The organism is Dactylosporangium sp. NPDC051541, assembly GCF_044454505.1.
Classification (GTDB): Bacteria; Actinomycetota; Actinomycetes; order Mycobacteriales; family Micromonosporaceae; genus Dactylosporangium.
The window spans coordinates 481760-539043 of the sequence record NZ_JBITDU010000006.1; the positions used below are offsets into that span (position 1 = coordinate 481760).

54 protein-coding genes and 1 tRNA gene (2 of these 55 running past the window's edge) are annotated in these 57284 nt (G+C 66.9%); 33 read left to right on the forward strand and 22 right to left on the reverse strand.

The window, feature by feature from the left end; translation table 11 throughout:
* From ACIA8L_RS28790 to ACIA8L_RS28810, 5 genes are all read left to right on the forward strand, one after another.
* A protein-coding gene (locus ACIA8L_RS28790; RefSeq protein WP_395909607.1) for an efflux RND transporter permease subunit crosses the window boundary here: on the forward strand, positions 1-2147 show its 3' portion. It extends 1036 nt beyond the left edge of the window; only the last 2147 of its 3183 coding nucleotides appear in the window; the start codon falls outside the window, past its left edge; its stop codon occupies positions 2145-2147.
* Between the two features lie 402 nt (positions 2148-2549).
* Positions 2550-3191 (forward strand): transporter, encoded by a 642-nt coding sequence (locus tag ACIA8L_RS28795; protein WP_395909608.1) that lies wholly within the window; start codon positions 2550-2552, stop codon positions 3189-3191.
* Entirely contained in the window at positions 3188-3487 is a 300-nt protein-coding gene (locus ACIA8L_RS28800; protein WP_395909610.1) for a winged helix-turn-helix domain-containing protein, read from the forward strand. Before ACIA8L_RS28795 ends, ACIA8L_RS28800 begins: the two co-directional genes overlap by 4 nt.
* A 41-nt stretch (positions 3488-3528) precedes the next feature.
* Positions 3529-4392, forward strand: coding sequence for an ABC transporter ATP-binding protein (locus ACIA8L_RS28805; RefSeq protein ID WP_395909611.1), 864 nt, complete (start codon positions 3529-3531; stop codon positions 4390-4392).
* A gap of 18 nt (positions 4393-4410) precedes the next feature.
* Positions 4411-5151: an ABC transporter permease gene (locus ACIA8L_RS28810; RefSeq protein WP_395909612.1), complete on the forward strand. Its 741-nt coding sequence runs from the start codon at positions 4411-4413 to the stop codon at positions 5149-5151.
* Positions 5152-5423: 272 nt separating this feature from the next.
* Here ACIA8L_RS28810 and ACIA8L_RS28815 read toward each other — a convergent pair whose 3' ends face one another.
* Positions 5424-6278, reverse strand: coding sequence for an alpha/beta fold hydrolase (locus ACIA8L_RS28815; protein WP_395909613.1), 855 nt, complete (start codon positions 6276-6278; stop codon positions 5424-5426).
* Positions 6279-6333: 55 nt separating this feature from the next.
* Between ACIA8L_RS28815 and ACIA8L_RS28820 the strand changes: the two genes are divergently transcribed.
* Positions 6334-9396: a BTAD domain-containing putative transcriptional regulator gene (locus tag ACIA8L_RS28820; RefSeq protein ID WP_395909614.1), complete on the forward strand. Its 3063-nt coding sequence runs from the start codon at positions 6334-6336 to the stop codon at positions 9394-9396.
* A gap of 18 nt (positions 9397-9414) precedes the next feature.
* Here ACIA8L_RS28820 and ACIA8L_RS28825 read toward each other — a convergent pair whose 3' ends face one another.
* Complete coding sequence (locus ACIA8L_RS28825) at positions 9415-9870, reverse strand: winged helix-turn-helix transcriptional regulator (RefSeq protein ID WP_395909615.1); 456 nt, start codon at positions 9868-9870, stop codon at positions 9415-9417.
* Between the two features lie 75 nt (positions 9871-9945).
* Here ACIA8L_RS28825 and ACIA8L_RS28830 point away from each other — a divergent pair, with 75 nt between their 5' ends.
* Genes ACIA8L_RS28830 through ACIA8L_RS28840 form a run of 3 tightly spaced genes read left to right on the forward strand, consistent with a single transcriptional unit; the run spans position 9946 to position 11955 of the window.
* Entirely contained in the window at positions 9946-10311 is a 366-nt protein-coding gene (locus tag ACIA8L_RS28830) for a TIGR03618 family F420-dependent PPOX class oxidoreductase (protein WP_395909616.1), read from the forward strand.
* Positions 10312-10322: 11 nt separating this feature from the next.
* A complete protein-coding gene (locus tag ACIA8L_RS28835) occupies positions 10323-11483 on the forward strand; it encodes a cellulose binding domain-containing protein (RefSeq protein WP_395909617.1) in 1161 nt (386 codons plus the stop codon).
* A gap of 7 nt (positions 11484-11490) precedes the next feature.
* Positions 11491-11955 carry a hypothetical protein gene (locus tag ACIA8L_RS28840; RefSeq protein ID WP_395909618.1) on the forward strand — a complete coding sequence of 155 codons (465 nt, stop codon included), beginning with the start codon at positions 11491-11493 and terminating at the stop codon, positions 11953-11955.
* Between the two features lie 3 nt (positions 11956-11958).
* Here the strand turns inward: ACIA8L_RS28840 and ACIA8L_RS28845 are convergent, their stop codons facing one another.
* The gene (locus ACIA8L_RS28845) at positions 11959-12747 is read right to left on the reverse strand and encodes an aldo/keto reductase (protein WP_395909619.1); all 789 of its coding nucleotides are present in this window, start codon (positions 12745-12747) and stop codon (positions 11959-11961) included.
* A 136-nt stretch (positions 12748-12883) separates the two neighbouring features.
* On the opposite strand from ACIA8L_RS28845, the gene ACIA8L_RS28850 reads away from it, so the two are divergent.
* The 6 genes from ACIA8L_RS28850 (at position 12884) to ACIA8L_RS28875 (ending at position 18092) form a co-directional block, all read left to right on the forward strand.
* Positions 12884-14239 (forward strand): GH1 family beta-glucosidase, encoded by a 1356-nt coding sequence (locus ACIA8L_RS28850; RefSeq protein ID WP_395909621.1) that lies wholly within the window; start codon positions 12884-12886, stop codon positions 14237-14239.
* Positions 14240-14308: 69 nt separating this feature from the next.
* Positions 14309-14725 (forward strand): hypothetical protein, encoded by a 417-nt coding sequence (locus ACIA8L_RS28855; RefSeq protein ID WP_395909622.1) that lies wholly within the window; start codon positions 14309-14311, stop codon positions 14723-14725.
* Positions 14726-14833: 108 nt separating this feature from the next.
* Positions 14834-15262, forward strand: a complete 429-nt coding sequence (locus ACIA8L_RS28860) for a winged helix-turn-helix domain-containing protein (RefSeq protein ID WP_395909727.1) — start codon at positions 14834-14836, stop codon at positions 15260-15262.
* A 150-nt stretch (positions 15263-15412) separates the two neighbouring features.
* Positions 15413-16507, forward strand: coding sequence for a hypothetical protein (locus ACIA8L_RS28865; RefSeq protein ID WP_395909623.1), 1095 nt, complete (start codon positions 15413-15415; stop codon positions 16505-16507).
* A gap of 524 nt (positions 16508-17031) precedes the next feature.
* Positions 17032-17628 carry a hypothetical protein gene (locus ACIA8L_RS28870; RefSeq protein ID WP_395909624.1) on the forward strand — a complete coding sequence of 199 codons (597 nt, stop codon included), beginning with the start codon at positions 17032-17034 and terminating at the stop codon, positions 17626-17628.
* On the forward strand, positions 17625-18092 hold the full coding sequence (locus tag ACIA8L_RS28875; protein WP_395909625.1) for a HEPN domain-containing protein: 468 nt from the start codon (positions 17625-17627) through the stop codon (positions 18090-18092). The genes ACIA8L_RS28870 and ACIA8L_RS28875 overlap by 4 nt, the downstream gene beginning before the upstream one ends.
* 1105 nt (positions 18093-19197) lie before the next feature.
* Here ACIA8L_RS28875 and ACIA8L_RS28880 read toward each other — a convergent pair.
* Both ACIA8L_RS28880 and ACIA8L_RS28885 read right to left on the reverse strand, forming a co-directional pair.
* Entirely contained in the window at positions 19198-21321 is a 2124-nt protein-coding gene (locus tag ACIA8L_RS28880) for a hypothetical protein (RefSeq protein WP_395909626.1), read from the reverse strand.
* Between the two features lie 11 nt (positions 21322-21332).
* Positions 21333-22136, reverse strand: coding sequence for a hypothetical protein (locus tag ACIA8L_RS28885; protein ID WP_395909627.1), 804 nt, complete (start codon positions 22134-22136; stop codon positions 21333-21335).
* 563 nt (positions 22137-22699) lie between these two features.
* Between ACIA8L_RS28885 and ACIA8L_RS28890 the strand changes: the two genes are divergently transcribed.
* On the forward strand, positions 22700-23191 hold the full coding sequence (locus ACIA8L_RS28890; RefSeq protein WP_395909628.1) for a hypothetical protein: 492 nt from the start codon (positions 22700-22702) through the stop codon (positions 23189-23191).
* A gap of 491 nt (positions 23192-23682) precedes the next feature.
* Here the strand turns inward: ACIA8L_RS28890 and ACIA8L_RS28895 are convergent, their stop codons facing one another.
* The 4 genes from ACIA8L_RS28895 to ACIA8L_RS28910 form a co-directional block, all read right to left on the reverse strand.
* Positions 23683-24156 (reverse strand): hypothetical protein, encoded by a 474-nt coding sequence (locus ACIA8L_RS28895; protein WP_395909629.1) that lies wholly within the window; start codon positions 24154-24156, stop codon positions 23683-23685.
* A gap of 956 nt (positions 24157-25112) precedes the next feature.
* Positions 25113-25382, reverse strand: coding sequence for a hypothetical protein (locus ACIA8L_RS28900; RefSeq protein WP_395909630.1), 270 nt, complete (start codon positions 25380-25382; stop codon positions 25113-25115).
* A 247-nt stretch (positions 25383-25629) separates the two neighbouring features.
* Entirely contained in the window at positions 25630-25770 is a 141-nt protein-coding gene (locus tag ACIA8L_RS28905) for a hypothetical protein (RefSeq protein ID WP_395909631.1), read from the reverse strand.
* Between the two features lie 34 nt (positions 25771-25804).
* Positions 25805-26275: a hypothetical protein gene (locus ACIA8L_RS28910; protein WP_395909632.1), complete on the reverse strand. Its 471-nt coding sequence runs from the start codon at positions 26273-26275 to the stop codon at positions 25805-25807.
* 1058 nt (positions 26276-27333) lie between these two features.
* On the opposite strand from ACIA8L_RS28910, the gene ACIA8L_RS28915 reads away from it, so the two are divergent.
* The 3 genes from ACIA8L_RS28915 (at position 27334) to ACIA8L_RS28925 (ending at position 32856) form a co-directional block, all read left to right on the forward strand.
* Positions 27334-27540 (forward strand): transposase, encoded by a 207-nt coding sequence (locus tag ACIA8L_RS28915; protein WP_395909728.1) that lies wholly within the window; start codon positions 27334-27336, stop codon positions 27538-27540.
* Positions 27541-27890: 350 nt separating this feature from the next.
* Positions 27891-28937, forward strand: coding sequence for a hypothetical protein (locus ACIA8L_RS28920; RefSeq protein WP_395909633.1), 1047 nt, complete (start codon positions 27891-27893; stop codon positions 28935-28937).
* Between the two features lie 226 nt (positions 28938-29163).
* Positions 29164-32856, forward strand: a complete 3693-nt coding sequence (locus tag ACIA8L_RS28925) for an NB-ARC domain-containing protein (protein ID WP_395909634.1) — start codon at positions 29164-29166, stop codon at positions 32854-32856.
* Between the two features lie 46 nt (positions 32857-32902).
* On the opposite strand, the gene ACIA8L_RS28930 is transcribed toward ACIA8L_RS28925, so the two are convergent.
* Positions 32903-33304, reverse strand: coding sequence for a GntR family transcriptional regulator (locus ACIA8L_RS28930; RefSeq protein WP_395909635.1), 402 nt, complete (start codon positions 33302-33304; stop codon positions 32903-32905).
* Between the two features lie 582 nt (positions 33305-33886).
* The gene (locus ACIA8L_RS28935; RefSeq protein ID WP_395909636.1) at positions 33887-34612 is read right to left on the reverse strand and encodes an XRE family transcriptional regulator; all 726 of its coding nucleotides are present in this window, start codon (positions 34610-34612) and stop codon (positions 33887-33889) included.
* A 171-nt stretch (positions 34613-34783) separates the two neighbouring features.
* Here ACIA8L_RS28935 and ACIA8L_RS28940 point away from each other — a divergent pair, with 171 nt between their 5' ends.
* Genes ACIA8L_RS28940 through ACIA8L_RS28950 form a run of 3 tightly spaced genes read left to right on the forward strand, consistent with a single transcriptional unit; the run spans position 34784 to position 36052 of the window.
* Positions 34784-35005 carry a hypothetical protein gene (locus ACIA8L_RS28940; RefSeq protein WP_395909637.1) on the forward strand — a complete coding sequence of 74 codons (222 nt, stop codon included), beginning with the start codon at positions 34784-34786 and terminating at the stop codon, positions 35003-35005.
* Between the two features lie 15 nt (positions 35006-35020).
* Positions 35021-35482, forward strand: coding sequence for a GntR family transcriptional regulator (locus tag ACIA8L_RS28945; RefSeq protein ID WP_395909638.1), 462 nt, complete (start codon positions 35021-35023; stop codon positions 35480-35482).
* A 24-nt stretch (positions 35483-35506) separates the two neighbouring features.
* The gene (locus ACIA8L_RS28950; RefSeq protein ID WP_395909640.1) at positions 35507-36052 is read left to right on the forward strand and encodes an HD domain-containing protein; all 546 of its coding nucleotides are present in this window, start codon (positions 35507-35509) and stop codon (positions 36050-36052) included.
* On the opposite strand, the gene ACIA8L_RS28955 is transcribed toward ACIA8L_RS28950, so the two are convergent.
* From ACIA8L_RS28955 to ACIA8L_RS28965, 3 genes are read right to left on the reverse strand one after another with little or no spacing between them, the layout of a single operon-like run.
* The gene (locus ACIA8L_RS28955) at positions 36017-36481 is read right to left on the reverse strand and encodes a hypothetical protein (RefSeq protein WP_223097448.1); all 465 of its coding nucleotides are present in this window, start codon (positions 36479-36481) and stop codon (positions 36017-36019) included. The two genes, ACIA8L_RS28950 and ACIA8L_RS28955, sit on opposite strands and share 36 nt — an antisense overlap.
* On the reverse strand, positions 36474-36950 hold the full coding sequence (locus ACIA8L_RS28960; RefSeq protein WP_223097446.1) for an NUDIX hydrolase: 477 nt from the start codon (positions 36948-36950) through the stop codon (positions 36474-36476). Before ACIA8L_RS28960 ends, ACIA8L_RS28955 begins: the two co-directional genes overlap by 8 nt.
* Positions 36951-36960: 10 nt before the next feature.
* Entirely contained in the window at positions 36961-37668 is a 708-nt protein-coding gene (locus ACIA8L_RS28965; protein WP_395909642.1) for an XRE family transcriptional regulator, read from the reverse strand.
* 461 nt (positions 37669-38129) lie between these two features.
* Between ACIA8L_RS28965 and ACIA8L_RS28970 the strand changes: the two genes are divergently transcribed.
* From ACIA8L_RS28970 to ACIA8L_RS28995, 6 genes are all read left to right on the forward strand, one after another.
* Positions 38130-38282 (forward strand): hypothetical protein, encoded by a 153-nt coding sequence (locus ACIA8L_RS28970; RefSeq protein ID WP_395909643.1) that lies wholly within the window; start codon positions 38130-38132, stop codon positions 38280-38282.
* Positions 38279-38890 (forward strand): DUF2637 domain-containing protein, encoded by a 612-nt coding sequence (locus tag ACIA8L_RS28975; RefSeq protein ID WP_395909645.1) that lies wholly within the window; start codon positions 38279-38281, stop codon positions 38888-38890. Before ACIA8L_RS28970 ends, ACIA8L_RS28975 begins: the two co-directional genes overlap by 4 nt.
* Positions 38890-39159 carry a hypothetical protein gene (locus ACIA8L_RS28980; protein WP_395909646.1) on the forward strand — a complete coding sequence of 90 codons (270 nt, stop codon included), beginning with the start codon at positions 38890-38892 and terminating at the stop codon, positions 39157-39159. Before ACIA8L_RS28975 ends, ACIA8L_RS28980 begins: the two co-directional genes overlap by 1 nt.
* Positions 39156-40874 (forward strand): FtsK/SpoIIIE domain-containing protein, encoded by a 1719-nt coding sequence (locus tag ACIA8L_RS28985; protein WP_395909647.1) that lies wholly within the window; start codon positions 39156-39158, stop codon positions 40872-40874. The genes ACIA8L_RS28980 and ACIA8L_RS28985 overlap by 4 nt, the downstream gene beginning before the upstream one ends.
* A 133-nt stretch (positions 40875-41007) precedes the next feature.
* Positions 41008-41175 carry a helix-turn-helix domain-containing protein gene (locus tag ACIA8L_RS28990; protein WP_223097436.1) on the forward strand — a complete coding sequence of 56 codons (168 nt, stop codon included), beginning with the start codon at positions 41008-41010 and terminating at the stop codon, positions 41173-41175.
* A complete protein-coding gene (locus tag ACIA8L_RS28995; protein ID WP_395909648.1) occupies positions 41172-42317 on the forward strand; it encodes a tyrosine-type recombinase/integrase in 1146 nt (381 codons plus the stop codon). The genes ACIA8L_RS28990 and ACIA8L_RS28995 overlap by 4 nt, the downstream gene beginning before the upstream one ends.
* A 50-nt stretch (positions 42318-42367) precedes the next feature.
* Here the strand turns inward: ACIA8L_RS28995 and ACIA8L_RS29000 are convergent.
* Positions 42368-42442 (reverse strand) — tRNA-Val (locus tag ACIA8L_RS29000).
* 102 nt (positions 42443-42544) lie between these two features.
* Positions 42545-43003, reverse strand: a complete 459-nt coding sequence (locus ACIA8L_RS29005; RefSeq protein WP_395909650.1) for a peroxiredoxin — start codon at positions 43001-43003, stop codon at positions 42545-42547.
* A 133-nt stretch (positions 43004-43136) separates the two neighbouring features.
* On the opposite strand from ACIA8L_RS29005, the gene ACIA8L_RS29010 reads away from it, so the two are divergent.
* Positions 43137-45749 carry an Hsp70 family protein gene (locus tag ACIA8L_RS29010; RefSeq protein WP_395909651.1) on the forward strand — a complete coding sequence of 871 codons (2613 nt, stop codon included), beginning with the start codon at positions 43137-43139 and terminating at the stop codon, positions 45747-45749.
* Between the two features lie 460 nt (positions 45750-46209).
* On the opposite strand, the gene ACIA8L_RS29015 is transcribed toward ACIA8L_RS29010, so the two are convergent.
* From ACIA8L_RS29015 to ACIA8L_RS29035, 5 genes are all read right to left on the reverse strand, one after another.
* Positions 46210-46641 (reverse strand): DUF3052 domain-containing protein, encoded by a 432-nt coding sequence (locus ACIA8L_RS29015; protein WP_395909652.1) that lies wholly within the window; start codon positions 46639-46641, stop codon positions 46210-46212.
* A 108-nt stretch (positions 46642-46749) separates the two neighbouring features.
* Positions 46750-49188, reverse strand: coding sequence for a transketolase C-terminal domain-containing protein (locus ACIA8L_RS29020; RefSeq protein WP_395909653.1), 2439 nt, complete (start codon positions 49186-49188; stop codon positions 46750-46752).
* Positions 49189-49262: 74 nt separating this feature from the next.
* Positions 49263-49697, reverse strand: coding sequence for an NUDIX hydrolase (locus ACIA8L_RS29025; protein WP_395909654.1), 435 nt, complete (start codon positions 49695-49697; stop codon positions 49263-49265).
* Between the two features lie 12 nt (positions 49698-49709).
* A complete protein-coding gene (locus tag ACIA8L_RS29030) occupies positions 49710-50114 on the reverse strand; it encodes a YjbQ family protein (protein ID WP_395909656.1) in 405 nt (134 codons plus the stop codon).
* A 19-nt stretch (positions 50115-50133) separates the two neighbouring features.
* Positions 50134-50577: a hypothetical protein gene (locus ACIA8L_RS29035; RefSeq protein ID WP_395909658.1), complete on the reverse strand. Its 444-nt coding sequence runs from the start codon at positions 50575-50577 to the stop codon at positions 50134-50136.
* A gap of 296 nt (positions 50578-50873) precedes the next feature.
* Between ACIA8L_RS29035 and aceE the strand changes: the two genes are divergently transcribed.
* Positions 50874-53618, forward strand: a complete 2745-nt coding sequence (aceE, locus tag ACIA8L_RS29040; protein WP_395909659.1) for a pyruvate dehydrogenase (acetyl-transferring), homodimeric type — start codon at positions 50874-50876, stop codon at positions 53616-53618.
* A 610-nt stretch (positions 53619-54228) separates the two neighbouring features.
* Here the strand turns inward: aceE and ACIA8L_RS29045 are convergent.
* Positions 54229-54864: a bifunctional DNA primase/polymerase gene (locus ACIA8L_RS29045; protein WP_395909660.1), complete on the reverse strand. Its 636-nt coding sequence runs from the start codon at positions 54862-54864 to the stop codon at positions 54229-54231.
* 193 nt (positions 54865-55057) lie between these two features.
* On the opposite strand from ACIA8L_RS29045, the gene ACIA8L_RS29050 reads away from it, so the two are divergent.
* The 3 genes in view from ACIA8L_RS29050 to ACIA8L_RS29060 are tightly spaced (at most 35 nt apart) and all read left to right on the forward strand, a layout consistent with a single transcriptional unit that may run on beyond the window.
* Complete coding sequence (locus ACIA8L_RS29050; protein ID WP_395909661.1) at positions 55058-56290, forward strand: helix-turn-helix domain-containing protein; 1233 nt, start codon at positions 55058-55060, stop codon at positions 56288-56290.
* A 35-nt stretch (positions 56291-56325) separates the two neighbouring features.
* Positions 56326-56901 carry a flavoprotein gene (locus ACIA8L_RS29055; RefSeq protein WP_395909662.1) on the forward strand — a complete coding sequence of 192 codons (576 nt, stop codon included), beginning with the start codon at positions 56326-56328 and terminating at the stop codon, positions 56899-56901.
* A 9-nt stretch (positions 56902-56910) separates the two neighbouring features.
* Positions 56911-57284: the beginning of a Nif3-like dinuclear metal center hexameric protein gene (locus ACIA8L_RS29060; RefSeq protein ID WP_395909663.1), read on the forward strand. Its footprint extends 433 nt past the window's final position; 374 of the gene's 807 nt are visible here — the first part of the coding sequence; it begins with the start codon at positions 56911-56913; the stop codon falls past the right edge of the window.

Sequence of the window (57284 nt, forward strand, 5' to 3'; positions counted from 1 at the left end):
TCCTGTTCTCGCTGCGCTCGACGATCGTCACCGCGGTGTCCATCCCGCTGTCGGTGGTCGTGGCGCTCATCGGCCTCTGGGTCGGCGACTACTCGCTCAACCTGCTCACCCTCGGCGCGCTCACCATCGCCATCGGCCGCGTGGTCGACGACTCGATCGTGGTGCTCGAGAACATCAAACGACATCTCGAATACGGCGAAGAGAAGATCCACGCGATCCTCACCGGCGTCAAGGAGGTGACCGGCGCGGTCGTCGCCTCGACCCTGACCACCGTCGCCGTGTTCCTCCCGATCGGCCTCGTCGGCGGCCTGGCCGGTGAGCTGTTCCGGCCGTTCGCGGTCACCATCGCGGTGGCCCTGCTCGCCTCGCTGTTCGTGGCGCTGACCGTGGTCCCGGTGCTCGCATACTGGTTCCTCGGCCGCCGCCGGTCGGCCCTCACCGAGGCCGAGCGCGAGGAGATCGAGGCCAAGGCCCACGAGAAGGAGCGGCGCAACCCGCTCCAGCGCACCTACGTGCCGATCATCAGCTGGGTCACCCGCAGCCGGACCACCCGCTGGATCACCGTGGCCGGCAGCATCCTCGTGTTCATCTTCACGATGGGCCTGGCGAGCCAGCTCAAGACGAACTTCATCGACCAGTCCGGTCAGACCGAGTTCTCCATCTCGCAGGAGCTGCCGGTCGGCTCCAGCCTGGCCACCACCGACGGCGCGGCCAAGAAGATCGAGGACCTGCTGGCGAAGCGCACCGACATCGAGGCCTACCAGGCCACGATCGGCGCCTCCGCGGGCTTCGGCTTCGCCGGCGCCCAGTCCGGCAACACGGCCAACTTCTCGGTCACCGCGAAGGACGGCACGGACGTCGAGAAAGTCATCGACGAGCTCCGCACCCAGGTCACCGCGGCCGGCGACAGCATCGGCACGGTGAAGATCACCGCGGGTGGCGGCGGCGGCGGCTCCGGCGACCAGCTCGAGGTCGTCATCAAGGCCAACAACCCCGACGACCTCACGAAGGCCGCCGACCAGGTCACCGCGGCAATGAAGGAGGTCCCCGGCGTCGCCGACGTCGAGAGCAACCTGGCCGCCAGCAACCCCCGCATCGACGTGAAGGTCAAGCGTGACCAGGCCGCCAAGTACGGCCTGAACGACGCGGCGGTCGGCGGCATCGTCGCCGCGGCCTACCGCGGCCAGACCCTCACCCAGATGACGGTCGACGGCGCCCAGCGCGACCTCGTCCTGCGCTCGGGCCCGGCCCCGGCGTCGCTGGAGCAGCTCAAGTCCCTGACGATCCCAGTGCCGGGCAACCCGCCGTTTGTGCGCCTCGACCAGATCGCCGACGTCACCCAGGACGCCGGCCCGGTCGCGATCACCCGCATCGACGGCAACCGCAGCGCCTCGGTGACGGGCCGCGCCGACAGCGACAACCTCGGCAAGGTCTCCACCGACCTGCAGGCCAAGCTGGACAAGCTGACCTTCCCGGCCGGCGCGACGGTCACCCTGGGCGGTGCCACGCAGGACCAGAACGAGGCCTTCGGCCAGCTCGGCCTGGCCATGCTGGCCGCGATCGCGATCGTGTTCATCATCATGGTGGCCACGTTCAAGAGCGTCGCCCAGCCGCTGATCCTGCTGGTCTCGATCCCGTTCGCGGCGACCGGCGCCATCATCCTGCTCCTGGCGACGGGCACCCCCCTGGGCCTGCCCGCCATGATCGGCGTCCTGATGCTGATCGGCATCGTGGTCACCAACGCCATCGTCCTCATGGACCTGATCAACCAGTATCAGGAAGGCGGCATGCACGTCCGCGAGGCCGTCGTCGAGGGCGGCCGGCGCCGCCTACGCCCGATCCTGATGACCGCGGTGGCGACGATCTGCGCCCTGCTCCCGATGGCGATCGGCCTGACCGGCGAGGGCGGCTTCATCAGCCAGCCCCTGGCCATCGTCGTCATCGGCGGCCTGGTCAGCTCCACACTGCTCACCTTGGTCCTGGTCCCGACGCTCTACACGATGGTCGAGACCACCAAGGAAAAGCGCCGCCAGCGCCGGGAGGGCAAACACTCCTCCCCGCTGACGGCTCCCGCCCCGGACGAGGGCCCAGAACCAGACGGCCGCCACCGGGTGGACCCTCTGGAGCCAGCCCCAACAGCCCTCTGACAACGAACTAACCAGCACAGCAAGAAGGCCGGCCACCCCGCAAAGGGATGGCCGGCCTTCGGCGTTCCAAGCGAACCCCTACACCCCACCGCCACCCGCCATCGCGAGTGCGGACGTTGGCGGTTGTCCACGTTGACGGTTCTCCGCTTCGATTGCGTGGTTGGTGCTGGTGGGAGGGGTTCGGGAACGCCTCTGGCGTCGAGGTTCAGGTCGAGGTGGAGCGCGGGCGGGAGGGGATTGGGTGACCCCATTGGGCATGGACCGGAGGCGGGGATCGCGAGGGGGTGTGGGTGGAGGCGGAGTCTCCCCTTCGCGCTCTTGGGATAACAGCGTGTGGGGTGGAGGCGGAGTCTCCCGTTCGCCCTCTTGGGAAAAACTAGTTTATGGCGTAAAGTTCTTTGCATGACGCCCGTCGATGATGAGGCGCCTCCGGGGTCGGCGGCTGACTCGCTTGCGCTTATTCGCAAGGAGCAGGCTGTCGTCGGGAAGGCGATCTCGCTCAATCCGATGCTGTACTACGTGCCCTGGGGGTTGGCCTGGTTCATCGGGTTCGGGCTGCTCTTCCTGCGATACGGGCCGGACTCGCGGGTGTACGTCGCCATGCCGGACTGGCTGCCGCTGGTCACGTTGTTCGTGCTCATGGCCCTCGCCATGGTCAGCACCACCCTCGTCAGCATCGTTCGGCAGCGGGGCGTCGAAGGGCAGTCGGCCTGGAAGGGGACGGCCTACGGGTTCGCCTGGTTCCTGTCGTTCGCCGGGATGGGGACCACGCTCGGGCGGATCGCGGATCTGTTGCCGGAGCCGGAGCGGGGGCTGCTCTGGGCGTGCTCGTCCGTGGGGCTGGTCAGCGCGATGTACATGTGCGGCGCGGCCATCTGGCTCTCGCGGGACATGTTCATTTTCGGAGCGTGGCTCACGGTCATCAACATCGTGGGCGTGCTGGCCGGGCCGGGGTGGCACTCGCTGATCATTTCGCTCGGCGGTGGTGGCGGGCTGATCGTGCTCGGGCTTTTGCTGCTGTTCAGGGAAAGCAAAGGCCGTTGAGCGAACTGGACCCAGTGATCCACGTGCAGGCCCGGCTGCGAATCATGGCTGCCCTGTCGACTCTCGGGGACGGGGACCGGATGACGTTTCCCAAGCTGCAAGAGCTACTCGATATGACGGCCGGCAATCTGTCAGTACACCTGACGAAGCTTGAACAAGCGGGATATGTCGAGGTCGTCAAGTCGTTCCGGGGGCGGACCCCGACGACGTCGGCCGGTCTGACCCGGCGCGGGCGGGTCGCGTTCGACGACTACACCGCCGCGTTACGCGCACTCATCGACCCGCCGAAAACCTAACCGCCCAAAACCTAACCGCTGAAGACTTTAGGGGTACTGCCATGCTGCTCGCGCGCACCGTCGAGGTCAGCCGCCGCTACGGCGACACCCTCGCCCTGGATCGCGTCTCGCTCGACATCGCGCAAGGGGGCGTCGTCGGACTGCTCGGGCCGAACGGAGCCGGCAAGTCCACGCTCATCAATCTGCTGGTCGGGCTGCGAAGGCCGACCAGCGGCACCGTCGAGCTGTTCGGCGGCGACCCGCGCCGGCCCGACAGCCGCCGCCAGATCGGCATGACCCCGCAGGAAACCGGACTGCCGACGACGCTGCGGGTGCGCGAATGCGTGGAGTTCGTCGCGCGGCATTTTCCGGATTCGGTACCGCCGGACGAACTCCTCGACCGCTTCGGCCTGACCGACGTCGCCAGGCGGCAGACCGGCGGGCTCTCCGGCGGCCAGAAGCGCCGGCTCGCCGTGGCCCTGGCGTTCGTCGGGCGGCCGCGCCTGGTGTTCCTCGACGAGCCCACGACCGGGCTCGACGTGCAGGCCCGAAGGGCGCTGTGGGACGCGGTCCGGGCGTTCGCGCAGGACGGCGGGACGGTGGTGCTGACCAGCCACTACCTCGAGGAGATCGAGGCCCTCGCCGACCGCGTGGTCGTCGTCGGCCAGGGCCGGGTCCTAGCCGACGACACCGTCGCCGCGATCCGTTCGATGGTCGGCATCCACCGCGTCAGCCTCGACGTGGCCGACCTGCCCGAGCTGCCCGGCATCGTCGGTGTCGAGCAGGCCGACGGGCGCACGTCGCTGCTCACCCCCGACGCCGACCAGCTGGTCCGCGACCTCGTGCACGCCGGCGTGCCGTTCCACGGCCTGCAGGTCCAGCCGACCACCCTCGAAGAGGCGTTCCTGACGCTGACGAAAGCCTGACGGGACGGAGCCCGAGCCATGACCACCCTGCCCCTCACCCACGCCCGTTTCCGCATCCTGGAGACGATCCGCATCCCGATCGCCGTCGTCGGTGGAGCGTTCTTCCCGGCCGCGTCGATGCTGTTTTTCGTCGTACCGTTCGCCGGCGACGACCCCGTCGGGGCCACGTTCGCGACCGCCTCGATGGTGATGTTCGCGGTGATGACGAGCTCGCTGTTCACCTACGGCGTCGGCGTCTCCGAGGACCGGGCCCAGCCCTGGGACCCATACACGCGTACCCTGCCCGCTGGGCCCGCCGCCGCGTTCGCCGGCCGCATCCTGGCCGGCCTCACCTTCATGGCGATCTCGCTGCTCCCGGTCGTCATCATCGGCTGGCTGTTCACCGCGGCCACGACGACCTGGACGGGCCTGCTGCTCGCCGTCGGTGCGGTCGTGCTCGGCGCGCTGCCGTTCACGTTCATGGGCCTGGCCATCGGCTACGCCCTGCCGATGAAGGCCGCCCTCGCCGTCGCTCAGATCATCTTCTTCCCCCTGGCGTTCGGCGGCGGCCTGCTCTCGGCCCCGGGCCACGCGCCCGGCTTCGTCGAGACGATCGCGCCCTACCTGCCGACCCGCGGTGCGGTCGAGCTCGTCTGGGCGGCGGTCGGCGACTTCGACGTGGAAACGACGTCGATGGTCTCGCTGGCCGTGTGGACGATCGCGATGGCCGCCCTGGCCGCGTGGGCCTTCCGCCGCGATGAGGGCGCCCGCTTCAACTGACGGGGGGAGGCGGGCGCGGTGCCCCGGTGCCGATCGCGAGGCACCGGGGCACACGCCGTGCAGTGCGCAGGTCGTGCAGTGCGCAGGTCGTGCAGTGCGCAGGTCGTGCAGTGCGCAGGTCGTGCAGTGCGCAGGTCGTGCAGTGCGCAGGTCGTGCAGTGCGCACGCCGTGCAGTGCGCACGCCGTGCACATGTCGCATTGCACGTCGTGGTGCACGTCAGGTGCACGCCGCCGCTGCGCGTTGGACGTCACCACTCCGGACGGCGTCGTGCTACCGCTCGAGTAGTGCGAGCAGGTGACGTACCACCAAATCCGGCTCTTCTTCGGCCATGAAGTGACCGGCCGTGACCGTGTGATGGGACAGGTCTGACGCCCAGGCACCCCAACGGGCCTTCGCGTCGAAGCCGAGGGCCGCGCCCCAGTCCTGCTGCAGCACGGTCACCGGCATGCGAAGTTGATTACCGTCAACCCGGTCGACTTGATCGTCGTCAACGTCGATTGTGGCGGTCGCGCGATAGTCACTGACGATCGACGGGATCGACTCGCGGGAGGCGCGCAAGTACACCTCGCGCACGTCGGGCGGGATCGCGCCGTTGCCCCACGCGTCGAGGAAGTGGCCGAAGAACACGTCCGGCGCGCCCGCGATGAGCCGCTCGGGGATCGGGGCCGGGGCGGCCATCAGGTACAGGTGGAAGCCGACAACGCCGGCGGTACCGTGCAGTACCTCCCAGGAATCCAGCGTCGGCAGGACGTCCAGGGACGCCAGGTGCGTCACGTGCCCCGGATGGTCGAGGCCGGCCCGGATCGCGACGAGCGCCCCGCGGTCGTGCCCGGCCAGCGCGAACCGCTCATGACCGAGGGCCTGCGCCAGCGCGACGACATCGGCGGCCATCACTCGCTTGGCGTAGGCGGCGGTACCGTCCGGTTTGTCACTGTCGCCATACCCGCGCAGGTCCGGGCAGATGACCTGGTGCCCGGCGGCCGCGAGGCGCGGTGCGACATGCCGCCACATCAGGTGCGTTTGCGGAAACCCGTGCAGCAGCACGATGGGACTGCCCTCGCCGAGCAGGCCGACGTTCAGGGAGACGGACGGGGCCACCTCGACCCGGCGGTACGAAAAATCCATGTCCCGACCCTGCACCGCGCGAATGAGCAACCGATCAGCGGCGGATAATCGCACCGTGCCGTCCTTCCGTGTCCTAGGTCCTTTACAAGCCGAAGACCCGGAGTTGGTACAGCTGAAAGGCCCCCGGCACCGAACCGTCCTCGCCCGCCTCCTGATCGCCCGCGGCCGCGTCGTCCCCGTCGACGTCCTCGCCGACGACGTCTGGTCGGGCACGCCCCCGGCCGGCGCCCTGGCCGCGCTGCGCACGTTCATCGCCGACCTGCGCCGCGCTTTGGAGCCGGACCGCAGGCCAAGGACGAAGCCGCGGCTGCTCGTCACCACCCCGCCCGGCTACGCCCTGGCCGCCGCCCCGGCCACGGTCGACGCCTGGCGCTTCGAAACCGTCGTAGCCGACCCGTCCGCGCCGCTCGAGAACCTCGACGCGGCGCTCGCACTGTGGCGGGGCCCCGCCTACGCGGAGTGGTCGACCGAAGGCTGGGCCCGCGCCGAGATCGACCGCCTGGACGAGCTGCACCACCTCGCCGTCGAACGCCGAGCCGCCGCCCTGCTCACCCTCGACCGCGCCGCCGAGGCCGCATCCGACCTGCGCCCGTTCGTCGCCGCCCACCCGCTGCGCGAGGAGGCGTGGCGGCTGCTGGCGCTGGCGCTGTATCGCAGCGGTCGGCAAGGCGACGCCCTGGCCGCCCTCCGCGACGCCCGCACCACCCTGGCCGCCGAGCTGGGCCTCGACCCCGGCCCGTCGCTGCGCACTCTGGAAGCCGACATCCTGACCCAGTCCCCGCACCTCCTGCCGCCCCCCGCCCCGTCCCCGCCGCTCCTGCCCGTCCCCGCCCTGTCCCCGCCGCTGCTGCCGGTCCCCGCCCCGTCCCCATCGCGGGCCGCAGCAGTTCCCGGCCGCGCCGAACCCAACCCCCACCGCGCCGAACCCAACCCCCACCGCGACGAAGCCAACCCTCACCGCGACGAACCCGGCTCCGGCCCCGACGAACCCGACTCCGGCCGCGCCGACGAACCGGCCCGCGTGCGTTCGGCCGGCACTGCGCCTGTGGGCATGGTCTTCGGGCGCGACGAGGAGCTGGGTCGTTTGCGCGCGGCCGGGTCCGTAGCGCTCGTCGAGGGGGAGGCGGGGGCGGGGAAGACGGCACTGGTGGAGGCGTTCGCGGCGGAGGCGGACGGATGGACGGTGCTGTGGGGGAGGGCGGGCGAGCACGAGGGCGCGGCCGGCACTTGGCCGTGGACCGACCTGCGCACCGCCCGGGCCGAGCTGGCCGACCTCCCCGGCCGCGTGCTGCTCGTCGCCGAGGACCTCCACCGCGCCGACCAGGACACCCTTGACCTGCTCACCGCCCTGCCCGCGACGGTCCGGCTGGTCGCGACCGCGCGTGACACCGACCCGTCCCCGCAGTGGACCGCCGCGCTCGCCCGCCTGGCCCGGGCCGAGCCAGTGCGCATCCGGCTCGGTCCGCTGCCCGAACCGGCCGTCGCGGCCCTGGTGCGCGAGGTCGCGGGGGCGTCGGTCGGGGCTCAGGGAGTACACCAAATATGGAAACGCTCTGGAGGTAATCCGTTCTTCGCCCGGGAACTCGCCCGTCTCCTCGCCGCCGAGGGCCCGGCCGGCCTGCGTTCGGTCCCGCCCGGTGTGCGCGACGTGATCCGGCATCGGCTGGCGCAGCTGTCCGACGGGGGCCGGGTGGTACTGCGGCAGGCGTCCGTCCTCGGCCGGGACGTGGACCCGGAGCTGCTCGCGGCCGTCGCCGGGGCCGAGGTCGTGGACGCGCTCGAGGAGGCGACGCGGGCCGGCTTCCTGCTCGACGGGGCGAGGTTCGCGCACGACCTGGTGCGCGACACGGTGTATGGGGACGTGTCCGCACCCCGCCGCGCCGCCTGGCACCGAGCCGCGGCGGAAGCGTTGGAGCGCCTGTCGCCGGACGACGTGTTCGCGCTGGCGTACCACTTCACGAACGCGGCCACCAGGGCGACCGCACCCCGGGCGGCCCGCTACTCAGCCTTGGCCGCCGAACAGGCCGAGCGGCGCAACAATCCGCACGAGGCCGCCCGCCTGTGGCGCCAGTCCCTGACCCACGACCCGGCGAGCGCTTCGTCGATGCTGGGCCTGAGCCGCGCCCTGGCCCTGATCGGCCACCTGGCGGAGTCCCGAAGCCTGCGCGCGGCCGCCCTGGAGTCCACGGATCCGGTGGCGATGCTGGGCGCTTTTGCGGTACCGGCGATATGGCCGCGAAACGACGACGAGGAACTGTCCGCTCGTATCGTGTCAGCCGCCACCGCGGCCCTACCCGGAACCACCGGCCCAGCGCGGGCCCGGCTCCTGATCGCGGTGGCGATGGAACTGCGCGGCGCTCCGGACTCGCGCGGCCGGCGGGCCGCCGAGGAGGCCTACGCCCTCGCGACCTCCGATCCGCTCCTGCGTGCCCAGGCATTGAACGCCCGCTTCCTGCACAGCTTCGCCACCCCCGGCCAGGCCGCGGCCCGAGCGGCGCTGGCCACCGAACTCCGGGCCGAGTCGACCCGCCACAACCTGGTCACGTTCGAGGTCCTGGCCCACCTGATCGCGTTGCAGTCGGCGTGCGCCCTCGACGACCTGCGCTCGGCCGACTCCCACGCCTCCGCCGCCGACCGCCTGGCCACCGAGTACTCCCTGCCGGTAGTCCCGGTCTTCACCGAGTGGTACGCCGCGCTGCGCCTCGCGATGGCCGGCCGCGTCGACGAGGCCGAGTCCGCCTACCGAACCGCCGACACCCACCTGTCCACGGCCGGCATGCCGGGCATGCACGAGGGTCTGCTGGGTTTGGCGCTGCTGTCGATTGACCGCTGGACGCCGTCCGACGATCTAGGCCCGTACGAGCCCTGGGCTCGCCCGCTGCTCCTGACCCGAGCCGGCCGCCGGGCCGAGGCGAGAGCCGCCCTGCGCGCCCTGCCATCCTCGCCGCACGACCTGCTGTGGGAAGCCAGACTGTGCCTCGCCGCGCGGGCGGCTGTCGCGGTGGACGACCGGGCCACGCTGAGCCGGCTGGCGACCGAACTCGGCCCCGCCGCAAGCGAACACGCAGCCGGCAGCGGCGTCCTCACCTTCGGCCCCGTAGCCGCCTACCTGGCGTGATGACGACCAGGGCGGGGGCTATAGGGCGGCGCCTGGCCCCGGGAGGACGTCCACGTCGGTGGCTCGCATTGGGGTGTGGCATTGCGAGCAGTGCAGTTCCACGTGGGCGATCTGGCCGCAGGTGTGGTGGCGGTAGAGGACTGGGGGGCCGGCCTCGCCGGCGGTCCAGCGGTCGCCCCAGCGGACCATCACCAGGAGGAGGTCGCAGAGTTCCTCGCCCTTGGGGGTCAGGAGGTACTCGTGGCGGGGTGGGCGGTCCGAGTATGGGCGGCGGGTCAGGACTTCTTGGGTGACCAGCCAGTTCAGGCGCTCGGTCAGCACCTTGCGGGAGATGCCCAGGTCGCTCTGCAGCTGGTCGAAGCGGTTGATGCCCACATACACGTCGTGCAGGATCAGCGGCGACCAGGGCTCGCCGATGACGTCCAGGGTGCGGGCTATCGAGCAGGCCAGAGCCGAGAACTGGGTGCGTTGCATGGGGCCAGCATAGCGTGTAGGTTCCCTGAAGAGACCGACTTGCCAAGCAAGGCCCAGTGAAGGAGAGCGGAGCCCATGAGCCTCGTCGACGACGTCAATCTCGCGCACATCGCTACCGTGTTGCCCGATGGGGCGCCGCATTCCGTGCCGGTCTGGGTGGGGCGGGAAGGGGACAAGATCGCGGTGCTCACGTCGCCCGGGTCGCGCAAAGCGAAGAACCTGGCGCTCGACCCGCGGGTGGCACTTTCAATTGTCGATCATCAGCGGCCGACCAGCACCGAGCTGATCCGGGGGCGGGTTGTCGAAACGGTTGAAGGGGATGCGGCCTGGGAGATTATTGATCGCATCGCGCGGAAGTACACCGGGGCGCCCTACCCGCTGCGCGAAGACCGGATCGTGTTCCTCATCGAGGCCGAGCACGAGCGGGAGATCAGCTTCTAGAATCCACAGTCATGAATCGACTATTCGTCGCGATAGTCACGGCGGTCGCCGTGGTGGGACTGGCCGCCAACCCCGCCCGGGCGGCCGTAACCGGTGCGGACGTCACGTTCGTGCGGCAGAGTTCGTGGAGCACCGGCTACACGGGGCAGTTCACCATCAGCAACGGTACCGCCGCGCCGTTGACCTGGAAGGTGGAGTTCGACCTTCCAAGCGGTACCACCATCGCCAATTTCTGGGGCGCGCAGATCACCCACTCCGGTGATCACTATGCCGCGGTCGGGCAATCGTGGAATGCCACGATCGCCGCCGGATCGAGTGCCTGGTTCGGTTTCAACGCGCAGGGCACCGGAAATCCGCAGAACATCGTCCTCAACGGCGGCACCACCGCCGGTCCGGATATCCGGCCGCCGACCACGCCGCAGAACCTGCGCTCGATCGTCGGCACCACCACGTTCACGCTGCGCTGGGATGCGGCGAGCGATGATACGGGCGTCCAGGCGTACGAGGTATACAGCGGTGCCAATCTCGTCGCGACCGTCGCCGGCACCGAATACACCATGGGCATGCCGCCGCCGATGATCATCACCTATCGGGTGCGGGCGCTCGACGCGGCCGGGAACGCCTCGCCCTACGCCGTGCTCACTCCCGGTGGCGTCGCCGACACGGTGGCGCCGGCCGCGCCCGGCAACGTGTATCCGGGGACAAAGATCACGTGGACGGCCGCGACCGACAATGTGGCCGTCGCGGGCTACGACGTGTATGTCAACAGCGACCACTACGGCGCGACCAGCGCCCTCAGCCTCAGCGTGCCGCCGCTCGGGTTCGGGGACTTCACGTTCACGGTCATCGCGTTCGACGGTGCCGGAAACCGATCGGTTCCACGCAGTGTCCGCGTGGCCGTCGACCCGGGGCCGACCTCGGACTACTCGGCGCCGACGATCCCCACGAACCTGCGGGTCAGCGTGAACGGGACGGCCGCGACCTGGACGTGGTACGCGTCGATCGACAATACGGGCGTCGCCGGATACCAGATCTTCCACGGCAACGACTGGATCGGCAACGTCACCGGCACCAGCACCAGCTTCACGGAGCCGCTGCCGCTCAAGAACGTGCGCGTGCGGGCCTTCGACGCGACCGGCAACAAGTCAGGATTCGCCGCCCTGGCCCCATAATGGCGCCGTGGAGAGGTGGCTGCCGTTTCGGCGCTCGCGGCCGGACCGGGTCCTGGACCTGGTCCGGCGCGTCGCCGAGGCGCGGGACGCGGGCGAGCACGGCCACGGCGTCGAGGTCGTCGTCGAGGCGCCGCGGACCAAGTGGTGGCGGGCGCTGTTCAACCGCGACGACACGCTCGCCCAGGCGCGGATCGTGGTGACCCGGGCGGGCGGCGAGGTGCGGTACCCGTTCGACATCCAGCTCGTCACGGCATACGGCGCCAACGCCGCCCACCGCCTCGGGACCCGGCCGGGTTGGGCGGTCAGCAACTCGGCCGGGCTGGCGTTCGTGATCCAGAAGGGCACGCACCGCGCGGGGTTCGACTTCGAGGAACTCTCGGTGGGCGCCGTCGCGGCCCTGGTGAAGCTGCGGCGCAAACCCCAGGAACGCGGCTGGCGCGTCCGAATAGACCGAAATGTCAAACGGCAATGACGCTCAAGAACCACCGCCGAAGCCCGTGTCGATGGTACTGATCTCGCCCGCGCTGAGCTCGAACGCCAACACCGCCAGGTTTTCCCGCATGCGCTCGGCGTGCGTCGACTTGGGGATGATGACGATGTCGTGGTGGAGCTGCCAGCGGAGGATGACCTGCGGGACCGTCGCCTCGTGGGCGTCGGCGATCGCGACCAGGCGGGGGTCGTTGAGCGGGGTGTTCTTCAGGGAGCTGTAGCCCTCCACGACCACCCGGCGGGAGCGCATGTCGTCCAGGAACCGCGGGTCGTGCTGGGCCGGGCTCCACGCCACCTGGTTGACCACCGGCGTCTCGCCCGTCTCCTTGACCAGCTCGTCCACCAGCGCGGTGTCGTAGTTGCTGACCCCGGCCGAGCGGATCCGCCCGGCGTCGCGCTGCTCCAGGAACGAGATCCAGGTCGGCAGCGACTTGCCGCGGGCCGGCGGCCAGTGGATGAGCCACAGGTCGACGAAGTCCACGCCGAGGGCCTTCAGGCTGGCCTCGAGCGTCTGGCGCTCCCGGCCCGCGTGGGACGGGGGCAGCTTCGTGGTGATGAAGATGTCGGACCGGTCGACGCCGCTGTCGCGCAGGGCTCGGCCGATCTCCTCCTCGTTGCCGTACATGGTGGCCGTGTCGATGTGCCGGTAGCCGGCGTCGAGCGCGGCCCGGACCGACTCGTACGCCGCACCGCCCGTGATCTGCCACGTGCCGAAACCGACGGTCGGCAGGTTCACGCCCGGCGCCAGCTCGACGGCTGGAATGTCGTGTGCCATACCCCAATACTGCCCCGTCTACAGTGGACCAATGCAAAAGCCTCGGCGGGTGTACTTTTTGTGCGTGGACGAGGGCGCGGACAGTACCCCCACAAAGGTCTGCCGCGGTTTGCTCTGAGGCGGTAGCGTCGCGCCTATGCCGGATCTGCCGCAGTTTCCGCCCGGGTTCCGTTTCGGGGTCTCCACCGCGTCGTATCAGATCGAAGGCGCGGTCGGCGAGGGCGGGCGCGGGCCGTCCATCTGGGACACGTTCGCGCACACTCCGGGCAAGATCCGCGACGGGCACACCGGCGACGTGGCCTGCGATCACTACCATCGGTGGCAGGACGACCTCGACCTGATCGCGGGGCTGGGCGCGGGGGCCTACCGGTTCTCGGTCGCCTGGTCACGCATCCAGCCGACCGGCAGCGGCCCGGCCAACCAGGCCGGCCTGGACTTCTACGAGCGGCTCGTCGACGGGCTGCTCGCCCGCGACGTCGACCCGCTGCTGACGCTGTTCCACTGGGACCTGCCGCAGGCGTTGCAGGACGAGGGCGGCTGGGCCAACCGGGACACGGCGATGCGCTTCGGCGAATACGCGGAGCTGCTCGGCGAGCGCCTCGGCGACCGGGTGAAGCTGTGGATCACGCTGAACGAGCCGTACATCCACTTCGCCCTCGGCCACGTGCAGGGCATCCACGCCCCCGGCCTACAGATGCTGACCGACCAGCTGCCGGTCGTGCACCACCTGCTCCTCGGCCACGGCCTGGCGGTTTCGGCCCTGCACCGCACCTCGAGCTCCCCGGTGACCCTCGCGAACAACTACTCGCCGGTCTGGCCCAAGAGCGACTCCGAGGACGACCAGATGGCCGCCGCGGTCTACGACATGGTGCAGAACCACCTCTTCACGGCGCCGATCCTCCTCGGGCAGTACCCACCCGGCTATGAGTTCCTGACCAGCGCCGACGTCGACTCCATCGTGCTCGAGGGCGACCTGGAGGTCATCTCCCAGCCCATCGAGGCGCTGGGCGTCAACTACTACAACCCGAGTTTGATCTCGGCCCCGCCGCCCGGCGACCCGCTGCCGTTCGCGCGCCTGGACATTTCGGGCTACCCCAAGACGGCCTTCGACTGGCCCGTGATCCCCGACGGCCTGCGGGAGCTGCTCGTCGGTCTGCGGTCGGCATACAGTGACCGGCTGCCGCCCGTCTGGATCACGGAGAGCGGCTGCTCCTGGCCGGACATCGACGATCAGTTCCGCATCGACTACATCGCGGGCGACTTGGCGGCTGTCCGGGCGGCCATCGATGCCGGGGTCGACGTGCGCGGCTACTGCACGTGGTCGCTCATGGACAACTTCGAGTGGGCGGAGGGGTACCACCAGCGCTTCGGCCTGATCCACGTCGACTTCGACACGCAGGTGCGGACCCCGCGGCGCTCCTACGAGTGGTACCGCCAGGTTTGCACCGCAGCTGCACCCCAGCCAGACTTGCAGCAAGACCCGACCGGATGACACGGTGGGTGCGGCGGAATCCGTAGCGTTGCGCAGGTCAGTCGTGCGCAGCCGTTGGGAGACCCCGCCGTGGCCGAGCAGTATGCCGGAGCTCTTCTCTACCTCGTCCCCGTCCTGGTGGCGGCGGTCGTAGCGTTCATCGTGACGCGCCCGGAGAAAGACGACACGACCCCGGCGTTGGACGAGACCGCGATCCTCCCCCCACCCCGCCCGGCCGCCACGTCCCGCCCCCACATCCCGGCGCAGCGCACCTACCAGCCGCTGAACCGCCGCGCCAACCCGTCGACGGTCGCACCGTCCCCGTCGCCGACCCTGCTGCACGCGGCGCTCTCCTCCCACCTGGCCGCGGTAGCGGGCGCCACGACGTCGTCGACCGCCCCGGCCTCGGCGAAGCAGCCGGCGGTCCGCCCCTCCCGCCTGGTCTCCATCCGCCGCCCCGCCCGCATCCCCCGCCGCCCCCTGCACCGCTGCCCCCACAAGCCGTAAGCCCCGCCTCCGCCGCCTTTCACACGCCCCCGGCGCCGCACCTGCCTGATCGATCGGACGGCATTCGAATGTGGCCACAAGGCCCTATTAGGTGCTAACGTGCACGGCATGCTCGATCGCCGTGCTGATGTGTCGCTGTACCGCCAACTCGCTGACGTCCTGCGCGACCAGATCAGAAGCGGCGAACTCCAGCCCGGCAAAGAGTTGCCGAGCGAAGGCTTCCTGTCCAAAGAGCACAACGTCAGCCGCGATGTGGTCCGCGACGCCATGGCCGTACTGCGCAGCGAAGGCGTTATCGCCACGGTCCGGGGCCGCCGCGCGATCGTCCGCGAAGCCACCGCCAGAATCCCGGTCCAGGCCCCACCGGCGGCCGAGATCACCGCCCGCATGCCGACAATCGAAGAACGCCGCAGGTGGGACATCCTGGAGGGCGTCCCTTTGATCACCGTCCGAACCGACGAGATGGAAACCCACCACCCCGCCGACCGAGTGATCGTCTACACCTCCCCAACGTCCGCCGCCGACGACTCCAACTGACCCGAGCGCAGTCCGGAAACTCCCCACTCCCCACACCCCGCGTGGCGGCGGCAGGCGGGGGAGTTTGTGCTGGTCGGCGGGGTGGCTCGTTATCTTCGCGTGTCCTTTACGGGGCAATATGCGGGGCAAGCATCGACTATGGTCGTGCCGGTGACTTATCCACCGACCGGTGATCCCAGCCAGAATCAGTACTACGGCGGGTATCCACCGCCGCCCGGGGCCTCACCGACCGGCGGTTACCCGGCCCAGCCGGAGCCGGGGCCGCCCTCGGCACCCGGCTATCCACCACCGCAATACGCGCCGCCGCCGCAGTACCCGCCGCAGCAGCCGCAGTACCCGCCGCAGCAGCCGGAGTACGCGCAGCAACCGGGTGGATACCCGCCGTCGGCGCCGGCCACGCAAGGGTGGCAGCAGCCGCAGCCGCCGCCGACCCAGGGCTGGCAGCAGCAACAGCAGCCGCCGACCCAAGGTTGGCAGCAGGCGCCGGCGACGCAAGGGTGGCAGGCTCCGCCACCCGGGGCGGTGCCCGGTGGTTCCGGAGGGCCGCGCAGTTCGATGCCTTGGCTGCCCATCGGGGTCATCGCCGGGATTGTGCTGCTCGCCGTCATCGGGGGTGTCGTGGTCATCACCAAGCTTGTGAGCAGCGATGAGCCGTCCACGCCGGAGGCCGGGAGTCAGCCGGGCGCTACCACCGCGGCGGCGCCGACGACCGGGGGTGCGCCGACCGGGAAGCCCTCCAAGACCTCGACCTCCGCCGCCGCGACCCCGGCCAAGTACGCGGCGGCCGGGGATCTGTGCTCCACGGACCTCAGCGCGCTCGGGATCTACTCGGCGAAGAAGGAGAAGTCGACGCCGAACGTGCGCAACACCGGTGGCGTCGCGCGCTCCGACTGCGACTTCGACCTGCGCACCGCGTCCGGCATGAAGGTGACGTTCGGGATCAAGACGCAGGTCTACCCGACCAGCAAAGAGGCCAAGTCGTACTTCGACTCCGGGTATGACCTGGACAAGCAGCGATACTTCGACGCGGACCTCAGCGGGATGGGCGAGCGGTCGTACGGTACCAACCGGGACTGGGACATTGGATCGAAGACCAGCGATTACACGATCCGAGTGCTCGACAGCAACCTGTACCTGTCGATCAGTCTCGTGACGTTCGGGTCCGCGTTCGTCCCCAAGGACCAGCTCAAGCCGAAGGCGATCGACGAGGTCAAAGCGATCCTCGCCAAGCTGCCGCAGGCCTGAAGCACCAGGCCCCGGCGGCCGCCGGGCGGGATCGTCGACGCGGCGGCCGGCAAGCAACAGCCGCCGCGTCAACCACCCCGCCCGCCCGGCCCGCTCACCGCGTGCGCTCGCGGGCTCTGATTGGAACAGGCTGGCGTTGTCGCGACCCGACGTGTCGGGCGCACCAAACTCGTGCGGGTCGACGCGCCAGCGGCCATGGGGGTGCGGGTGGGAATCCTCGCCGCGGCCGAAGGCGCCGGGACACACTGTGGGCACGGTTGGTTTCGAATCAACGACCCCCCGCTTGTAAGTTCTGCCCACTCCGTCCAGAGGTCGTCCGCGGTAGTCCTTGACGTATGGGAGCCATCCGATGCGGTCCGCCCGCGGCCGCGTGGGTTCGCGGCGGTTGCCGTAAGCGTTGCCGTAAATCAGCTCCGCCACCCGGTGATCCTCAACCTGGTGCTCGCGAACTCATATGCTATTTCTGCATGATATCGTGCAGAAATAGCCTCAATCATTTCCTGCGGAGTTGAGAGGAGGCGTCGATGCGAGTCTCCGCTCCGGCGCTGTTCCCGCTGCTCCGTTCGGAGTTGCAGGGCAAGCTGCTCGTTCGCATCCTGTTGGGCGCAGCGGAGGAGTCTGTGGCCGATCTTGCCACTGCGATACGAGCAGATCCTGGCAACACCGCCCGCGAGGTCACCCGGTTGGAACAGGCCGGTATTGTCGCGACCCGGCGCGTGGGGCGCACCAAGCTCGTGCGAGCGAACACCCGCGCTCCTTTCTACTCGTCGCTGCTTGAGCTGGTCACTATTGTCCTCGGCCCGGCGAAGGTGCTTGCTGAGGAACTCTCGCGACTTGACGGTGTCGTGAGCGCCGACATCTTCGGCTCCTGGGCCGCCCGACACCATGGTGAACGTGGCCGGCCGCCAGCCGACGTCGACCTGCTGGTAGTCGGCAACCCGGATCGCGACGACCTGCATGATGCCGCCGCGGCCGCCTCACGCCGTCTCAACCGCCCCGTCAACCCTGTCGTCATCTCTGCAGTGCGCTGGGAATCCTCCGACGACGGATTCATCCGTGAACTCCGCTCCCGACCTCGGGTGCAGGTGCTTCCTATCGACGAACCGGAGCAACAAGCATGAGCTGGCCGCGTGGCCGCGACGAGATCCTCGCCATGCTCGACAGTGATGACTTGACGCAAGTTGTCGCTGACCTGGATCTCGCCCAGCACCTGCTCGCTGCAGCGAGGCGTCATGTCGGCAGTGCCGAGACGCTATGCACCAGTGACCCCGAGTTGGCGTACGCGGCGCTGTATGACGCCATCCGCAAAGCCCTGTCGGCCATGCTCCAGGCCCAGGGACTACGCCCTACCTCCGGCGGCGGCCACGTCGCCGTGCAACGCGCCATTCACGCGCAGTTCGGCGCATCGATGGGAGCGCTCCTGCGACCCGTGAACCGTATCCGGACGACTCGCCACTCGGTTCAGTATCCGGATGCGGAGACCTACATCGACGCCGACCAGGTCCGCGCCGACCTACCCGCCGCGCTGGAGTTGGTCGAGGCGGCCGAGAAGGCCATTCCGCATCTGTCGGTCTTCACTCGCTGACGAAACCGAACGCGAGGGCCATGAACCGTTCAGCCTCGCACCCGAAGACGCGGCCGTGTCGAGGGAGCCGGTGAGCTGACCGCGCCAGCAGGTCAGTGGACGCGCCAGCGGCCATGGGGGTGCGGGTGGGAACCCCCGCCGCGGCCGAAGGCGCCAGGAAATATTGTGGGCACGGTTGGTTTCGAACCAACGACCCCCGCTTGTAAGTTCTGCCCATTCCGTCCAGCGTTGTCCGCAGACGTCCTCGCAGTCCAGCGGAAGTCCAGCGCAGGCTGAACCCGACCGCGTGCGTCCGTGGCGGTTGTCGTAAGCGTTGTGGTAAGGGCGAGACTCTAGCTCAGCGGCGGTCCGGTGTGATGCTCAGCGGTCAGGCCAGCGTGATCCTCGTAGTCACTCCATATTTGGTGGGGCGCGCCCGAAGCGATGCAGCCCGACGCCGCAGAATTAGCCACTAGCGGCAAATGCCCGTGGCCGCTATTCGTGATGTCTCAAGTACAAGGCCCGATGGGTGACTCAACCGGTGGAGATGTGCAAGCCGCTCGACAAGGCTGAACATGGCGGCGGCACCTCAGCGGGCCGCCCGCCGCGATTGTCGTTGACGACGTCAGTCTGTGTTTCTGGGCTCGTCGGTTCAGTGCGCTTGATCCAGCAGGTGCGGGTCTCGTGGTCGACGAAATACCCAGACGCGGGCGCCGGTCGTGACCTCATTCTGCCATTGGCACAGCGACCGTCCGCCGTGCGCATCGCTGGACAGGCTCCCTGCTGGAGGGTGCTGCCGGGCCACCCATGCGGAGTGTGGCAACGGTCGGCCTCGATCACATCGAATTCGGTGCGAGGTAATGGCCGGTGGGTGGGGGCGCCACCGTCGGCGCGCCTCACCGCCCGGATGCCCATCGCAGCGGAATACCGCGCGCTCGACGTCCTGGAGGGTGTACCCCTGTTCGTCGTCCAGAAGATGAGATCGAAGCCGCCCGCCCCGCCGACAGCGTGGCGCTACTGAAAACCGAGCCACCAACGACCACCCAGCTTGATCGACTTGGCGCAACTCCGGTTGACTCATCTGGATGATGGCAACAGCAATCTCATCACGGGCGGCACCGTGCGATCAGGCAACCGTGTGTAACTCCGGCGCATATCGCACGACAAGGTCGGCCTCGTGCAGTCGGCGCAAAAGATAGTCGCGGAACTCTGCTTTGTCGCCGGACTCGCCGACATTCAGGACGGGGGCCCACATGTACATGATGTCGGTGATATGCCGCATCGCCGAATTGATGTCGCCGGAACTGAAGACGGCCACGACAAACAGATCAACGAGCTGCATCGCTAGGCTCGGTTCGCTGTAGGTCGCATCGAACCAGTTCGCGAAGATCGGGCGCATCGTTCGCGCGACGTCTTCCCTAGCGAGCAGGCGCGAGATGCCGGGAGCAAGTTTTCGCGCATACTCAGGCCCGCAGCGCAACGTGACGATGATAAAATTGTCGGCTCTGCGCGTGATGCTGGTCGCCGCCGCGAGGATTTGGCCCGCCTGCGTGTATAGACCTATGTCGTCACTCGTCAGCCAGTGAGCCATCTGCTCTACAACAAGCGGCCGAATACGTGGGTATTTCCACAGTTGGCCGTAGGCGACACAGATAGGTTTTTCCAAAGGCTCCATTGATTGTGTGGCAACCAGTTCGAGCCGCTTGAGTGCCAAGCCGGGAAACAATTGACCGAATTCTCCCTGACAAACGCTCACCACAATGCTCAATAGCTCGACGTCCCCTTTGCGCCGTGCCAGTTCGTACAGCCTGTGCCGGATCGCCCGTCCCAATCCTGGACTAATCGCAAGTACTGTGAGAAGTTCACATAGCGGCTGATGGAGCTGGACTACCCGAGGCCACAGCCTGATCGCCGGTTCGACGATCCGTTCGTCACGAAGCCTTAGTGATGTGTCCAGAAGGAACCGTGCAACCTGATCGGGCAGGCCGCGCTCGGAGCGGCCAAACTGCTTTCTGGTCGCAACTTCCGCGACCCATTTCCACAGATCTTGCTGGAACTTCTCGTCGCGATCATGGGTCAGAAACTCGATCACTGCCTCGGCGTACCCCGGGCGTTTGAAGGCGATCGTCCGCTCCTTGGTGACGTCGGCGCCGATCATATGTGCGAGCTGGCGAACTCCAGGTTCGCTGATACCGCCACGCACGAAGGCGGTTTCCTCCAAGGCGGCGGCTAGGTCACACGCCATCGCCTGGAGAAAGTCGCCGCGCGACCCGTGGAAGATAGCCGTCACGACCAGGAAGAGGCGTTCTCGCGTTCCGCTATTCGACCCGAACCACACTGCCAGATCATCCTCCCAGCGATGGAATGCTGCGAGAGTCTGCGCGACGATCGAATCGGTGTCGATCAGTCCATCAGTCGCCTGGACGACAGTGGTGGTATGGCGCGCGAGTCGCACCGCATCTCCGGCAGCGAATCGGGAGGCGCGATCGGCCAACTCCGACGTCATCAGGTCTTCGGCGACATCGCGCGGTAAATCGGACGCCGCGAGATGACGCTGGAATACCTCACGACTGTCAGGTGCGTTCATCCAGAACACCGGCGCGGTTGGTCGGCTGCCGTCGGCGCGCAACAGGCGGCCTGACAGCACGATGACGAGGAACGAACGCTGACGTGGCAGGCGCGCTTGATAGTTGCTCACTGCATGGGCCAGGTCGCTCGTCAGGCCATCGGCTTGGTCAGGCACCTCTAGTACGCAGCAGCAGTGGTCGGGAATTGCGAGCCCATCGATGTTGGCTTCGAGCTTGGCACCATTGCTTTCCTCTCGGTCGATGGTGGCTCGCAGGCGCCACACCGGAAGTCCCAGTCTCTTCAGGACCATGAGGGCAGTGAGGTGACGCCCGGTAGAAGGCTCTCCCGTCAGGACGATACAGCTTTCGCGGCGCAACTGTGTCGCGACTTCGCCGATCGGAATGCTGAGCCGATTCTCATCGAGACCTGCCTCCGAATTGGCGAACACGGGGTCGGCGAACGACTGAGCCATGTGTGTCAGAAGCTTGTCTTCATACCGTCTGACGGAGCCCAAGCGATTCAGATAGTTGACAACATACTGATGCATTCCCCCACGAACATTTTCGGCGTACTGGCCGTCGACGTGGAAAACTGCCCGTCCGTCGCTGTGTGCTGTCAGGCTCTCCGATACGCCGGCCGCCAAGTGCTGGTGCGCGGCCCGATCTCCCGACTGAGAGGTCACGATTCCTCCCTTTAGCGCTGCTGGTGCATGCCGCCACGGACGTTCTTTGCAACCTGCCCCGTGTTGCTCGGTGCATAGATCCCTGCGGGCGCCGAATCGTCGATCACGGCATTTGCCGTGTCCCGCTTTATGGCCGCCGCACCCTCCGCCGCTGGGAGACCTACTGCCAACAGTGATCCGGACAGTCGGGGAACGTAGACCCAAGCTTGCTGGCCGAAGGTCTTGCCCTCGACGGTCGCACTGACCGGAATGAAGCTGTCAGGGTGCAAACCGCAGTATCGCCCGATTACCACATCCTGGAACAGTCGGTCGGAAAGGATGGCGGCGACGAACGTCACGTCCGGACTCGTTGAGGCGAGAACGGCTTTGATCGGCACTGAGTCCAACAGGCGATGGGTGTTGTTACGCTCGGTGCCGTTGCCGGCGAGGTATCGGTCCGGTGCCTGCGTCGGCAAAGGGCCGACATTAAGGCTTACGCGAAGCCGAATACGCGGCTCGTGATGCCGGCGCCGTCGATCATGCGCGGCCAATCGGTCCTGCAGGAGGTCCAAAAAAGGGAAAACGAGTGTGGGGAGGATCTCCGTCGGTAGCCCGACCGCGAACCCGTCACCGGTGGAACCGTAGAAATGCGGATGCTTCCAAGCCTCCTGTAGCCCGCACTCGATTAGTACATCTTCGGCGAGAGCCGGTATCAGCTCGCTGATCGTCTGGTGCTGAACACTGGGTTCGCTGGTGAAACCCTTGGCATCGACCGCGAGAACCGCGAGGTACGGAGGAAAATCGAGATCTTGCCCGCTGTTGACGTTCGGTGTCACTGTCCTCTCCTAACTGTGAAAACTTGCCCCTCTCAAGCTATTGCAATCGATGGTCGACACTGCGCACTTTTCCGCATTCCGGACGTGACGGTAGACACCGGTGCGCGGCCTAGCTGCGCTGTTCAGAGACGTTTGCCAACCTGGTGATGTGTGGTAGAGCATGATCGCCATGTGGGAGAGGTGGTGGCTGGAGTGGTGAATGCGACCCCCGTGGGCTATAGTTGATGGCTTGTTCACGGCGGTAGCGGCAAGTGTCGCCCGCCAGCCGCTGAGGGCGCAGTGCAGCCACTCGGCCTTGCCGTGGCGGCGGATCGGGCCACGGCGTTGCGCAGGCCCTGGATGGCGGTTGTCGGCCTTCTCGCAGTTGTGGATACAGCGTGAGCCACGCTGGCAGGGTTGTCGATGACGGCGTACACGAACGTGGGGCCCGCCGCGGGTTTGTAGTACATGCCGCGGCGTCCGTTCCGTTTCGGGGATGGCCTCGCGGTTGCAGTTGCTCTGACGTCGGTCGAGAATCGCTAGCCGTCGCCGTCCGGGACGTTGCCGTACACGATGGCATCGATGTGCAGCATCCCGCCAGCGCACCGGTTGGGGTGCGACAGTCAGTTGAGCCGGAACCGCACCGACACCGCGACGTCACGCCGGGGCAGCGAGGTGGACTTTCGCACAACTGGTTGACTAACCCGCTTCGCGACCTGATCGAGCAAGCTGTTCGTTGCTCAACCCCGGCTGGGTCGAACGTGCCCGATCCCGAACGGCTTGTCGATCAACCGATCTTTCGCCTTACGCCGTTCGTTGAAACCATGGGGCCGACGCGAAGCGGCCGGCGCAAGGAGTTTTGGTGGGAGCGCGAGTGGCGGAAGATCGGATCATTCGATTTCACGCCGCAGTCGGTGATCGCCGCGGTCATACCAGCGTGTGATCACGACCGGTTGCGGTCGGGACTCGCGGCGATGCCGGGGTACAAAGATATCCGACTGGTCGACGCGACGTGGCCTTCGGGGACGATCGTCGAGATGATGTCGGACGTCGCGCCCGGCCCGTTCCCTGGGTGAGGGGGACCGTCAAAGCGGTCGACGTGCCATCCGTACGAGGACACCTCCAGTAGTCGCCTGCCGTTGCCATACGGATCGGCTCCCTGATCACCCTCGGCGGGTCCTGACCAGCGGGCGACGAGCAGTGTCATATCCGACAGAAGGAATGGCATCTGTAGGCGCGACGGTTCTCAGCGAGTTGGCCACGTCCGGCCTCGACGCGGAAGCAGCTCTTCGTCAAGCCACCGACACGCTCGATGCCTATGCCGCCAACCAGTCGCTGCCACTCAACAAATCCGACTGGTTGAGGCCGCCGCGGGCATGTCCATCTTCGGGGTGCGGACCGCTACGGTCACTGCGACGTCGATGCGGTCGCCGAGACGACCGGCGCCAAGCCCCGAGAGCGGCAAGCCCAAGACCCAGCGAGGTCGCGGCGCCAGCGGTCGCCCAGCGCCGGAACGACGTAGGGCCAGCCGGCCAATCGCCGACCGGCCCCTGAGGTCACATCGCGATTATGGCCGGCTGACGACGTAGTCCCAGCACGTCGTACAGATGATCAGGTCGCCTTCCTCGCGGTGCTGGATCGGCGCGCCGCAGCGGGTGCACCGGTCGTTGAACAGCGACTCGCACGACATGCACTTCATAGTCCAGAACGTGGCGTCGTCGGGCTGGATCTTGACCACGGCCTGCTCCCCGCAGTTGGAGCAGTCCGAGGTCGGTTCCTCGCCGCCGTCCTTGATCGAGGTGTACCAGTCCAACCCGAGGAACTCTTCGGCGTACTCGTCGGCCAATTCGGAGCCGGACTCCCACACCGTCCCGCATCCGGGGCACCACGGCTGATCGTCGAAGTGCACCTCGTCCTGCCGGCACTGCGGGCACCGGACCATCGGAGCCTTCGTTGCCTCGTTCTGCGCGTGGAGGCGCTGTGCCTCCCGCTCGTCGTGCCGGCGGGCCGCGACGCTGTACGGGTCGCCGGTCTCGGCCATCAAGGCACGAATCGCCCGCTGACGGGCACGACGGGATGAGCTTGAGCTGCGGTCGTTGTTGACCATCTCTACCTCCAGCGGGTTCCCCATGCCACCGCGAGGTCGAAGACGATCGCAAAATGGACCCACGCTGCGTCACCGACGGCTTGTCCTCGGTCGTCCGGCAGGTGACGGCATGGGCGTCGGGGCCGAACTCGGAGTCGGGCAGAACGTGGCTGCCGACAGCAATTATAGCGCCGCCGCGACGGTAAGCGCCCGCTCCGAATCCAGGTAAGTGCAACGGTCCGCGTGTCTCGTCGGTGGCAGGTGCTCCGCCCGCACCTGCTCGATGGGGTACTCCGTGTGGCTGGCGATGCCGGGATGCCGCTGCGCACTGCGCAGCGGTGGCTGAGCAGCTTCTGTGCCGATGGCCTCGCCGGGCTCGCCCGCGGCACCCGGCGCATGCCGGATCAACTGTGACTGCTGATCGAGGGCTTGGCGCTACGCCCACCGGGGTCGTCGGCAGCGCACGTTCTCGGCGTCGGTGTCGAGCTCGACCGTCTTCGGTTTCCGGTTTGGGGGCCTGGAGCGTGAGTTCGAGACGAAGCGATAAACGTCGCGAGGTGCTTGGGGTCAGGACGTTCGGTGCGGAGCATCCCTTCACTGTGCCTGGGCCCAGAGGTGGTGCGGCATCTGTCGACAAGCGTTAAGCGGGTGGTCCCTGAGCGTTGTTCGGTCTTCCTCTCGCGGAGGCTTACCAGCATTTGCCCAGTTCATACGTGGTTGGTGGGCACGGTTGGTTTCGAACCAACGACCCCCCGCTTGTAAGTTCTGCCCGCTCCGTCCGGCGTTGTCCGCGGCGGTTCCTGGCGTGGGAGCGGTGTTCGGCTCCGACCGGCTGCGGTCGTAATCGTTCGCCGCGGTTGCCGTAAGCGTTGCCGTAAGACTGGCCGATGGACGCAGCACGGCGGGTTAGGTCAACGACCGCCCGCCATGATCCTTGCGTCGGCCAGGAGCGCGTACAGGTACGAAGGGCCTCGGACGAGGTCGTTCAACTGCCCAGGTCCGCTTACCGGCCAGCGCTCAACGGCCAACCGGACCTGGGAGATGTGAAGCGGGTACTGGGTGCGGTCCGGGACGATGGCGTTGCCATCGATCGTATAGCGGAATGGGAGGCCCCGCTTCGTAAGAAACTCTTCGCCGGCGTGGGCCAGGATGTTGCGCCAAACGCGCTCGAACGTCGCCATGCCAATCAGGATTCGCGCGTTGAGGCGCGCCCGCAAGATTGCGAAAAGTTACTTGTAGGCACGCTACGCATCGGCTGCGCTTGGGCGTGGTGTGGCGCCATGCTGGCTCGGCGGACTGGCGGAGGTGTGTGCACACTCCGGTATTTCGACTTGCATGCGATCCTGCAGGGAGGCACTCTCGACGCCACCTAGGGCGCCAAGTTTACCCCTCTGCAGGCGGCAATCAGCTTGCTCTCGTCCGTTCGTGTCATTTAAGACCCGCAGCCAAAGTGGCGGTTGCGACGACTGCAACCAGCAGGCTCCTCGTCGTCCGTCGCTGCGAGTAGTCGATCCAGGCAATGGCAGCACCGCCCGCACTGGCGACGAAAAGCAGAGTCTTCTTGTTCACTTGGCTCACCTCCTTTCAGCTACTCTAAATTGCACTATTTACGGCTTATCAGCATTCCGACTGCGACGCCCAGAGCGCCGGCTAGCAGTAGCAATTCCCGTTCGTTCAAGCCGCTGCCCGCGGGTATCAGCGAGACTGGCTCCCCGCAGTTGCTGCATCCACCACGGACCAAGAGGTCGGCGCCTGCGAGATCTTCGCCGCACCGCGAACACTTGCCCACGTTTCGCTCGGCGCGCTCACCTAGCGAGGTACCGGCGTCCTGTAGGGCGCGGTACCGCTGTTCGGCTCGCTCTCGTTGCAGCCGCTCCTTCGCCAGTTCGTTCTCCAGGTTGGTAACCCTGTCGGTCAAAGATCGAATCGACCTCTCATTCTGTACCGCCTCCAGCCCGATGCCCAGCAGCTCAGCCACCCCAGCGGTGAGCGTCAGGCCCCGGACCTCGGCGTGCTTCTCTGCCGCCTCCTTCAGGTCGGCGGCCACGCGCGTGTACAGGACTTCCCCAGCCATGACAGTGATCGTATGCCTGATTCCTTGCTCGGGCAACGGGATATGCAAGAGAACGCTAGCGCCTTCTGACAGCCTTCCGCCGTGCCAGTCATTTTCTCGGGATCGTTCGCGGCACCTTGGCCGAGGAGCCATGCGCTGCGATCTCGGACAGAGTGGACAATCTCAGCGCCCGGGCCGACTGCGGCGTGATGAAGCGGTGCGCCGCAACCGTTGACGCATGGCCCCATGCACTCCATCAGATCCTTGAGCGTGGTGCTGGTCGCTGCCGCCGGCGTCTGGCCCGTGTAGCGCATGTCGTGGAACGTGAAGCTCGCCATACCGGCCTTTGCTTCGCACTCCCGAACGCTTGGCTCACCGCGTTGCCGCGCATCGGGCGCCGGAGTTCGAGGCCCGTTCGCCGACGGGCGAGCGTGGACCCGGGTCGCCGAACGATGCCCAGGTCATCCGTCGTTCAGGTGGATAGTCCACCCCGGACTGCTTGGCTGACTGATCAAGGCGTATTGCGGCCGGCTCCGCTGCAGGGCGGTGGTAGATGCTCCGGCCTTCGCCAGCATGGTGCCGAGGAGTTCGAAGATGATGCACAGCGCGTTCCGTGCAGGCATGCCCACGTCCATGCCTGGCCGTGCGGATCATCGGGGTCGGCTGAAAAGTGTTAAGCGGATGCTCTCTGACCATCGCTCGGATTGCTTCGGTCGAAGGCTTATCGGTGTTTGAGCAGGCCAAGAGGTACTGGTGGGCACGGCTGGGTTCGAACCAGCGACCCCCCGCTTGTAAGTTCTGCCCGCTCCGTGCGGCGAGGTTCACGCGCGTCCACGACGTGCAACAGTTGGCCGCCGCCGGCTTGCGCGGTCCTTGGGTGTGCGTTGCGGTTGCCGTAAGCGTTGCCGTAAGCAACGGCTCATTACGGCTCTGCGGACATCGCTACAGAAGTTCAGCCTCGCCGCGCGCCCGAGGTTGAGTGCGCACGACGTGACTGGCAGGGGTAGCCGCGCAGCACAGCCCGGAATGCGTGCCACGCGGCAAATACGCGGCAGCGCCCAAGCGGGGGGCGACCACAGATCCATGGTCATGCCGACGACCAGCCCGACCTACGATCGTTCACCGCCGGCCCGCGCCGCGACCACGACGCCGTCGTCAACGGACTGACCATGACCTACAGCTCGGGCGTGGTTGAAGGGCACGTCAACCGCATCAAGATGATCAAGCGTCAGATGTACGGTCGCGCCAACCTCGACCTACTCCGCAAACGAATCCGGCTCGCCTGACGGGTCAATTCCGATCACGAAAAGTGGGTCAGATCCAGTCTTCAGGAATCCGCGACAAGGCCATAACTCGAGGCCGCGGTAATGCCTCTGTGTGACAGGCCGCTCTGTTTCACCTTGCCTGAGGCTGGATGTTGCCGCACGCCGAAGGCCAAGGACGAGCCTCCCGGCGCATGCACCAGTCATACTGCGGTGCATGCGAGCGGCCCCGATTAGGCTGCTTCGGAAGACGACAGAAGAGTTCTCCCGGCGCTTCGGAACTGCTACCCCGGCGGTGGCGTGCCCTGCCGACCGTCTCACGTGGTGTCGTCGTGTTGACGGAGATTGACTCCAGCTAGGTGCATGATGGCCTTATGGCGGACGAAGTCGACCACGCTGGTGATTCAGATAGTGGCGCTCCAGGCAAACCCTCGGTTGTTCTCACTGACCTGCTGGAACGATTGGCCGCAGTCATTCAACGGCGCTTCGGCGGAGAGCCCGCTGCCGAACTAATGCTGGAGGCCCTAGAGACACTAAAGGCCAACATCGCATATGCCTATGGCAACCGACACAATGCTGGCGTTGCTTCTTTGATTGATCGCTGTATCAATGAGCTGCGAGACGCGGAATTCATACCTTTGGCAGCTCTCGCTGATGGTGTTGAGCGGTTAGTCTCGACGGTTCGCGATGGCGGATTACAGCGCCGCCGCTTCTTTACGGACAACTTCGGAGGAACTCCTGGTGACGATCCGGCCGAGCAGCCGGAAGCGGAGAAGTTTGTAGCAGCGCTGTGGTCTTTGAGTCGGAGACTGACGGATGCTCGACAGAAGCTTGAGTACGAAGAGGTAACCGGCACGGTTCAAGAAGCGCGTGAGGCAGTTGCGAGTGCTCAAGAGGCGGCCTCTACTGCGCGCGAAGCAGCGAGCCATGCTCAGGTGGCGGCCGGCATGACAGGCGGCACGACCCTGGCAAGCCATTATGAGAGGCATGCGGCTGCGGAGCGGTGGTGGAATATCGGATGGTCGGTGCTACTCATAGCGTTGGTTGGGGCAACGGTCGCATTGGCGTGGTTCCTGGTTCGCGGGTCATCGGTCGATGCGCTGTCCTCTCGGGAAGTCGGGCGGCTTTCTTTGGCAGTACCACTCCTATTGCTCGCTGCATACGCGTCGCGGCAAGCTAGATTTCATCGCGACTCTGCATCAAAGTCAGCACTGATAGCGGTCCAACTTCGAACAATCCTCGCTTTCGGAGATGCATTAGACCAAGGGCGACGCAGTGAAATTCCGTTCGCCTTTGGCGTAAGTCTGTTCTCCGAATCCGGCCGTCCGATAAGTTCGGAACCGGCTTTTGGCCTTGGGAGCGAGGTCATTGAGGGCCTGAAGGCACTCGGGGCAAATGCTGCTCGTGAAACGAAAGCCTAGAGCGGCTAGTAGCCGATCCTGCTTGCCTTGCGACGTCGTCGTCATAGGGGCCACCAACGGAGCCGAACCCGGAACCAATGGACCAAACGGTTGGTTTTGTTGGAGCTCAACTCTTACGCCTTTTCAAATTTGGCCGAGCGGACTAAGATGCGCCCACGGATGCGATATCCATCATGCTGCCGGTCCGAAGCGGGCACGGTCGGCTCTTTCTTCTAGTGAGGGCTGCGTGAGAAAACGCGCCAATACGTCGGTTGTTGTGGTTTTGGTATGCACGATCTTGCTTACCAACCTGCTTGCGGTCGCCATCAATGCCGCAACTGCAAGCAGTCAACCGTGGCCGTACGGCCTATCCGTAATTCAGCGAAAGCCTTACATAGCCGCTGGCTTGCTGACGCTAGCGCAAATCATTATTGGCGCCGTTTCGGTGTGGTCGTCCAGAGGGCGAAGCCGTCCAGATGGCGATGCGCCATCACCAGATATTCGGCCGTTACCTGAATGGGTCGTAACGCGCTCCGAAGAGACCGAAGGGTTGGTTCGCGCTCTCCGTAAAAAACGCGGTAAAAAATCGATTGCAATTACTACAGGACTCGTTGGTGCTGGTGGCTTCGGAAAGACAACCCTGGCGATGGCCGTCTGCGTTGATGATCGTGTGAAAAAGCATTTCGGAGGACGTATATACCAAATAACGATGGGTCGCGATGTCCGGGATCCTGTTGCTATTGCCTCGAAAGTAAACGAGGTTTCCGAATTTATATGCGGGAGTCGGCCGAACTTCACCGAGCCAAGGCTGGCGGGGCAGCGTTTGGGAGAAATCCTCGACAGCAATCCGAGGGCACTCTTGCTTATTGACGATATCTGGGAGCCGGAACAGCTAGACCCCTTCCTTTACGGTGGGCAGCAATGCGTAAGGTTGATAACCACCCGTGTGCCAAAGACGCTCCCTGCAGATACTTTTAGGGTTACCGTCGACCAGATGTCATTTGAACAAGCTAGGAAACTCCTAACATGGCGCCTGCCGAAACTTGATAGGCAGGTTGTAAACGAGTTATTGGAGGTTACCGGCCGCTGGCCCCTCCTACTACGATTGGTAAACTCAATTATCGTAGAACAAGCAAACCTCACGGGAGCTCCGACCGATGCGGCAAAAGCGCTTCTTGCTCGACTCGTTAGAGAGGGGCCATCCGCCGCCGATAAGGTTAACAATGCTCGCCGGCGATCATCTGTATCCCTCGACCTCAATGTTCCGGAGCAGCGCGCTAAGGCGGTCAGGGCTACCGTTGAAGCTGGGACGACGCTCTTGGACTTAGATGGAGCGGATCGTTTGGCTGAGCTAAGCATCTTTCCCGAGGATGAGCTGATTGAAGTCCGTACCATCTGCCACCTTTGGAAAGCGACCGCACAATATAACGACGAAGCCAGCTTAAATCTATGCCGAAGATTGGCCGAGCTTTCGCTTGTTTCGCTGTCCGGAAATTCCGATGATCTCCGAATCTCTTTGCACGATGTGGTGCGGGCGTTCTTACGCGAAGATCTGGGTGCCGATCTAGGAGCGGAAGCGAATCGATCTTATCTGACGGAATCTGGACGGCTTCTCCCGAACGAACCGTCGCTCGAGTTTAATGATAAGCAGTTAACTGGCTGGTGGCATCTAACGGAGCGCGAGAGCTACCTGGAAAATAATCTGATCTATCACATGATCGAAGGCTCGCTGGCAGCTGATGCGCTAGAGATCGCGGTGGATCTTAGGTGGCTGAGCTTTCGTCTATCCAGAAGCGGTATCGCTGCGGCCCTCACCGACCTTGCTTCGGCACAACCGTATGCGATATCTGCTGATTTCCTTAGGCGAGTAAAGTATGTTAGGCGCTCTTTAGTCCGAGCAGCTGATTTATTCAACCCGACGGAGCCCACGTGGTCCCTTACCGACATTCTTGTGGGGCGGGTTCAGGAAGATCCTGAATGGGAACCAATTGCGCACGCAATGCAAAATATGTTGCTTCGTCCGCATCTTCGCAATCGCTGGCCTTTGCCTGATTTTCCTGAGCCAAATTTGCTCCAGACCTTGCGGGATAACTCAGAGGCGCTGCTCACCTTGGCATCAGATGGTCGAGCAAAACTTATTGCCTCGGCCGGTAAGGACGGTCGAATTCGGGTTTGGAGTTCTACAACCGGAAGGCTAAGGCTAACCATAGATTCGACGGGCGGCTGGATTCGCGCCTTGAGATTCGCGATGGGCGGCCGTTGGCTGGTAAGTGGATGTGATGATGGAAATGTTCGTATACACGATATGGTCGAAGGTGGAATAAAGCGAGTTATTAGTCCTGGTTCTGGGTGGATTTATGCTCTTGCTGTTGCACCTGATGATTCGTGGATCGCCGCGTCCAGTCGGAACGGTGTGACTCATGTGTGGGATACGGATCGCTGGGAAGCCTTAAATTCTATAGAAGACGACTTTGACAACGTCCTCGCGCTGGTCAGCACGCCGGATAGCGCGCGCTTGATACTAGGAGGCAGCGGTGGAAGCGTAAGGGTCTTGAACCTGGGTGATGGGTCGATCGAGTCGTTGCAAGAATCCACTGGTTCTCCAGTTCTTACGGCCAGTGTTTCCTCCAATGGGGAATGGATCGCTGCAGCGGACTCAACGGGCCTTGTGCGCTTTTGGGAGGTTTCTACTGGCCGCATTGAGAAAATTGATGGGATCGCTCAGGAGGCCGTTCTAGGTATCGCTTTCGTCAATGAAAATAAATGGATTGCTTTGGCTGGCGAGCTTGGATCAATTCGGATTTTCGACCTAGCCGCCCAGAATTTGGTAATGCAGCTCAGCGGACACCTTGGTCCGACATCTGGCATCGTTGCTATCGAGAGCACCGACTGGCTTGCTACTTCTAGCGGTGACGGAACGGTCAAAATCTGGGACTTCGGAGGATTGCAAACGGCCGGTGAGCGTATAACAAGACAATCGCGTCCGGCTTTGAGTGTTGCATTGGCCCGTGATGGCAGTTGGATTTCGAGCTCTGGATACGACGGAAAGGTGCTCAACTGGAACGTCGAGAGCGAGGCCCCGATCTCTCGTTTAGACGACCTCGGCTCGAATGCTGTGTTAAGTACCAATGGGACAGTCTTGGCGGCGTTGTGCGACAACGGCGTCGTTTATGTCTGGAAGGCGACCTCGAAAAGTGTCACTAGGCTCGGTGGCGAGGGTGCGATATCGACTTCGGCTATTGCATGGTCGCGAGATGGTTCGAAGGTTGCGATTGGGACCGCACGAGGTAACGTCGTAATTTGCGAACTGGAGGGCATGCGCAGAATCGCGACCTATCGGGTCAGAGGCGGAGTGCTTTCGCTGTCTTTTTCGAATGACTCTTCCATGGTTGCTGTTAGTCACGGACAGGCTATCGATTTCATTGCCATATCGAACGGTATCGCGCGAACATCTCTAACTCGGCATGGCGGTCGCGCGGTCTATATCGAGATGGGGGCCGACGAGTGGTCGTTAGCGGCCGTTACTGGAGATGGTCGCGCCTATGTTTACGACCTACCCGAGGAGCAGCCTATCGGATTATCTATGCCTACGCGTCGAAGCTTTTCAAGCCTGATTGGTTCAAAAACTGGGAACCAATGGGCTGCTGCAACGCTGGATGGGGCCGTATGTCTCTTTAGCCGGCGTAATCCACGCATCCCTGTTTGGTTGACTGCGCATGACGGCCAAGTCACCGACATGGCCTACACGTACGATGACGAGTATCTTGCGACAGTCGGGCGAGATGGTGTGGTGCGTGTGTGGGCCACAAAAACAGGTGAGTGCAGGGCAATGCTGCGCGTTTACGGATCGTTGAACTCGGTTTGCTGGTCTAAGGATGGTCATCTAATCGGTGTTGCCGGCCAAGGCGGCACTTATTTACTTCAATTCCGCGAAAAGTGATCGAATATTCTTAGGCTTGTGCCGCCTTAGGGCCTGTCCAATGGCTTTAAATAGTACTCAGGACCTCGACCCGGTCGGCGGCATAGAGGTCGCTTCCCCCGCCGACGTGCCGCACTTCGAGCACCGGAACTCCAGGGTCGAGGTCCAGTTGGATCCGTTCCTTCCGACTCGGCATACGACTTATCAGGCGCTGTTCCCCGCGAAGTGGAAGCGCTTTTCGCGCAGGTCGTGGCCGGACAGTCGAGGGCGCGCCGCGTCTTTTCATGATGAGACCTTCATCGCGTAGGACGGCCAACGCTCGGCGGATGGTCATTCGGCTCTGCCGGTGCTCGTCACAGAGTGCCTGCTCGGATGGAAGTGGACTGCCCGCAGGGAAAGTGCCGTCGATGATCCGCTCGCGCAGGAGATCGGCGAGCTGGAGATAGAGAGGCTCGTAGCTGTTCAACATGGTCTCGACTGTAAAAGCGGAGCCGTGTGGCTACAAGGGAGTTGTGACAAATAGTTTGGGATCGAACGCGAAGGCGACATGTTTGGACGTCCTTGCCGTCCGCAGACGTCTCACATGCGGAGGTTACGCTTTGGGGCGCAAATCGGAATCCTTAGCAGAGAACGCAATTGTAAGCTGATGGTCTGCTTAGGGATGATGATTTGAGTTATGGATCGCGGAGTTGAAGATGGATCGAAACCTTGCGGAAAGTGCGCGTCTCTTGAATTGCGCTACCTTGTATCGCTTCGTGTGTGTTACTACCTGACGCTTCACATCAGGAGCGTCCGATTTCGTGAGAGGGTCGTCGAGGACATAGCCGAGAGGTTCGCGAATGCTTCCGTGGAGCTTGAGGATGATAAGTTGGACTTTCAGGGCTTCTTCGAGGCGTACCGTGCTCAGGTCGAGGAAGAAATTGACCCAGCAATGCTGCGGGCTCATCAACACGAGATCGAGTACTGCCGGGTGTGGACCAACCACGGAGCCAGGCTGTGCGGGCAGACCCAGTTGGTCCAGCCGAAATTCAGCCGGCACTACCGATCGCGGTCAGCGAAGCGGGCGAGCTGAGGTCCAGACGCGCTCAATGGCGTCGAGGTAGACCTTGGTCATGCCATCTGGTTGCTCGCGGTGTAGATGCAGCACAGGCGCATACGCGGCGGGCGTGCCATGGACGTGGATGTTGGCGAACACATCGTCGTCGGCGCGGTAGATGGAGTTGTAGAGGACCGTGTCGTGCAGGCGTACCTCGACGTTCGGGGCGCGTGTCAGCAGCTTGATCGGGACGAAGGCATTGCGGATGCGGGCGGCGAGCGCATCGTCGAGTCCTTCATCGGTGCCGCGCCTGGCAACGTGTACGCCGTGAGGGTCGCCCAAGGCGATCCGGACCGGAACGCCGGCTCTGGCCTTGGTTGCGATGGCGCGGAGTACGACGGGGTCTTCCAGGATGAACAGCGCGCTGTACACCACGATGTCGATCGCCTGCTCGGCGCTGCGGAAGAGGCGACGCCATGTATCCGTTGGTACCAGGCTGCGGTTGGCGTACGTGGTGATGACCTCGTCCGTGGCCTGCTGTGTTTCCCGCGGAGCAGTGTCAGGCCATAGGTCGGCAACGGGCCAGCCGGTCAGGCGGGACAGTGCATTGCGATGGCGGGGGTACGGCACCCGGCCTGCGAACCAGCGATCGACGGTCTTTGGGTCGACGCCGAGACGAGACGCGACGTCGAGGCCATCGAGTCCGGCGCTGGCCAGTGCCCGGGTGAGTGGATGTCGCACGACAACCTCCCGCAGAGCATCGAGTGCAGCCGATTCTAGTCAAGAAGTCCCTAGACGTCCCTCAAACGTGGTGCCCAGCCGGGGACGTCTCGGGACAGGCTGGCGGTGACGACACGCCTTGACCAGTCGGTCCGCCCACGTGCGATGTCGACTTGCGAGAGCGAGGCAGTCATGTTCCAGGCACAACAGAGCGCGGACGCGTTGGCGTTGGCGCTGGAGGATGCCGGGTTTGACGTCGGTCTGGAGTTTCCACTGCTCCAGGCCGCGGTGGGTCAAGACGGGACGCCGGTCGTGGAGGTCGGGCACCTGGCACCGGCTGTCGCCAGCCGGCTGGCTGACCTGGTCGCGCGGGCGGCCAGTAGCGGCATCGCCGTCGAGGGGCTGCCAGACTGACGACCAGCGAGGGACGTGAGGAAGGACGGCATGCGGTCAACGGCTTGGGGTGCCTACAGGGGCATCACGGAAGCGCTGCGCATCAGGCTGGCCTCCGATGAGTTCAAGCCCGGCGCCGCCCTGCCGTCCGAGGCTGCACTGGTCGCCGAGTACGGCGTCGCCCGCAATACCGTCCGGCGTGCCCTCGACCAGCTCACCGGGGAAGGGCTGATCGTCACCCGCCCTGGACGAGGTCGGCTGGTCGCAGACCCTAATAAGCCTGTTCAGCCGATCCGGCCCCAGTATCAGCAGATCGCTGCCGAACTCAGGGAGCAGATCGAGTCTGGAGAGCTAGCAGCCGGTGCGATCCTGCCGAGCGAGTCTGCCCTGGTTGCGCAGTACGGGGTCGCCCGCGGCACGGCGCGGCAGGCGCTTGCGGCGTTGCAGGATGTCACGGTGTCGGTGCAGGGCAAGGGTCGGTACGTGAAGCCCCGGTGATCGACAGCCTTTAGTCTCGGACATGTGGAACATGTCCCGTGGGCCGTCGACCTGGCACGCCGTCTCCTGGCCGAGCCGCTGCCAACCAGATGGGCGCACGTCCAGGGCGTCGGGCACACTGCGGAGGACATCGCCCACATCGCCGGCGACGACGCCGAGCTGCTGATCTGCGCGGCGTGGCTGCACGACATCGGCTACGCCCCCGACCTGGTCAAAGCTGGCTTCCATCCGCTCGACGGCGCCCGGTACCTCCGTGACGTCGAACATGCCGACGAGCGCCTGATCCGCCTGGTCGCGAATCACTCCTGTGCACTAGTCGAGGCCCGAAACCGCGACTTGGCCGACGACCTCGACGCCGAGTTTCCGAGCCCGGCCGACTTCTTGCTCGACGCCTTGACGTTCTGCGACATGACGACCAGCCCCACGGGCACGCCAGTCAACCTTGAACAGCGGCTGGCGGAGGCGTTCGAGCGCTACGGCGACGGACATCTCGTCACTCGCTCGCTCACGGAGGCGAGACCTCAGCTCCAGGCGTCAACGGACCGGGTTCTGGCCGCTCTCGGCCGCTGACGTTAGCCGGCCCTGCTCGTTGCGGGTCCAGCGGCGGCCCGCGCTGTCGAGGAACTCGATCTCCACGGGTTCCGGCTCGACGTACGAGCGGCGCCATGACTCCGGAGCGGGCCGGCGAACCGTCTGCCCGGGTGGGACCAGGCCGACAAATTCGGTGTCGCCGCCCTCCGGCATCGGGAGCTCGACTTCGTAGATCGGCATCTCGCTGGCGTTGTGGATGTGAAAGGCCAGCTCACGGGCATCGTTCGGCTTCCGGTACTCCTCGATCCACGCGCTGATCCGAGCTGCCTGCCCGCGCCGCTCATCCTCGGCTCGCTCAGCCTCACGGTTCTGTTCGCGACGCAAGAGCACAAAGCCAACGACAAACGCGCCGACGGTACCGAGGGCGGAGAAGACGCTGCCCGCGGCGTTGACCCAATCGCTATCCAAGGTGCAGCTTCCCGGCGCGGGTCAGGAAGTGCTCGATCCGAAGCCGCATCGACGGGTGCATCGTCAGGCCGTTCAGCGCGGATGGCGCCACCCACACGACCTCCCGCGACTCGTCACTCGGCGTCGGCTCCCCACCTAGCGGGCGAGCGATGTAGACGATGGAGAACTCCTGCCGCACCTCGTTGTTCGAGGTGTAGAGGATGACGTGGCGCGGGTCGGTGTAGATGCCGACCAGGCCGACGACCTCGACGTGGATCCCGGTTTCCTCGAACGTCTCCCGGACCGCACAGTCCGTCATCGACTCGCCGGCCTCCATCGCCCCACCCGGCAACGACCAATTGTCGTTGTCCGTGCGGTGGATCAGCAGCAGCTCCCCGGCGTCGTTGACCACGACCGCGTTCGCGGACGGGACGAGGCTGTTGGCCGGGGGAGCGGCAGGGTCGTCGAAGAAGTCGATACGACGGGCCAAGAGCGGAACCTCATTCCAGTGGTGTGCCGGTCTCCCAGACGCGATCAAAGCTCTCGACGTAGGTGCCAACCATGTCCCCGCCCTCGACGTGCCGAAGATGCAGCACCGGAGCGTTGGAGGCGGGCGTGCCGTAGATGTGGGTGTTAACGAGCGCCTGGTCGTCAACGCGGTAGATCGAGTTGTAGAGGATCGTGCGGTGGAGGCGGAACTCCACGCCGTCGATCTCGCGCAACGGCCCGTACAAGACCTGCGCCATCCGGCACCGCGCGGACATGTCCATGTCGATGCCCTCGTCCACCCCGCGCTGTCGGACTTCCTCGCTCTCGGGGTCGCCGAGCAGGACACGAACCTTGACGTCGTTCTCGGCCTTGCGCCGGATCGCGCGCAGAATGCCCTGGTCCTCCGGGATGAACAGCCCGCTGTACACCAGGATGCCGATCTCACGCTCAGCGTTGTCGAAGAAGTTCCGCCACAACTCCGACGGCACCGCCCACCGGGCCGGGTAGATCGTGACGATCTCGCTCTCGGACGCGTTCGCGACCTGGTCACGGGTCCGCGCGTCCGGCCACAGATACGCCTCGTCGACTCCGAGATGCGCCGCAACTTCATAGCGATGCCGACGGTACGGCGTCCGCCCCGCGATCCACCGTTCGACGCTCTTCGGATCAACTTCGAGCAGGTCGGCGAGATTCACCGGCGTCAAGCCGCGTTCCAGCATGGCTGAGCGGAGGCGTTCGTTTTTCATGGCTCCCCGTCACAGGACGTCTCGGCAGTTGCCCACCCTATGGGAGACATCTTCGATACGTCCAGCCATGACCTGAACACGTCCCGTCAATGTGCGCCATTCTCATGGCATCGAAATCCAACGAACCTTCACCGGTTCCCCGCACGCGTCTAAACTTGAACATGATGTACATGTTCACAAGCGAGAGGAGCTGTCTCCGTTGCCACTACCCGCCCCGCTCGAAGGTGAAGACCGCTGCCCCTGCGGCGCCCAACTCGACCGGCACAACCCCACCCACTGCCGCAAATGCCGCGCCCGCACCCGCTACCAGCGCCGCCACACCGGCCGCCAGATCCACCGCCGCCCCGGCCCCAACTCGTCAACCCCGAACAACTGAGAGAAAGGAGCCCACGCTGACTGTCACGGTCTCAGCCGTCCTACTCCTCGGACTGCTCGTGTACCTACTCTGGCGCTACACCCACACGCCCATCTGGCACATCCTGGTGTGCGTCCTGTTCGGCTACTTCCTCGCCGAATCCTCAATCGCCCCGAACATCGCCCGGCTCTTGACAACGGCAACGCGCTACCTCGCCGGGCTGGACCTATGACCGCCCGCCGCGACGGCTGGGTCATGGCCGGCATGCTCATCGCCGCCACCTCAGCCGCCGTCGCAAGCTTCACCGGCCTCCGCGGCCTGGCCCTGCTCTCCGGCTGGCCCGAACGACTCGCCATCCTCCTGCCCGTCACCATCGACGCCTACGCCATGACCTCAGCCCGCGTCTGGCTCGCCGGCCTCAGCCCCCAACGCGCCATCCGCTTCGCCCGCGCCAACGCCACCGGCGCCATCACCACCAGCATCCTCGGCAACGCCATCTACCACGCCGCAGCAGCCGGCCTCCTCACTGTCTCCTGGCCAGTCGTCGTGGTCGTCGGTGCCGTTCCAGCAGCCGTACTCGGCCTGACGGCACACCTGCACGCAGTCCGGACCGGAGACGAGCCAACGCCACAACCACCGGCTTCGGTACCGACCCCGGGCCGGACCGACGACGACCTGCTCACTGCCGCCCGCGCAGCCGACGCCGAGCACCGCGCGACGCACAACGGTCGGCCCATCACCCGCGACGCCCTCCGCGCAGCGCTGCGCATCTCCGGCCCCAAGGCAACCGCCCTCCGCCGAACGCTGGCGGCCGAACGAGAGGAGGCAAAGACCAACTGATGGCCGAAGCACCCATGCCAACCGTCGACCGCGATGCCGTCCACGCCCACATCAACGCGGCAGTCACCCGCGGCACCCGAGTAGCGCTCTGGACTGCCGTAGCCGACGTGCCCGTGCTGCTCGCCGAGATCGAGCGCCAGGCCCAGCTCCTCACCCTCGCCCGCACGGAACACGCCAACCTCCTCGCTGCCGCCCAAGCAACGCTGCGCGCTGCTCTCGACGGCGACCCGGACGCACTGACCTACCTCCGTGAGGAGGTGCAGCGATGAGGGCGTTCAGCCGAAGGCATCGCCGGCAACTGTTACTGCTCGACGAACGGCCGAGCCTGCTCTTGGCGCTGGGCCGGTTCCTGTTCCGGTACCGCTCCGAACTCGCACCATTCGCGACAGCAACGGCCCTGTTCATCGGCGGAGCAGTGTTCCACTCCCAAGAGCCCGATGCCGTGCCGTGGCTCCTCGCGGCGACTGTCGGCATCGCCGCGCTCACGCTGACCCGCGGCTTTCCGTGGAACATCGACCGAACTGAGGAGCGCGTATACGCTGCGTTGGGCACCCTCATAGCTGGCGGCTGGCTCACTGCGGCCGCCGCCCTTGGACCGTCACACGAACCGTTGCCGCTGCTCCTACTTGCCGCCACGATCGCACTGGCCGTGCCGTGGTGGACCCACCGACGGAGGCGTGCCCGCGTCCGGGTCGACCGCGCAATCCAGGCATGGCCGGACATCGCCGAGAACATCGGGCTGGCCGGCTCGCGGGTCATGTCGGCCGTGGTCGACATCTGGGGTTGGCGTGCCCGCTTCCACCTTGCCAACGGCCAGAGCGTTGCCGATGTCCTGAGCCGTGTCCCGGCCATCGAGTCCGGGCTCGGCACCCGGCCGGGTGCCGTCCGCATCGAACCCGACCCGGCGCACGCTGGCCGGTTCATGATGCGCGTGCTGGCAGCCGACCCTCACGCGGGCGCAATCCCGTGGCGCGGACCGAGCGTCCAATCCGTAAACAGTCCGATCGAACTCGGTGTATTCGAGGACGCGGCAACAATCCGCGTCTCGTTGCTGCGTAAACACATCCTCATCGGGGGCACGACCGATGCGGGCAAGAGCGGCGTTCTGAACGTCGTCCTCGGCAACCTCGCGGCATGCCCCGATGTCGTGCTCTGGGGTATTGACCTGAAAGGCGGCATGGAACTGCGACCGTGGGCGTCGTGCCTCGCCAGGCTCGCCACCACGCCCGCCGAGGCGGCCGTGCTGCTCCGTGATGGCGTTCGCGTCCTCGACGCCCGCGCCGAGGCGATGAGCCGCGCCGGTGCCCGCCTCTGGGAACCCACGCCGAAGGCACCCGCGCTCATCATCGTCGTGGACGAGTACGCCGAGCTGGTCGAGCAGGCACCCGGCGCGGTCGAGTCCGCCGAGTCCATCGCCCGACGAGGCCGAGCGGTCGCGACGACCCTGCTCGCCGCGAATCAGCGGCCGACCCAGAAGTCCATGGGTGGGGGAGCGCTGCGCTCGCAGATGAGCGTCCGCATCTGCCTCCGCGTCCGAGAGCGCCGAGACGTGGACCTGATCCTCGACCGGGGCATGCTGAGCGCCGGCTGGCACGCCCACACGCTCGACGCGCCGGGCAAGTTCTACATCCTCGGCGACGGCCACACCCAACCGCGGCGTGCCCGCGGCTACCTGGTCACCGACGACGACGTGCAAACGACCTCCGCTCGCTACGCCGAGAGTCGGCCGTGCCTGGACGGCCTTTCTGAGGGCGCCCTGGTCGGGCTGGACGACGTCGTCGAAGGCGAGGTCGTCACCGAACCCGAAATCACGCTCCAGATGGCGCTCAGAGATGCGCCGAGCGACGGGCTCAGCGTCCCCGAACTCATGCACTTCACCGGAATGAGGCGGACATGGATCTACGACCGGCTGCAGCAGTACGTCCAGGACGGCCGAGCCGCTCAGGTGGCCCGCGGGCGCTGGAGGTCGTCCGCGGACGACTGAACGTCCGTCCGCCTGTCGCACGCGTCTGCGCACGTCAGCGCGCGGACGGACGACGGACGGACGGCCGTGCGGACAACTCACGACCAGAGAGGAGGCGAGCACGAGCACCACCGAGCCCCGACGAGAGAAGAGGTTGCTGCGTGTAGAAGAAGCCGCCCGCGAACTCGGCATCGGCCGGTCGCTGGCCTACCAACTCATCCGAACCGGCCGGCTGCGGTCCATCAAGATCGGCAGCCGTCGGCTGGTTCCACGCTCGGCGATCGATGAGGCGATCGCCCGGCTCCTGGAGGAGGAGCGTTGAGCAAGCAGAAGGGCAGCAAGAACCCGAACGGTGAGGGAACCATCTACCAGCGTCCGAACGGCACGTGGGCCGGCGTGGCTCACGTGCTCACCACGGACGGCACCATGAAGCGCAAGACGGTGTACGGCAAGACCTGGGAGCAGGCGCACGAGAAGCTGGTCGAGCTGAAGGCGAAGTCGCACCGCGGTGTCCCGTCGCCCGACCGGTCGTGGAAGGTCGACGAATACCTGCGGTACTGGCTGCAGGTCTACGCCTCCGGGCTGCGGCCCAAGACATACGAGGGCTACGAGAGTGCCGTCCGGAACCACCTCATCCCGGCACTCGGCCGGCGGCGGTTGACCGGGCTGCAGGTCCAGCACGTCCGGGCGTTCCTCGACGCCTTCAAGCAGTCTGATTCGAAGCCGAGCGTTCGGCAGGTCCAGTACGTCCACGCGGTGCTCCGGAACGCCCTCCAGCACGCCATGCGGGAGGAACTGCTGGCCCGGAACGTCGCGACGCTGGTCAAGGTGACCAGCCCGCGGTACAAGGTCGGCAAGGGCCTGGACGTCGAGCAGGTCAAGGCTCTCCTGAAGGCGGCCCAGGGGCATCGGCTCTACGCCCTGTACATCGTGGCCGCCACGATGGGCCTGCGACGTGGTGAACTGCTCGGACTGCGATGGGAGGACATCGATCTTGACAACGGAACGATAACGATCGAGATGACAGTCCAGCGGGCCGGCGGCAAGCTACACATTCAGGACACCAAGACGGAAAGCTCCGAGAGCGTCCTGCCGCTGCCGGAAATCACCCGCAAGACGCTCCAGCAGCACCAGGACATGCAGGCCAAGGAGCGCGTCGAGCTTGCTGAAGCCTGGAAGGATCACGGCCTAGTGTTCCCGTCGGAGGTCGGGACGCCGATGGAGCCGCGAAACCTCGCCCGGCACTTTGCTGGCCTGAGAGAACGGGCCGGCATCACCGACGTCCGACTTCACGACTTCCGCCACACCGTCGTGACGGTGCTGATGGAACTCGGGGTGCCGCCGCACATCGTCCAGGCCATCGCCCGCCACTCGGACGTGAAGCTGACCCTGAAGATCTACGCGCACTCCAACCTGGCGGAGATGCGCAAGGCGCTCGACAAGATCGACACCTGGTTGTCGTAAGTGTTGTCGTAAATGGCCCCTCACGGGCCGAACGGACGGGCAGAACTTGCTGGTGGGCACGGTTGGTTTCGAACCAACGACCCCCCGCTTGTAAGGCGGGTGCTCTCCCACTGAGCTACGCGCCCGCACCCCCGCTGTGGGGGTTTGGTACCGGAGATGTTACCCAACCCGGCGTCGATGACGGTACAGGCCGTCGTGAGGTGGCGTCGCCTTCAATATCGGGGTCGTCACAGGGCGGCTATCGCGGCTCGCCATACCGAGAGGTCGCGGGGGCGGGAGGACGGGTGGTGCTCGGTGAAGGCGATCGTGCCGTCCTGGTCGATCAGGAACGTGCCGCGGTTGGCGTAGCCCTTGGATTCGTTCAGGACGCCGTATGACCTGGCTACCTCGCCGTGGGGCCAGAAGTCGGACAGGAGTGGGAAGGTGTAGGACTCGCGGTCGGACCAGACTTTGTGGGCGTAGGGGGAGTCGACGCTCACAGTCAAGATCTGGACTTTTTCGTTCTCGAAGTCCGCGAGCTGCTGCTGGACGGCTGTCAGTTCGCCCTGGCAGGTCCCGGTGAAGGCCAGCGGGTAGAAGACCAGCAGGACCGCCTTCCGGGTGCGGTATGAGGCCAGGGCGACCTCCTGGTTGTTCTGGTCGCGCAGCTGGAAGTCCGGTGCCGGATCTCCGACATCCACTGTCATGCCTCGAATATGCCAGCTGTCGTACCGGGGGCCTACACTCGCCCGCATGGCAGCAGGGCCGCGGCTCGGCATCGATTTTGGCACCTCCCACACGGTTGCGCTTTTGGCGTGGCCTGATGGGAGGGTGCGGCCGTTGTTGTTCGACGGGTCGCCGTTGTTGCCGTCCGCGGTCTTCGCGCAGGCCGACGGGGTGTTGCTGGTCGGGCGGGACGCCGTGCACGCGGCCCGGGTCGACCCGGCCCGGTTCGAAGGTAGCCCCAAGCGGCGCATCGACGACGGCAACGTGCTGCTCGGGGACCGGGAGCTGAGCGTGCCGTCGCTCATCGGGGCCGTGCTCGGGCACGTCAAGACGGAAGCGGTGCGGGTGGCCGGTGGGCCGGTCGCGGAGCTCACGTTGACGCACCCGGCGGCCTGGGGAGTGTCGCGGCGGCTCGCGCTGGTCGAAGGGGCGAAGCTCGCCGGGTTGCCCCAGCCGGCGCTCATGCCCGAGCCCGTCGCCGCTGCCCATTATTTCGCGGGGGTACTGCAAAAGCCTCTCACGGGCGACCAAGGCCTCCTCGTGTACGACTTCGGCGGTGGCACGTTCGACGCCAGCCTCGTGAGCCGGTCGGGGGAGGGGTTCGACGTCCGGGCCGTCGACGGGATCGACGACCTCGGCGGGCTCGACCTCGACGCGCTGGTCGTCGAGCACGCGCGGACGCAGATCGACAACGCTGAGGTGTGGGCGCGGCTGGACAATCCGCAGACGACCGAGGACCGGCGGCACCGGCGGATGCTCTGGGACGACGCCCGGATCGCCAAGGAGATGCTGTCCCGCAGCGCCAGCGCGGCCCTGCACGTCCCGATCGCCGCGGCCGACGTCACGATGACCCGGGAGCAGTTCGAGGAGAAGGCCCGGCCGCTGCTCGAGCAGACCGTCCGCACCACCGGGGCGGTCATGCGCTGGGGCAAGATGGAGAAGGAGAAGCTGGCCGGCCTGTTCCTGGTCGGCGGCTCCAGCCGGGTCCCGCTCGTCGCCACCCTGCTGCAGAAGGAGCTAGGCCTCGCCCCGACCGTCATCGAGCAGCCGGAGCTCGTCGTCGCCGAGGGCAGCCTGCGCGCGTGGGTGAACGTCTCCGCCCGGAACGCCCAGCCCAACGGCGCCCAGCCCGCCGGCCAGCCTGGACCCATGTGGCCACAGGGAAACCCACAGGGAACACCGCAAGGAACGCAGCAAGGCGCTCCACAAGCCGCTCAAGCCGCCACGCAAGCCGCCCAGGCCGCTCAAGCCGCCCAGGCTGCGCAAGCCGCTCAAGCCGCATACGCAGCGCAGGCCGCGCAGGCGGCTCAAGCCGCGCAGGCCGCTCAAACCCCCGTCAGCGGTGTCCCGGTCAGCCCGGCCGCGTTCCAGCAGCAGCCCGGCGCCTACCCGACGGTGCCGCAGCACCCGGCCCCGGTCAGCGGAACCCCAGTCGGCGGCCCGGTCAGCGGCACCCCGGTCGGCGGCCCCGTCAGCGGTGTCCCGGTCAGCCCGGCGGCCTTCCAGCACCAGCCCGGTGCCTACCCGACGGTGCCCCAAAATCCGGCCGTCCCGCAGCACCCGGCCCCGGTCAGCGGCGTACCCGTGAGCCCGGCGGCGTTCCAGCACCCGGGCGCCCACCCGGTCAGCGGCCCGCCCCAGAGCGCCGACCAGCAGGTCACGCAGCGCCTGGGCCCGATGACCCCGACGCCGGCCCCGCCCCGCATGGTCCCGCCGCCGCCCCGGCCCCAGGCCTATGTTCCGCAGCCCCCGCCCCCGCAGGCGTACGTCTCCCCGTCCGCGCAGCCGACCGTCTACGCCCCGCCCCCGCGCGAGGAGGCCCCGCCACCGCCGCGAGCGAGCCGTAACTGGGCCGTGCCGGTGCTGGTCGGCATCCTGGTGGTCGCGCTCGCCCTGACGGGCTACGTGGTGTTCCAGAACCGCGACAAAACCGATAACCGGGCCGGCGACGGGCCGAGCAACACCCCGCAGCAGAGTCAGTCGGCCGACGGTGTGAAGGCGATCCCGGTGTACAACCGCGAGGACGAGCCCGCGTGGGTGCCCAACGGCTGGCGGGACCAGGGCGTCGGCTCGCCGGACCAGCTGTGGAAGTCGCAGCAGGAGTCCGAGGGCGGCCGCTGCGACACGGGCAGCGGGCGGCTGCGGGTCACGACGGACGCCGCGCCCGGGCTCACCGGCTGCACGTTGAAGCCGCCGCTGGACGTGGCGATGACCGACGGCAGCATCGAGGCCAAGGTGAAGGTCAACGCGGGCTGTGCGGGCATGTGGCTGCGGACCGGCGACCACGGGTACACCCTCGGGCTCTGCGAGGACAACCATGTCCGGCTCTATCGGCTGTACAAGGATCTGCCGGGGGAGAAGGACCTGCTCAAGGACTGGCCGATCCAGTTGGCGAGCGGGGTGGGTGAGCCGTTCGTCGCGTTCAAGGTCGAAGGGAACCAGCTCAGCGGGTACGTCAACGGGGTGGCGCTGGGGCCGGTCACCGATGACCAGCTCACGCAGGGGAAGGTGAACCTGGGCGCGTTCACCCTGACGGGGAAGACGGCCGACGCCTCGTTCACCCAGGTGCGCGTGTTCATGCCGGAGGGCTGGCAGCCGGGCAACGGGCCGACGACGAGCAAGACGACGAAGGCGCCGCAGCCGAGCACGTCGAGCTCGGGCTGGAACTCCAAGCCGCCGTCGTCGAACCCGACCTCGAAGAAGCCCACCGTCCAGCCAACGGCCTAAGGGCCACAAGCCGACACAAAGCGCAAGCACGAAACGGCAAGCACAAAGCGCAGGCACGAGACGGCAAGCACAAAGCGCAGGCACGAGACGGCAGCACAAAGCGCAGGCACGAGACGGCAAGCACAAAGCGCAGGCACGAAGCGCAGACATGAAACGGCAAGCACGAAGCGCAGGCATGAAACGGCAAGCACGAAGCGCAGGCATGAAACGGCAAGCGCAAAAAGCAAGCGTAAAGCGGGCGAGCGCAGAAGCAGGACTGCTCAAGAAGCGGGCCGGCGCAGAAGCGGGCGAGCGCAGAAGTCAGCCAGTCAAGAGAGCGGCTAGCCAATGGAAGAGCGGCGAGCGCGGAAGGTCGGCGAGCGCGGAAGACGGCTGGGGCGCCGAGCGTAAGAGCGCACGAAAAAGTGGCCGCGCCTGACGACCGGCGCGGCCGGAAAGCCGAGGGGCCCGAAGCCCGAGGTCAGCGACGCGAGCGGGCGGCGCGGGGCGCAACCAGCCGTGCTGCCGTCCAGTCCTTGCCCGCGTTGATCGTCGAGGTCTGCTGCAACCCCGCGGTGGGCGCCGACTCGTTGATCTCGCTCGGCTCGACGTGGCCGGGGCGGCCGGCCTTCGGCGTGAGCAGCCACACCACACCGTTGTCAGCCAGCGGGCCGAGGGCGTCGATGAGCGTCTCGACCAGGTCGCCGTCATCGTCGCGCCACCACAGCAGCACGACGTCGACCACCTCATCGGTTTCCTCGTCAACCAGGTCCCCGCACCGGTCGATCAGGACGTCGCGGAGACTCTGGTCGACGTCGTCGTCGTACCCCATCTCCATAACGACCATGCCCGGTTCGACTCCGAACCGGTCCGCCAGGCTCTTCACCTCGGCCTGACCCGCGGTCGCGTTCACTGTCCACTGCCTCCTGTCGCAACAACCACTTGTTAGCGCGTAGTCCACACAGTACGGGCCGTCAACGCAAGTGGCGCACCGATGCGATCGAAAAGTTGATAGTCCAAGTTACCGGGCGAGCAGTGATCGCGCGCCCTGGATGATCTGTTCTTCGGACACCAGTACGTGATTGGCGGCCGGTCCGAGCGGCACGAACGAGTCGACCGCGGCGACCCGGCGGGCCACCCCGACGTACCCCCCGTCGACCAGCGCGGCGATGACGCCCTCGCCCACACCGCCGGAGCGGCGGGTCTCGTCGACGATGAGCACCCGGCCGGTGTCGGAGGCGTGCTTGATGATGTCGCCGACGGGCAGGGGCGACAGCCAGCGCAGGTCGACGACCCGGGCGGTGACGCCCTCGGTGGCGAGCCGGGCCGCGGCCCGCAGGGAGAGCCGCACCCCGTTGCCGAACGTGATGATGGTCAGGTCGTCGTTGGGGCCGTTGTCGTAGGCGCGGGCCCGCCCGATCGGCACGTGGATGGCCGGCCACTCGCTCGGCGGGGCGTAGTCCGAGACCCACCAGTCGTCGTTGTCGCGGAGCAGGTCGCGGGTGTGGTACATCGCGATCGGCTCGAGGAACACGCACACGCTGCCGTCGACGACGGCGCTGGCCAGGCAGGTGCGCAGCATCGGGGCCGCGTCCTCGGGCCGGGACGGGGCGGCGACGACCAGGCCGGGGATGTCGCGCAGGACGGCCAGGGCGTTGTCGTTGTGGAAGTGCCCGCCGAAGCCGAGCTGGTAGGCGAGGCCGGCGACCCGCACGACCATCGGGTTGTGGAACGCGCCCTGCGAGAAGAACTGCATGGTGGCCGCCTCGCCGCGGAGCTGGTCCTCGGCGTTGTGCAGGTAGGCGAGGTACTGGATCTCGGGCACGGGCAGCATCCCGGCCAGGCCCGCGCCGAGGCCGAGGCCGAGGATGCTGGTCTCGTCCAGGAGGGTGTCGAACACCCGGGTCGCGCCGAAGCGGTCGCGGAGGCCCTTGGTGACTCCGTAGACGCCACCTTTGGCGGCGACGTCCTCTCCATAGACGACCATTTGGGGGTACGCGAGCATCGCATCCGTCAGCGCGGCGTTGATGGTCTGGGCGAGGGTGAGCGGGCCCGCCTTCTCCGGCAGTTTCCCGGCGAAGGCGGCCAGCCGGCTCGCCGGGTGCCCGTTGCCGTTGTTGCGCGGTGTCCCGGACACGGGCCGGACGGTCGCCGGGGTCGGCGCGGGTTCGGGTTCGGGCCACTCCTCGGTGTCGGCCGCCGGTGAGAGGGGCGCGAACTCGAGGTTGTCGTCGAGCTCGGGGCCGGTGTCGGGGTGCGGCTCGGCGGTGTCGGCGGCGGCGAGGTGGGCGGCCGCGTCGGCGACGGCCCGGGAGACCCGCACCGGGCGGCGCGGAGCCAGCGGCGCGGTGACCTCGGAGGCGCTGCTCAGCTTGGGCTCGCCGAGCACCTCCTCGGCGATCCGGCGCACGTCCCAGCCGATGTCGTCGTAGCGGGTCATCAGGTCGGCGGGCGTGGCCATCCCGGCCTCGACCAGCATCCGGGCCGTGCGCACGAGCGGGTCGCGGGCCAGGTCGCCGGCGATCTCCACGGGGGAGCGGTAGGCCATCTCGGCGTCGGCGCCGGCGTGCCCCATGAGCCGGATGGTGGTCATGTGCAACACCGCGGGTCGCCGGTATCGCCGCACCCACGCGGCCGCCTCGGCCGCCCGGTCGTAGGTCTCGGCGCTGTCGCACCCGTCGGCCTTGTAGTAGCGCAGGCCGGGCCGGCTGCCCAGGGCCGCGGCCACCCAGCCGTCGGGGGTCCGCACGCTGATGCCCAGCCCGTTGTCCTCGCAGACGAGCAGCAGCGGCAGTTTGAGTCCGATGTGGTCGCACCAGCCGGCGGTGTTGAACGCGGCGGTGGCGGCCGCGTGGTTGATGGAGGCGTCGCCGAAGGAGGCCACGACGATCGCGTCGGCGGGCCAGCCGTGGCCGCCGCCGGGCGGGTCGAGGCGCTTGCCGCGGCCGAGCGCGTAGGCGACGCCGACCGCCCGCGGCAGGTGCGAGGCGATCGTCGAGGTGGTCGGGACCACGTGCAGGTCGGCGTGGCCGAACACCTTGTGCCGGCCGCCGGCGATGGGCTCCTTGGCCGAGGCGACCACGCCCCGCAGCACGTCGCGGATGGGGTCGCTGCCGGCCACCTGAGAGGCCCGCATGGCGTAGAAGGCGCCCGAGCGGTAGTGCAGCAGGGCCGGGTCGGTCGGGCGCAGCGCGGCCGCGACGGCGGCGTTCCCCTCGTGCCCCGACGAGCCGATGGTGTAATACCCGGCGTCGAAACTGCGCAGCCAGCGCGCGGCCAGGTCGAGGTGGCGGCTCGTCGACTGGGCGTCGTAGAGCGCGCGGGCCTGCTCCCCGGTGAGCGCGGAGTCCTCGCGGACGGGCTCGTCGAGGTCCCGCGGCGACGCCGCGGCGACGAGCCCGGCGAGCTCGGCACGAAACCGCTCGTCGAGATCCTGAGGGGTGGTCACGCTCGACAGCATGGCCGAAAACGGTCATCGGATGCCACTTGTGGCGGGGGTACTGCCAGATTCAGCCCATCTGGCCGACCCACCCGTTACCGGTCAGCCAGCGCCCGATACTCGGGTGAGGCCAGGAACCCGGGCAGCAACAGGGCCGCGGTGACGCCGAGATCGCGGGCCAGGGCCTCCTCGGGTGTGAGGAACACCATGGCCTGGCCCTCGCCCAGCACGACGTCGTCCTGCACGGCGTCGGTCGGCCCGTAGAAGACGTGCATCTCGACCTCGCCCTCGGCGGTCGTCACCGAGGGCCGGGTGCGCACGAGGTACAGCTTGATGTCGCCCGCGTCCAGCCCGGTCTCCTCGCCCACCTCGCGGCGGGCCGCCTCCTCCGGCGACTCCCCGGGCTCGATCTTGCCGCCGGGCATCGCCCACTGGTTGGGCGAGACCTTGGCGTGCTGGTCGCGGTGCTGCATGAGCACACGGCCCTGGGGGTCGACGAGAAACACCACGGCGACTCGGCGCTCGATCACGAACTCATCCTGTCATCCCGGGAGGAAGCTGAAGCGGACCTGCCGTGTGGCGTTGTCGCCGTTCGGGTCGACCAGGCAGATGGACTGCCAGGTGCCGAGGGCGACCCGGCCGCCGACCACGGGCAGGGTGGCGTACGGCGCGACGAACGCCGGCATGACGTGGTCGCGGCCGTGCCCGGGGGAACCGTGCCGGTGCACCCAGCGGTCGTCGGTCGGCAGCAGCTCGTCGAGCGCCGTGAGCAGGTCGTCGTCGCTGCCCGCGCCGGTCTCGATGATGGCCACGCCGGCCGTCGCGTGCGGGACGAAGACGTGCAGCAGCCCGTCGCCCAGTCCGTCGACGAACCGGCCGGCCTCCTCCGTGATGTCCCGCACGACAGGGCGGGAGCCGGTCCGGACGGTGATCACCTCGGTGCGCATCGGCCCAGTCTCCCAGCCGTCAGTCCGAGCTGCTGGAGGAGGACGACGACCCGGAGTCCGAGCTGCTCGATCCGGAGTCGGAGCCGCTCGAGCTCGAGCCGGAGTCACTCGAACCGGACGATGACCCGGAGTCACTCCAGCTCGACCCCGAGTCACTCCACGAGGAGCCGGAGTCGTGGTGATGGATCGTGTGGCCGTGGCTCTGCCAGTGATCGTGCGAGCCCGACGGGGACGATGACGACGAGTCGGTGGAGTGGTACGTCGAATACGGATCGGCGGCCGTGGCGCCCGGGAGCCAGGTCGAGTCGAGCGGGCCCGACGGGCCGCCTCCGGAGCCGCGGACGTTCGGCATCGAGCGACGCACACGCCGTACCACCAAAACGACTGTAATGATCGCCACCGTGAACGCGATGGTGACGATGCCGCACGGCAGCAGCAGCCACCAGGACGAATTCTCGGACACGGGCCGCACCGTAGCCGATCGAGAGGCCTGGGATACTCACAATGTCGCGCTCACGTCAAGAGAGCGATGCTCCATAAGTTACCCGCCGGTATCGTGTTGCGCGTCGCAGTTGGCGTCCAGTAGGCGTGACGGACCGCACCGGCGCCAGGCAGGATGGACAAAGGCTTACCTGAGTTACAAACCACAGGGGCCTATAACCAGTGACTCACACCCCATAGGCCACCCAGACCGGTCGCAGCGCCCGACGAGTTCGCCGAGCATCACTCCGGTCGCGAGCTACCCAGAAGGAAACGCCTGTGTCCACCGAACGCAAGCGCCCGGTGATCAGCGACGGCCTACCGAGCCAGCTGCCCGACATCGACCCCGAGGAGACCACCGAGTGGGTCGAGTCGCTGGACGGCGTGATCGACGAGCGTGGGACGAAGCGCGCCCGATACGTGATGCTGCGGCTGCTGGAGCGTGCACGCGAACGGCAGGTCGGCGTACCCCCGCTCACCACCACCGACTACATCAACACGATCACGCCGGAGCGGGAGCCGTGGTTCCCCGGCAATGAGCACATCGAGCGGCGCATCCGGGCCTACATCCGCTGGAACGCCGCCATGCTCGTGCAGCGCGCGCAGCGGCCCGAGGTCGGCGTCGGCGGGCACATCTCCACCTTCGCGAGCGCCGCCAGCCTCTACGAGGTCGGCTTCAACCACTTCTTCCGGGGCAAGGACCACCCGGGCGGCGGCGACCAGGTGTTCTTCCAGGGCCACGCGTCGCCGGGCATGTACGCCCGCGCCTTCATGGAGGGCCGGCTCAGCGAGCAGCAGCTCGACGGGTTCCGCCAGGAGCTCTCGCACCGCGGCTTCGGCGGCGGCCTGCCCAGCTACCCGCACCCGCGGCTGATGCCCGGCTTCTGGGAATTCCCGACGGTCTCGATGGGCCTCGGTGGCATCAACGCCATTTATCAGGCGCGCTTCAATCGGTACCTCCACAACCGGGGTTTCAAAGACACCTCCCAGCAGCACGTCTGGGCCTTTTTGGGCGACGGTGAGATGGACGAGCCCGAGTCGATCGGCGCTATCGGCGTCGCGGCCCGCGAGGAGCTCGACAACCTCACGTTCGTCATCAACTGCAACCTGCAGCGCCTCGACGGCCCGGTCCGCGGCAACGGCAAGGTGATGCAGGAGCTCGAGGCCTTCTTCCGCGGCGCCGGCTGGAACGTCATCAAGGTCGTGTGGGGCCGCGAGTGGGACCCGCTGCTGGCCGCCGACACCGACGGCGCGCTGGTCAACCTCATGAACGTCACGCCCGACGGCGACTACCAGACCTACAAGGCCGAGTCCGGCGCGTATGTCCGCGAGCACTTCTTCGGCCGCGACCCGCGCACCCGCAAGATGGTCGAGCACCTCTCCGACGACGAGATCTGGAACCTCAAGCGCGGCGGGCACGACTACCGCAAGCTCTACGCGGCCTACAAGGCGGCCACGGAGCACACCGGGCAGCCGACGGTCATCCTGGCCAAGACCATCAAGGGCTGGACGCTGGGCTCGCACTTCGAGGGCCGCAACGCGACGCACCAGATGAAGAAGCTCACGCTGCAGGACGTCAAGGACTTCCGGGACCGGTTGTACCTCGACATCCCCGACAGTGCGATCGGCGACAACCCCTACGCCGTGCCGTACTACCGCCCGGACGAGAAGTCCGAGGAGATGGAGTACATGTTCGAGCGCCGGCGCGCCCTGGGCGGCTCGGTGCCCGACCGCCGGACCAAGCACATCGCCCTGGACCTGCCGGACAGCTCGGTCTACGGCGACATCAAGCGCGGCTCCGGCAAGCAGAAGGTCGCCACCACGATGGCCTTCGTGCGCATGCTCAAGGACCTGATGCGGCACAAGGGCATGGGCAAGCGCTGGGTCCCGGTCATCCCCGACGAGGCCCGCACGTTCGGCATGGACTCGCTGTTCCCGACCGCGAAGATCTACTCGCCGCACGGGCAGAACTACACGCCCGTCGACCGCGAGCTGTTCCTGTCCTACCGCGAGTCGACCTCCGGGCAGATCCTGCACGAGGGCATCAACGAGGCCGGCTCGGTCGCCTCGTTCACGGCCGCCGCGACGAGCTACGCCACCCACGGCGAGCCGATCATCCCGGTCTACATCTTCTACTCGATGTTCGGCTTCCAGCGCACGGCCGACGGCATCTGGGCGGCCGCCGACCAGATGTCCCGCGGCTTCCTGCTGGGCGCCACCGCCGGCCGCACCACGCTCAACGGGGAGGGCCTGCAGCACGAGGACGGCCACTCGCTGCTCATCGCCGCGACCAACCCGGCCGTCGTCGCCTACGACCCGGCGTTCGCGTTCGAGATCGCGCACATCACCGAGAACGCGGTCAACCGCATGTACGGCGAGACCCCCGAGGATCTCATCTATTACCTGACCGTCTACAACGAGCCGATCTTCCAGCCGGCCGAGCCCGCCAACCTCGACGTCGAAGGCCTTTTGCGCGGCTTGTACCGGTATCTCCCGGCCGAGTCCGGTGAGGGCCCGAAGGCGCAGATCCTGGCCTCGGGCACGGGCATGCAGTGGGCCCTCAAGGCCCAGAAGCTGCTGGCCGAGGACTGGGGCGTAGCGGCCGACGTCTGGTCCGCCACGTCGTGGGTGGAGCTGCGCCGCGACGCGATCCGGGCCGAGGAGCACAACCTTCTCCACCCGGCCGACGAGCCGCAGGTCCCCTACGTGACCCGGGTCCTGCAGGACACGACGGGCCCGGTGATCGCGGTGAGCGACTTCATGCGCGCCGTACCGGACCTGATCGCCCGCTGGGTCCCCAACGACTACACCTCGCTGGGCACCGACGGCTTCGGCATGTCCGACACCCGCCACGCCCTGCGCCGCCACTTCCACGTGGACGCCGAGTCCGTCGTCGTGGCCACGCTGGCCCAGCTGGCCCGCCGCGGCGAGGTCCAGGCCTCGGTGGCGGCCGAGGCGGCGAAGAAGTACGCGATCGACGACGTGAACGCCGCCCCGGTCGGCGAGACCGGCGGCGACTCGTAAGCAGCGCAACCAGAGAAACGCCTCGCACCCCGGGCGGTCGCACAAACGCGGCAACCCGGGGTGTGTTGTTTCCGGGATGCCAATGAATAGACGTGACCCACAGTCCGACCACCTGTCGAAACGCCGCTGGGCCACACGTGGCGAAAGGTGGCCAACCGGCCCAAACGTCGCGTTGCGGAGTAATAGCTCCAGGGCCGTGCGTCGCCTGCGGTGCACGTGAGTAATCGCTGAAGTCGGCCAGCAGCTCGCTGGCGAGCCCACCCGCCTGGCGAGCCTATCGACCGGCGCCGCGCGTGAGGCACTGGCTTCGGCGTTCGGTGGGTTACCGTCGGTGTAAACCCGAATCCGTCACACGCGCGTGCCAGATTGGCGGGACCTTTATCCGCGTCAAGGCCCGGAACGGGTAAATCGGTCCCAACTTACAGACCGATGATGATCAATGGAGTAGATCAATACTCAAGGTTAAGTAGGTACCCTCGCTATCCTTGAGTACTACGTTCGGATTACGAGGGTCGACCCTGTGGTCACCTCGACGCTACGTTGGGCACCGGCATGAATTCTGCACGTGAACATTTCCGTGAGGAAGCCGGGTTTGTTGATCTCGACGCAATTACGCAGCGGCGCGCCACGTGGTGCGTCTTCCCGCGGTGACCAGCGGGCCCGCGCCGATGGCGTCGAGCATGAGGGCCTGGATCGCGTACGGCTCGGCCGGTCGCCAGTTGTGCACCTCCGGCGGCAGCTCCCAATGCACCCGCCCCCCGAACTGCCGGCTCGGCGGCGCCGGCACCCAGGAGTCCTGGCCATGCAGTACGACACCGGCGTGCGCGGCGAGCTCGGGCAGCACCCCGTGCCCGGGCACCACCAGGAACATCCAGCGGTCGCCGGGCGCCACCGCCACCGGGCCGCGAGCGGCCACGAAGCCGTCGCCCAGCAGGGCCGCGCGGCCGAGGGGGCCCGGCACCTCCAGCACGTCGAAGGCGTATCCGGTGGGCAGCAGCACCGTGTACGGGTGCTCCTGCCACAGGGCCGCGGCCGTGGTGGCGTCGAAGCACACCGGGAGCGGGGCCGGGTGGCACGCGACGGTGGGGCAGCCGGGGGTACCGCAGTGAAAGCGCCGCTCCGTCGCGTGGCGCCCGGTCTGCCGGGTCGCGAGGAAGGCGCCCGGTCGCACCGGCCAGCCGTGTGCGGCGTAGCGGGCCCCAGCCTTGCGCAGCCGCGACCGCTCGAACAACACCCACGGAAGCATGACGGTCTCCTGCCAGGCGAGATCACTCGAAAGTGCGCACAAGACCACGTCGCGTCACCGGACGCATTGTGCGTCGTTGGGTCAGGCGACGGGGACTGCAAGTTGCACATCGGAACGTATGAGCGAATGACCGGGGCGAACCGCACAAATCGTGCGATTTCGACCGGTCGGGTGACGTCCGGAGGTGAGCGACGTGGATGAGTTGCCCATCGGCCGTCGGGTGGCCTACTGGCGGAACCGGCGCAAGATGTCGCAGCAGGTCTTTGCCGACCGGCTGGGCAAGTCCAAGAGCTGGGTCGACAAGGTCGAGCGGGGTGTACGGCGGCTGGACAAGTTCTCCGTCGTCTACGAGATCGCCGACGTCCTCCAGCTGGACGTGCAGATCCTGCTGGGCCGGGACCCCGAACGCCGCCCCGACAGCGTCAACTGCGTCGACCAGATCGAGGTCGAGGAGATCCGGGCCGCGCTGGAGCGCTACGACCAGATCAGCGCGTTCTTCTACGCGCCGCCCGAGCCGCCGCCGCTGCCGGAGATGCGCAAGGCGGTGACGCACGCCTGGCTGTCGTACCAGCACGCGAAGTACGGCATGCTCGCGCGCACGCTGCCCCGCCTCCTGCGCGAGGCCCAGGCCGCCGACACCGCCTACAGCGACAGCGCACAGGGCGAGGAGGCGGCGCACCTGCTCGGGCAGACCTACCAGATCGCCTCCTCGGCCCTGCGCAAGCTGGGCGAGCACGAGCTGTCCTGGCTCGCGGCCGACCGTTCGATCGCCGTGTCCCAGCGCGCGGGCGACCAGCTCCTGGCCGGCACCGCCACGGCGCGGGTCGCCTGCGCGCTGCTCTCCCTCGGCCGGGCCCGCCCGGCCCTGGAGATCAACGTCAACATCGCCAACCGGCTCGCACCGGGCTCGTCGGGCAACGACAGCAGCCCCGAGCGGCTCTCCGTCTACGGCCAGCTGCTGCTGCAGGGCGCGATGGCGGCCGCGCGCATCGGCGACAGCGCGACCGTGCGCGACCTGCTGTCCGGGGCCGAGGAGGCGGCGCGGTCCATGGACGGCGACGCCAACTACTACTGGACGTGCTTCGGCCCGACGAACGTGAAGCTGCACCGGGCCGCGGCCGCCGTCGAACTCGGCGAGGGCCGGGTGGCGGTGGAGGTACACCAGGGGCTGGATCCTGAGGGGTTCAACGCGCTGCTGCCCGAGCGCCGGGCCCATCACTACCTGGACCAGGCCCGGGCCCAGGCGCTCATCGGCGACATCGAGATGGCCAGCGAGATGCTGCTGGAGGGCGACCGGCTGGCCCCATCGGAGATCCGCTGCCGGCCGCTGGCCCGCGAGGTCCTCAGCGACGTGCTGCGCCGGACCCGCGGCACGCCGTCCGCCCCGGTCGCTGAGCTGGCCGAACACATGAGTGTCGGCGTTTAATTTAAAACGTAGATCTAGAGGGCAGAATTGCCGGCATGTCCGGATCTGTTCTGTACGCCGTCGTGTGTGGCTCCCCGGCCACCGCCGGCGTTGGCAATCTGGTCTCGCTCGCGCAGGAGCGAGGCTGGGACGTCTGCGTGGTCGCCACGCCGGACGCCCTGAAGTGGCTCGACATCCCCGGACTCGTCAAGCAGACGGGTCACCCGGTGCGGCACCGCTACAAGTACCCCGGCGACCCCGACGTCCTCCCGGCCGCCGAGGCCATGATCGTCGCACCGGCGACCGTCAACACCGTCAACAAGTGGGCCGCCGGCATCGCCGACACCCTCGCGCTCGGCCTCATCGTCGAGGGGCTCGGGCTGGGGCTGCCGATCGTCGCCGTGCCCTACACCAACCGGGCCATGGCCGCCCACCCCGCCTTCGGCGAGTCGATCGGGCGGCTGCGCTCCTGGGGCATCACCATGCTCTACGGCGACGACGTGCTCGAGCTGCACCAGCCCGGTATCGGCGAGAACCGCAGCGACTTCCCGTGGCACCTCCCGCTCGACGCGCTGGAGGCCCACCCGTCATTGCAGGCCCAGCGCATCACGGGGAGCGAGCCGGTGGACTAACGTTACGCCGTGCTTGTCGCCGATCTCGTGAAGCTCCTCGAGCAGCGATACCCGACCGCGTGGGCCGAGGACTGGGACCGGGTCGGGTTCGTCCTCGGCGACCCGGACGCCACCGTCACCCGCGTGCTGCTCGCCGTCGACTGCGACCCCGCGGTCGTCGACGAGGCGGCGCGGGTCGGCGCGGAGTTCGTCTTCACGCACCATCCGCTGCTGCTGCGGGGCGTCTCCAGCGTGGCCCCGACGACCTACAAGGGCCGGATCGTGCACCGCATGATCCGCTCCGGGATGGCGTTGTACACCGCGCACACCAACGCCGACGTGGCCAACCCCGGTGTGTCCGATGTGCTGGCGGCGCGGGTCGGGCTCGTGGAAGTACACCCGCT

Bases quoted from the DNA above. Each gene is read 5' to 3' on its own strand.
- ACIA8L_RS28875 (WP_395909625.1), top strand. From the start codon at position 17,625: ATGAGCTGGCCGCGTGGCCGCGACGAGATCCTCGCCATGCTCGACAGT.
- ACIA8L_RS28825 (WP_395909615.1), bottom strand. From the start codon at position 9,870: ATGCAACGCACCCAGTTCTCGGCTCTGGCCTGCTCGATAGCCCGCACC.
- ACIA8L_RS28870 (WP_395909624.1), top strand. From the start codon at position 17,032: ATGCGAGTCTCCGCTCCGGCGCTGTTCCCGCTGCTCCGTTCGGAGTTG.
- ACIA8L_RS29005 (WP_395909650.1), bottom strand. From the start codon at position 43,003: ATGACAGTGGATGTCGGAGATCCGGCACCGGACTTCCAGCTGCGCGAC.
- ACIA8L_RS28965 (WP_395909642.1), bottom strand. From the start codon at position 37,668: ATGCTGGAACGCGGCTTGACGCCGGTGAATCTCGCCGACCTGCTCGAA.
- ACIA8L_RS29030 (WP_395909656.1), bottom strand. From the start codon at position 50,114: ATGCGCACCGAGGTGATCACCGTCCGGACCGGCTCCCGCCCTGTCGTG.
- ACIA8L_RS28815 (WP_395909613.1), bottom strand. From the start codon at position 6,278: ATGGATTTTTCGTACCGCCGGGTCGAGGTGGCCCCGTCCGTCTCCCTG.
- ACIA8L_RS28940 (WP_395909637.1), top strand. From the start codon at position 34,784: ATGTTCCAGGCACAACAGAGCGCGGACGCGTTGGCGTTGGCGCTGGAG.
- ACIA8L_RS28835 (WP_395909617.1), top strand. From the start codon at position 10,323: ATGAATCGACTATTCGTCGCGATAGTCACGGCGGTCGCCGTGGTGGGA.
- ACIA8L_RS29020 (WP_395909653.1), bottom strand. From the start codon at position 49,188: ATGCTGTCGAGCGTGACCACCCCTCAGGATCTCGACGAGCGGTTTCGT.
- ACIA8L_RS28810 (WP_395909612.1), top strand. From the start codon at position 4,411: ATGACCACCCTGCCCCTCACCCACGCCCGTTTCCGCATCCTGGAGACG.
- ACIA8L_RS28985 (WP_395909647.1), top strand. From the start codon at position 39,156: ATGAGGGCGTTCAGCCGAAGGCATCGCCGGCAACTGTTACTGCTCGAC.
- ACIA8L_RS28980 (WP_395909646.1), top strand. From the start codon at position 38,890: ATGGCCGAAGCACCCATGCCAACCGTCGACCGCGATGCCGTCCACGCC.
- ACIA8L_RS29045 (WP_395909660.1), bottom strand. From the start codon at position 54,864: ATGCTTCCGTGGGTGTTGTTCGAGCGGTCGCGGCTGCGCAAGGCTGGG.
- ACIA8L_RS28895 (WP_395909629.1), bottom strand. From the start codon at position 24,156: ATGGCCGAGACCGGCGACCCGTACAGCGTCGCGGCCCGCCGGCACGAC.
- ACIA8L_RS28860 (WP_395909727.1), top strand. From the start codon at position 14,834: ATGCTCGATCGCCGTGCTGATGTGTCGCTGTACCGCCAACTCGCTGAC.
- ACIA8L_RS28975 (WP_395909645.1), top strand. From the start codon at position 38,279: ATGACCGCCCGCCGCGACGGCTGGGTCATGGCCGGCATGCTCATCGCC.
- ACIA8L_RS28795 (WP_395909608.1), top strand. From the start codon at position 2,550: ATGACGCCCGTCGATGATGAGGCGCCTCCGGGGTCGGCGGCTGACTCG.
- ACIA8L_RS28850 (WP_395909621.1), top strand. From the start codon at position 12,884: ATGCCGGATCTGCCGCAGTTTCCGCCCGGGTTCCGTTTCGGGGTCTCC.
- ACIA8L_RS28910 (WP_395909632.1), bottom strand. From the start codon at position 26,275: ATGGCTGGGGAAGTCCTGTACACGCGCGTGGCCGCCGACCTGAAGGAG.
- ACIA8L_RS28845 (WP_395909619.1), bottom strand. From the start codon at position 12,747: ATGGCACACGACATTCCAGCCGTCGAGCTGGCGCCGGGCGTGAACCTG.
- ACIA8L_RS28920 (WP_395909633.1), top strand. From the start codon at position 27,891: ATGGCGGACGAAGTCGACCACGCTGGTGATTCAGATAGTGGCGCTCCA.
- ACIA8L_RS29055 (WP_395909662.1), top strand. From the start codon at position 56,326: ATGTCCGGATCTGTTCTGTACGCCGTCGTGTGTGGCTCCCCGGCCACC.
- ACIA8L_RS28930 (WP_395909635.1), bottom strand. From the start codon at position 33,304: ATGTTGAACAGCTACGAGCCTCTCTATCTCCAGCTCGCCGATCTCCTG.
- ACIA8L_RS28805 (WP_395909611.1), top strand. From the start codon at position 3,529: ATGCTGCTCGCGCGCACCGTCGAGGTCAGCCGCCGCTACGGCGACACC.
- ACIA8L_RS28830 (WP_395909616.1), top strand. From the start codon at position 9,946: ATGAGCCTCGTCGACGACGTCAATCTCGCGCACATCGCTACCGTGTTG.
- ACIA8L_RS28900 (WP_395909630.1), bottom strand. From the start codon at position 25,382: ATGGCGACGTTCGAGCGCGTTTGGCGCAACATCCTGGCCCACGCCGGC.